A 53,697-nucleotide genomic window follows, 5' to 3' on the forward strand; every position below is an offset into this window, starting at 1 on the left:
CTTCGTGGTGGTGGGGGGGGGCCTGGGGGGTGGGTATGTGGCGGGCGTTGGGTTTTGGGTTTATCCCCCCCGGTGGGGGTTTTTTGGGGGGCCGGCCTTGGGGGGGCGCCTCGCTCCCTGCGGCAGGAGGGACAGCGCCCCCCTCTGTCGACTTCGTCGACATCTCCCCCACGGGTGGGGAGATTGGCGCTTTTTCCTGCTTCGCCTCAGCCTTTGCCGGCGCAGCGCCATCACCGCTTTTGGCGGCAGAAGCAGCATCCTCGCCCTCCGCCGCCAGCACCGCGATCAGCGCATTGACCTTGACGCCTTCAGTGCCGGCCGGAACCACCAGCTTGGCAACCGTGCCTTCGTCGACGGCTTCGACTTCCATCGTTGCCTTGTCGGTCTCGATTTCGGCAATCACGTCGCCCGGCGAAACCTTGTCGCCTTCCTTGACCAACCACTTGGAAAGATTGCCCTCTTCCATCGTGGGCGACAGCGCCGGCATGGTGATGTTGATCGGCATTTTGTCCTCCCGCCCTGCTCAGCGATACGTGACGGCTTTGACCGCCTCGACGACCTCGCCGACATTGGGCAGCGCCAGCTTTTCGAGGTTCGCCGCATAGGGCATCGGCACGTCCTTGCCGGCAATGGTAATGACCGGTGCGTCGAGGAAATCGAAGGCGCGCTGTGAGACCTGATTGGCGATATGGTCGCCGACCGAGTTCTGCGGAAAGCCTTCCTCGACCACCACCAGGCGATTGGTCTTTTTGACCGAGGCGATGATCGTGTCGAAGTCGAGCGGGCGGATAGTGCGCAAGTCGATGATCTCGGCATCGATGCCCATGCCGCGCAACTCCGCCTCCGCCTTGATCGCGTAGGTCATGCCGATGCCGAACGAGACGATGGTCACGTCCTTGCCGGATTTGTGAATGCGCGCCTTGCCGATCGGCAACACGAAATCGTCCATCTTCGGCACGTCGAAGGAGTGGCCGTAAAGGATTTCGTTTTCGAGGAAGATGACCGGGTTCGGATCGCGGATCGCCGCCTTGAGCAGACCCTTGGCGTCGGCGGCGGTATAAGGCATCACCACCTTCAATCCAGGAATATGGCTGTACCAGGCGGCATAGCACTGCGAATGCTGCGCGGCGACGCGGGCAGCAGCGCCGTTCGGGCCGCGAAAGACGATCGGGGCGCCCATCTGGCCGCCGGACATGTAGAGCGTCTTGGCGGCTGAATTGATGATCTGGTCGATCGCCTGCATGGCGAAGTTGAAGGTCATGAATTCGACGATCGGCTTCAGGCCGGCCATCGCCGCGCCAACACCAACGCCGGCAAAGCCGTGCTCGGTGATCGGCGTGTCGACCACGCGTCTCGGACCGAATTCCTGCAACAGGCCTTGTGTGATCTTGTAGGCGCCCTGGTACTCGGCGACTTCCTCGCCCATGACGAAGACGTCGCCGTCGCGGCGCATTTCCTCCGCCATTGCGTCGCGCAACGCTTCACGCACCGTGGTCGAGACCATTTCGGTGCCGGCCGGGATGTCCGGATCGGCGGCAATTTCCAGCTTGGGCGCGGCGGCAACAGGTGTTGCCGCTTCGCTCTTGGCCGGAGCAGCAGCGGGGGCCGGAGCAGCCGCGGGGGCCGGAGCAGCCGCGGGCGCTGCCGCTTGCGACTCGACAGCCTCCTCGCCAATGCCTTCGCCCGCCTCGTCGATGTCTTCGCCATCGAGGGCCAGCACAGCGATCAGCGTGTTGACCTTGACGCCTTCGGTGCCGGCAGGAACCACGATCTTGGCAAGTGTGCCTTCATCGACGGCTTCGACTTCCATCGTTGCCTTGTCGGTTTCGATCTCGGCAATGGCGTCACCGGCTGCGACTTTGTCGCCTTCTTTCTTCAACCACTTGGAAACATTACCCTCTTCCATGGTCGGCGAGAGGGCGGGCATGAGAATTTCGATCGGCATGTCCTTGCCCTCTCGTTAAAGTACGATATCGGTCCAGAGCTCGGACGGATCCGGCTCCGCGTCGTTCTGGGCAAATTCTGCAGCGTCGGCGACAACGTCGCGGACTTCCTTGTCGATGGCCTTGAGCTCGTCCTCGCTTGCCCATTTCTTGTCGAGCAACCGTGCCTTGACCTGTTCGATCGGGTCACGTTCGGAGCGCATTTTCTGCACTTCTTCCTTGGAGCGGTATTTTGCTGGATCCGACATCGAATGGCCGCGGTAGCGGTAGGTCTGCATTTCGAGAATGAGCGGCCCGTTGCCGGCGCGGCACCATTCGGCGGCGAGGTCGCCGGCGGCCTTGACGGCGCGCACATCCATGCCGTCGACCTGGATGCCTGGAATCTTGAAGGAGGCGCCGCGATGCGAAAAATCCGTCTCGGCCGACGAGCGCGAGACCGAGGTGCCCATGGCGTAGCGGTTGTTCTCGATGATGTAGACCACCGGAAGCTTCCATAGCGAGGCCATATTGAAGCTTTCGTAGACCTGGCCCTGATTCGCGGCGCCATCGCCGAAATAGGTCAGCGTCATATTGTTGTTGCCGCGATAGCGGTTGGCGAAGGCAATGCCGGTGCCGAGCGACACTTGCGCGCCGACGATGCCGTGGCCGCCGTAAAAATGCTTCTCCTTGGAGAACATGTGCATGGAGCCGCCCTTGCCTCTCGACAGGCCGCTACGGCGCCCGGTCAGTTCGGCCATGACGCCGCGCGGCGACAACTCCATGGCCAGCATATGGCCATGGTCGCGATAGGCGGTGATCATCTGGTCGCCATCGATCAGCGCCATCTTCATGCCGGTAACGACCGCCTCCTGGCCGATGTAGAGATGGCAGAAACCGCCGATGAAGCCCATGCCGTAAAGCTGGCCGGCCTTTTCCTCGAAGCGGCGGATGAGCAGCATGTGCCGGTAGGCGGCAAGCTCCTGGTCTTTGGTGAATTCAACAGGCTTTGGGGTGGAAAGGCCCATCGTTTTGCCGTCGGATTTGGATTTGGCAGGCGCTTTTCTGGCGGCGGTGGCCATGCATCACTCCCTGTTGGCGTCTCTTGGCGGACAGCGAGGGAGATCAGTTCTCCCACCGATTTGAGGCAGGCTAACATGCAGGGAAGGCTTTCGCCATGCCGAAAACGCATGGCTGTCATGCATCTAAGCGCCTAAAATCATTGCAAATATCGCCGATTAACTGAAATTGCGTTATCTTGCGACCGGCAGCATGATGGTGATCTCGTCGGCATGGGACAGATTGAGCGCCTTGCGCGCCTGCTCGTCCAGCATGTCCTTCTCGAGCGTGCCCTCATGCATCAGCTGGACGCGGCGCTCCAGGTCGATCCGGCGTGCCTTGACGGCATCAAGCCTGCCCTGCAATGCGACAGTCTCGGCTTCGAGCCGATACTTGGAATAGATGCCGAACTCGCCATGATAGGCATGGAAGCCGAAATAGGTCAGGAACACCACGCAGAGCGAGGGGATGATCAGCCGGCCGGTGTTTCTTTGCTTGTGCTGGCGTGTCCACATGGTCCGAATCCTCTGCGCCGCCTTTGTCGCCCGATTGTGCTTAATGGACGGTTACGGATTGCTGGATTCGGAGCCCTGAAAGCAAAAGGGCGGGAATGTCCCCGCCCTCGCTCGCTCGGATTTTCTGTCGAAAATCAGCTTTTAACGATCGACTTGCCGGCATACCGCGCCTGCTTGCCGAGCTCCTCTTCGATGCGGATGAGCTGGTTGTACTTGGCCATGCGGTCCGAGCGTGACAGCGAGCCAGTCTTGATCTGCCCGCAATTGGTGGCAACGGCGAGGTCGGCGATGGTCGAATCCTCGGTCTCGCCCGAGCGGTGCGACATCACCGCGGTATAGCCGGCCTTGTGCGCGGTCTCGACGGCGTCGAGCGTTTCGGTAAGCGAGCCGATCTGGTTGACCTTGACCAGGATCGAATTGGCGACACCCATGCGGATGCCGTCGCGCAACCGCGCCGTGTTGGTGACGAACAGATCGTCGCCAACCAGCTGCGTTTGCTTGCCGATGAGGTCGGTCAGCATTTTCCAGCCGTCCCAGTCGTCCTCGGCCAGGCCGTCCTCGATGGTGATGATCGGGTAGTCGGCAGCGAGCTTGGCCAGATATTTGGCTTGCGCCTTCGGGTCGCGGGTCTTCTTCTCGCCTTCATAGACGTAGTTGCCGTCCTTGAAGAACTCGGTCGCCGCGCAGTCGAGTCCGAGTGCGACCTCCTCGCCTGGCCTGAAGCCGGCCTTCTCGATCGATTCCATGATGAAGTCGAGCGCGGCCGGCGCGCTTTTCAGGTTGGGGGCAAAGCCGCCCTCGTCGCCGACATTGGTGTTATGGCCGGCATCCTTCAGCCTCTTCCGCAGCGTGTGGAATATCTCCGAGCCCCAGCGCACGCCATCGCGCAGCGTCGGCGCGCCGATCGGCAGAATCATGAATTCCTGGAAATCGATCGGGTTGTCGGCATGCGCACCGCCGTTGATGATGTTCATCATCGGCACCGGCAGCACATGCGCCTTGGTGCCGCCGACATAACGGTAGAGCGGCAGGCCGGCCGCTTCGGCCGCGGCCTTGGCCACGGCCAGCGACACACCGAGAATGGCATTGGCGCCGAGCCGGCTCTTGTTGGGCGTACCATCGAGCTCGATCATGGTTTGGTCGATGTGGATCTGATTCTCGGCCTCCATGCCGCCGATCGCCTCGAACAGCTCGCCGTTCACTGCCTCAACCGCCCTGAGCACGCCCTTGCCGAGATAGCGGGGGCCGCCGTCGCGCAGTTCGACCGCCTCATGCGCGCCGGTCGATGCGCCGGACGGCACCGCGGCGCGGCCCATTGAGCCGTCTTCGAGCACGACGTCGACCTCGACGGTCGGATTTCCGCGGCTGTCCAGGATTTCACGCCCGACAATGTCGATGATGGCCGTCATTGCGATGTCCCCGATTGATCGATTGAAGCGTCGCGCACCTCTTAGCCAAAGCGCTGCAAAACGCAATCGGGGCACTTGCAAATATTGCCCGTGCGCCCATTGCCGCTCTTGGGATTCACGAAGCACAAAGCGCTGTCATCATTTGTCATGCGCGGCATGCCGGTTTCTGGTTTATGGCTGTTGTCGCGCGGGGCGAAACAGGAGGAGTTTCGCCATGTCCCAGTTGAGCGGTATTGTGAGTTTGTTCCTGATTGCGGCTGCGTTCCTGACGTCGTGCGACAATCAGCAACCCCCGCAGGGATCGTCGCCTTTGCCGGCCCTGCAAATTGCGCAGTAGCATCCCGCCACATCGAAAGGCCCCCGATTTCCCGGGGGCCTTTTTGATTCCAGGAGACTTAGTCAGTGCCAGTAAGGCTCGACCTTGTAGTAGTTGTATGAGGCGTCACGTGCAGCCTCGCCGTCGGCGCCGGTCAGCTCGTTGATCGAGTAGGAAGGAGCGGCCATCAGCTGGTCTTTGGTGAACGGCACGACATAGCCACCCCTGTTCTCATCATAATCAAGGCTCGCCCACGGAATGGCGTGGTATTTCTCGCCAATGCCGAGAAATCCGCCAAAACCGATCACGGCGAACATGATTCCGTTCGACAATTTGTCGAGCATGACGTCCTCAATGTCGCCGATATGAGTGCCTTCCGTGTTGTAGACCGATGTGCCGATAACCCGCGAAGCGGCAATGGCTTCGGTGTGTCCCGTCTGGGTCGTCATGGTGTGCTCCTCGTCGTCGTTGACATTAGATTTTGACAATGAGGGCCGCGGGCTAAGGTTCCAGACAGGTTCGAAATTCTTCAAAGTTTTCTTGGCGACGCTGCTGTGGCGCAACTGCTGGTTCAACCCACGCTCTTGGCGATGCGATCGAACGCCATCAGCCGTTCAAGCAATGCGGGAAGATCCTTTAGCGGCACCATGTTGGGGCCGTCGGAAGGCGCGTTGTCGGGGTCCTGGTGCGTCTCGATGAAGACGCCGGCGACGCCAACCGCGACAGCCGCGCGCGCCAGCGTCTCGACAAAGCGCCGGTCGCCCCCAGACGAACCGCCCTGCCCGCCCGGCTGCTGCACCGAATGAGTGGCATCGAAAATGACCGGCGCGCCGATCTCGGCCATGATCGGCAGCGCCCTCATGTCGGACACCAAGGTGTTGTAACCAAAGGATGCGCCGCGCTCGGTCACCAAGACATTGGCGTTGCCGGAGCCGGTGATCTTGGCGACGACGTTCTTCATGTCCCATGGCGCGAGGAATTGGCCCTTCTTTACATTGACCACCTTGCCGGTTCTTGCCGCAGCAATCAGCAAATCGGTCTGCCGGCTGAGGAAGGCAGGAATCTGCAGAATGTCGACATGCGGCGCGACGATCGCGCATTGTTCCTCAGTGTGGACGTCGGTCAGGATCGGCAGCGAAAAATTCTTGCGCAAATCGTCGAAGATCGGCATTGCCGCTTCAAGTCCCGCACCGCGCGTGCCGCCAAGCGAGGTGCGATTGGCCTTGTCGTAGCTGGTCTTGTAGACGAGCCCGATGCCGAGCCGTTCGGTCAATTCCTTCAGCGCACCGGCCATGTCGAAAGCGTGCTGCCGCGATTCCAGCTGGCATGGACCGGCGATCAGCGATAGGGGCGCGCTGTTGCCGAAAATGACCTTTCCGATCGCAACGGGAGAATTTGGCATCAGAGGATTGAGCTTGTTCATGCGATCTCCCGGAAAATGAAGGCCGCGCCCTGCCCTGGCGCCGGCGGCACGATGATATCACCGCCGCGTATGTCGTGTTTGACGGAATTGGCTGCAAGCAGCTTTGCGACGGTGTCGCAGTGCCTAATCGAAAAGACGATCCCAGCAAAGCGGAGTTCAGACGGCGCGCCGGCGGGAATGCCGAAGCGTGCCGCAAAGGCTGCAGGATCCAGAACGGTCACAGCGGCATTCGGCCGCTTATAGACAGTGCCGCTCTGCGCCTCCATCCCGGCTGCGATCGAAATCACATGGCCTTGTTCGGAAGGTTCGCGGCTGACTGCCACGACTTCGACAATGCCGGTTGCGCCATTAGCGTGGGCCTGCAAAGCGGTGCGGTCGACCTTCGGCGCATTGATCCGTTCGCAGGCGAAGAGAAAAGCGTCCGTTGCCTTGCCTAGAGCCGCGAAGGCAAGCTTGAATGATGCGGTGTCGCTCTTTCCTGTCGCATCAGCGAAGGCGCGCGAAAAGCTGAGCATGTCTCCCGCCGACAGTCCGGCTTCGATGAAGCGCGCGTGGTCCGCGACGGCGCTTTCGGTGCCCAGCACCACGGCAGAAAATCCTTCATCACCGTTTCTTTCGCGATAGGTGTGATCCCGCGCGACAAAGACATTGCGGTTCGCGATCGCCGTTGCCACGGCCTGTCGGTCGGCGACCGCGAGCGGCTCGAGATAGGTACCGTCGGTGAGGAAGACACAACAGTTTTCGGTTCCGAAGGGATGGATACCCGTCGGCGCAACGGTAAAGCCGAGCAAGGTCAAGCGCGCCCGCGCAACATCGAGGCTCGCGGTCGGCAACACCAGGTGATCGAGCGGATGAGGGCTTGCGGGGGTGTTCTCGGTCATGTCCCGCGCGGTGTGCCTCATTCCTGAAAATGGTTCAAGGGCTTAGCCGGCACCTCGGCGGCGATCGCAGTGCCCGGCCGCGAGGAGCCGACTTGCCGCCGTCAAAAATCATCCTAGCTCATTGCCAGGGGAAGAGACCTTTTCATTGCCCTGGCCGTTATTGCGATAGCAGTTATCGCCGTGCTGATCTGGAACGCGCCAAAGCGGCCGGGCGTCGATCCGACCGAGACCTCCGCGGCTCAGACGGAATGAATCGGGCTGCGGCGCGGCCCCGCTCCGCGACGTGAAATCTGCCTTGGGGGCGGTCAACTTGCGACGATATCGGCCGAATAACGCAATTCGCGCAGCGGTTTTACCCGGCTGGTGGTCTCTGCATAGAGCGGATGCGCCTTGTAGGCGGCGAGCGCTGCCTCGTCTTCGAACTCGGCGTAGACGACCACATCGATTTCGTCCGAGAGCGGATCGACCTTGGTGTTGAGCGTCACCTCGAAACGGCGCGAGTGAGGTATCTTGCCAAGCGCCAGCAGACCCGTACGCACTGCCTCGACGTCCACTTTACGCCGCGCGCTGAAGAAAACGATATGCCGGATCAACCCAGCCTCCTCGACCGTTGGACCGGCGTTCTTTTGTGTCAGCGGGAGCGTGCCGTCAATCGGCAGGATGTCGCGTCGGCGAACCGTGGCGAAGAAGAGAAACTACACCATACTGGTTACATAGTGCACGACGCGCGTCACCTCCCTGATGGTCCTGTCGAGGTAGCGGCCTTGGTTGTAAATGCCGTCCCAGATCAGGAAAAAGGTGACGGCCGTGATGACGATGACATAACGCATGGCTAAAACTAGCGCATATGGGTGGTTGCAACCATAGTGATTCCGGCCCTGCTGGGACCCTTCCCGAATTTTAACGGCCTTTGGTCTGTCTGCCGCAATGCTTGCTGGCCAAACTGGCGATACCGCTGCCGGCGGCTTGGAAAGATAACCCCGCTCGGCTTCGACGACCGCTTCAGGAATCATACCATGCGCAAACGGACGATCTCCCTCATTGCAATTCTTGTCGCTGCAGGCGGCATCTGGCTCAACAACACCTCGCTGCTGTCGAGCCGGCCGGCCGGCACCCCTTCGGTGCTTGCCCATCGCGGCCTGGCTCAGGATTTCGACCGTACGAACCTCGGATCGGAAACATGCACGGCCGATCGCATGCTGACGCCGCGCCATTCCTTCCTCGAAAACACGATTCCCTCGATGGAAGCCGCCTTCGCGCTCGGTGCGGACGCGCTCGAACTCGATGTCCATCCCACTACGGACGGCACGTTCGCCGTCTTCCACGACTGGACGCTGGATTGTCGTACCAACGGCAAGGGAGAAACGCGCCGCCATGCGATGTCCGAATTGAAGACGCTCGATATCGGTTATGGCTACACTGCCGATGGCGGCAAGACCTTTCCGTTTCGCGGCAAGGGTGTCGGCATCATGCCGTCGCTGGATGAAGTCTTGCAGCGCTTCCCGAACCGGCGTTTCAATATCAACATCAAAAGCAACGATCCCAAGGAAGGCGAGATGCTGGCCGCCTGGCTCGCCACATTGACGCCGGCCGAGCGCGCCAATCTGACGGTCTATGGCGGCGACAGGCCTATAGAAGCAGTGAAGGCAGCGTTGCCGGACATGCACACACAGAGCCGCGCGTCCCTGACGCGCTGCATTCTTCGCTATGCTGCGCTCGGCTGGAGTGGCTACGTTCCGGATGCCTGCCGCCAGGGCACCTTGCTCATCCCCGTCAATGTCGCAAAGTGGATGTGGGGCTGGCCCGGCCGTTTTCTCGACCGTATGGACAGCGTCGGCAGCCGCGTCTACCTGCTCGGTCCCTATTCCGGCGGCGGCTTTTCACAAGGCCTCGACGACCCCGCCTCAATCGACCAACTGCCGGACGATTATTCCGGTGGGATTTCGACGGATGCGCTGGATCTGGTCATGCCTGCCGTCAAGCGGCGTTTCGCACCACCTGCCTGAAGAGGCTGCCTGCCTCAAACGGATCGGCCGTATCGGGACAGTATCTTAACGCTGAGACAGTTTCGAGCCGACGCTCAAATCCTCGCCTCAAAGAGTGATGCGGTACTTGGAAAACCCCGCTTCGCCCTCGCCCGCCGGCTCGATCTTCAGCGACTTCACTTGCGCAATAAACTCTCTCGCCTTGGCGCCGGTCTGGAACACGACGCTGGTTTCCGGCAGCGGCACAAACGACCAGTTGGCATCCGCCGACGGGTTGATGGTGCCTTTGCTGACGATATAGCGCACGATCACGTCGCGGTTGGTGTCGGGCGCTTCGTAGATGATCTTCGAGGCATTGATCTCCGGGAAATTGCCGCCGCCGCCGGCCCGGTAGTTGTTGGTTGCGACGACGAATTTCCGCATGGGATCAATTGGTTTGCCGTCGAACATCAAGTCAATGATGCGGTTCGAGCCGGCGTTCACCAGCCCGCCCTTCGAATCATATTTCGGTGGCTGCGACAGGTCGATCCGGTAGGTGACGCCGTCGATCACGTCGAAATTATAAGACGGGAAGTCGGTGTTGATGAGCGCCTGGTCAGCTTTGCCCGGCTCGATCCGGTTGAAGATGCCGGCCGACATTTCCAGCCATTCCTTCACCTCTGCCCCCGTGATTTCGACGGCGCGCATCATGTTTGGATAGAGATAGAGGTCGGCGACGTTCTTTATGGCGATATCGCCTACCGGCACGTCGGTGTAATAGTCGGCGCCGTTGCGCCCGCCCGCCTTGAACGGTGCCGCCGCCGACAGCAGCGGCATATCCTTCCACTCGGTGTTCTTCAGGATGTCCTTCAAGTACCAGGTCTGCGCCTGGCTCACGATCTGCACCGATGGATCGTCGGCGACCAGCGCAAAATAGGAATAAAGCGGCGCCGAGGTTTTGCCGACCGGCCGACGCACATAGGCAAGCGTCGCCTCGTGGTCCTGTTTGAGCGCGTCGACGATGCGCTGGTCGTCAGCGACGGTCGGCTTGTTCGTCTTGTCGGCCCGCTCAAAGATAGGCCTGGCCTCAGAGGTCGCCGAGACGATTTTCCATGTCGATCCGTCGCGCTCCAGCAACAGATCGATCAGCCCCATATGCGAGCCCCAGAAGCCGGCCATGACGGCGGGCTTGCCTTGCAACGTGCCTTTCGCCGTATCGACGGCCTCCAGCGACTGAAAGTCCTTCTTACCAGGGAAGACCAGATGCTGGTGGCCCGTGAACACCGCATCGATACCTTCGACACCGGCAACGAAGAAGGAGGCATTCTCCATCATGTCGCCTTGCTTCGCGTCGATGCCGGAATGGGAGAGCGCAATGATGATGTCGGCGCCTTCTTCCTTCATCTGCGGCAGCCACGCCTTGGCCGCCTCGACGATGTCGCGCGTCTTGACGCTGCCCTCGAGATTTTTCAGGTCCCAGACCATGATCTGCGGCGGCACGAAGCCGATGATGCCGATCCTGATCGGCTGCTCGGCGCCCGACCCGTCTTTGATCTTCCTGTCGAGGATGACGTAAGGTTTGAGATAAAGCTTGTCTTCGCGCGGGTTCGCGGCAAGCTCCGTGCCGCGGATCAAATTCGCGCAGACGAACGGGAAATTGGCTCCGGCCAGCACCTTGTCCATGAACGACAGGCCGTAGTTGAACTCGTGGTTGCCGAGCGTCGAGCATTCGTAGCCGAGCAGGTTCATGCCCTTCATCACCGGATGCAGATCGCCGTCCTTCATGCCCCTCTCGTAGGCGATGTAGTCGCCCATCGGGTTGCCTTGCAAAAGGTCGCCATTGTCGATCAGCATCGCGTTGGTTGCTTCCTTGCGCACGGCTTCAATCAATGATGCCGTTCGCGACAGCCCCATCGTGTCGTTAGCTTTGTCGGCGTAGTAATCGTAAGGCAGCACGTTCACGTGGATGTCGGTCGTCTCCATAATCCTCAGATGCGACTGATTGGCTTGAGCCCGGGCGGAGAACGGGTGCAGCATGATCAGCGCTCCACCGGTGGCGACGCCGGCGAGGAAATCGCGGCGTGAGACGAGGTGGCGCAATTGGGACATTCGTTTCTCTTTCTTCCACGACGTGACAAGTCCTGCCCGAAGCAAAGCTTCGCGCCGAAATCCAGCCGAGTCCAGAAGTCGATTCCATCAAGAGGAGGTGACGCGCTGATGAATGTCCGGCAGCGAACAATCAGCCCTTGTCGTCGTCGCCCTGGGTGATCAATCGCGCGCTGCGCTGACCGGTGAAGTAGATCCATAGCCAGCTCAGGGAAACCGCAAGCCGGTTACGGAAGCCGATCAGGAAGTAGATATGCGCCAAGCCCCATAGCCACCAGGCAAGCCGGCCGGTGAGCTTGATCCAGCCGAAATCGATGGCCGCGGCGCGCTTGCCGATCGTCGCCAAATCGCCGTCATGCCTGTAGCGGAACGGACGTACCGTTGTTTCGCCGGCGAGCCTGGCCTTGATCGTCGCGGCGACGTGCCGTCCCTGCTGCTTGGCGGCGGGCGCGACGCCCGGCACCAGCCGGCCATCCGGCCGCAGGACGTGTGCTGCGTCACCGATGACGAAAATCTCCGGGTTTCCCGGCACAGTGAGGTCGGGCTCGACAAGCACCCTGCCCGCGCGGTCCGCTGCCGTGCCGAGCCATTCGGCGGCCGGCGAAGCGGCGACGCCCGCCGCCCAAAGAATTGTCCTGGCCGGCAAATGCCTGTCGCCGAAGACGACACCCTCAGCATCGCAGCGTGTAACCGCCCGGCCGAGTTCGACGGTCACGCCGAGTCGTTCGAGCGCCTTCATTGCATAAACGGAGAGCTCCGGCGCGAAATTGGCAAGAACGCGGTCGCCGGCCTCAATCAGCACCACACGCGTCTCGCGCGTGTCGATGTTGCGGAACTCGCCGCGCATCGTGTCATGCGCCAGTTCGGCAATCGTGCCGGCCAATTCCACGCCGGTCGGCCCGCCGCCGACGATCGCCAGCGTCAGCAGTGCCTGGCGCTTGGCGGGATCGGTTTCCCGCTCGGCCTGCTCGAAAGCCAAAAGAATACGCCGTCGGATGGTGGTGGCGTCCTCCAGCGTCTTCAGGCCCGGCGCGAACGGCTCCCATTCGTCATGGCCGAAATAGGCGTGCCGCGCACCGGTGGCCAGCAGCAGCGTGTCGTAGGCGACCGCTCCGCCATCCTGCAGCAGCACGCGCTTGCCGGTGCGGTCGATGCCAGTCACGGTCGCAAGCAGCGTCGTCACGTCCTTGCGTTTGCGCAGGAGATGGCGGATCGGCCAGGCGACTTCGGAGGTTGCCAGCGCCGTCCTCGCCACCTGGTAGAGTAGCGGCTGAAAGAGGTGATGATTGCGCCTATCGATCATGGTGATGCGCACCGGCGCGCCAGTAAGTGCGCGGGTGAATTCGAGGCCGCCGAATCCGGCGCCTACGACGACGACGTGATGGTTGGCTGTGTTCATCTCACTCATCCCTCTCGCCAAGGCTGATGTAAGTATCCTTGTGCAGTGCAGCAATGCCTGCGCTGCACCTGCCTGGGACTCGTCGCCTGATGTCGTGAATACGCATGCTGCAGACTCATTCCCGGATATAGCCTACGTCCCGGATAGGGCTTGGTCGGAACAGTATATTGCAGGTGAATCATGGCTAAGGATGAAGATGAAGGCTCAGGGCAGTACGCCTCGCCGCCTTGTTTTATGCACGAGCTCGATCCGGAGTTCCAAGCGCCGCTATCCGAATGGACCGATGTCAGGCGCTGGCGCAAGGCCGAGCGCGAGCGGTTGATCGCATCCCGCCTTGCCGTTTCCGCCGACATGCGCACAGCCATGTCGCAGCGCATTGCCGAGGGTCTCGACGCGGTGATCGGCGACATCGCCGGAAGCATGGTCAGCCTCTACTGGCCGTTTCGCGGCGAGCCGGACCTGCGCCCGTGGATGGAAACCGTTAACACGCGGGGTGGCCGAACGGCGTTGCCCGTCGTTGTGGAGAAAGACCGGCCGCTTGTCTTTCGCGCCTATACCCACGGAGACCGGCTGGAGAAGGGCGTCTGGAATATCCCGATACCGGCCGAGGGCGATCCGGTACTGCCCGACATCGTCATTTCGCCGATCGTCGGCATCGATCCCGGACATTTTCGCTTGGGCTATGGCGGCGGCTTCTTCGATCGCACGCTTGCCGCGATGCCGTTCAAGCCGCTGGTCATCGGCGTCGGCTACGAGTTGCAGCGCATCGTGACCATCTACCCGCAGCCGCACGATATTCCGATGGACCGTGTGGTGACCGAGTCATTCAACGTTTAGGCGAGTTTGGGGCCTAGGCGAGTTCGGGGCTTAGGCGAGTTCGGGGCCTAGGCTAGCTCAGGCTTCATTCCAACGGCCGTGCGATCGACGATTTCGCGCAAGGCAAAGGACGAATTGATCTTCGTCACATGCGGCATTGCCGAAAGCCACTCCTTGTGGATGCGTTCGTAGTCGACGAGATCCTTCGCCGCGATGCGCAGGATGTAATCATACTCGCCCGACATTAGATGGCAGGACAGGACGTTCGGGCAGCGCTTTATCGCTGCTTCGAAATCCGACAACGTCTTCTCGAATTGCCCGGACAGCGATATATGCACGATCGCCGTCATCTGGTGCCCAAGTGCAGCGTTGGACAGCCGGGCGTGATAGCCGCGGATGGTTCCGGATTTCTCCAGATTGTCCAGCCGCCGCGAACAGGCCGACTGCGACAGGCCGACCTTTTCGGCGAGCGCTGCATTGGGTATCCGCCCATCCTTCTGCAATGTCTCGAGAATGGCGATATCAATCCTGTCGAGCGGCATTTTTGCGGGTTCCTGCGATAATTCTACTGTTTCGCGCAACGATTATCGAACAGTAGTCTCTTAGGCAAGCGCATTCGCAAACACTTACCGAACGATTCGTGGTTCACTATCTCTAGACAGGGAACAGGCCCTAAAAGGGCCGGATCAGGAGAAAAAAGATGCGCGTCGGTTGCCCCCGGGAAATCAAGAACCATGAATACCGCGTCGGCCTGACACCGGGCTCGGTCCGCGAATATGTCGCGCATGGCCATGAAGTGCTGATCGAGACCGGCGCCGGCGCCGGCATCGGAGCCGACGACAACGCGTACCGCGCCGCCGGCGCCACGATCGCCAAGACGGCCGCCGACGTGTTTGCCAAGTCGGACATGATCGTGAAGGTCAAGGAGCCGCAGCCCAACGAATGGGTTCAGCTCCGCGACGGCCAGATCCTCTACACCTATCTGCATCTCGCCCCGGATCCGGAGCAGACCAAGGGCCTGCTGGCCTCCGGCGTCACCGCAATAGCTTACGAGACCGTAACCGACGAGCGCGGCGGCCTGCCGCTCTTGGCACCGATGTCGGAAGTTGCCGGCCGCCTGTCGATCCAGGCGGGGGCCACGGCGCTGCAAAAGGCCAATGGCGGCCGCGGTGTGCTGCTTGGCGGCGTGCCCGGCGTGCTGCCCGGCAAGGTCACTGTGCTCGGTGGCGGCGTCGTCGGCCTGCATGCTGCACGGATGGCTGCCGGGCTTGGCGCCGACGTCACCATCATCGACCGCTCGATCCCGCGCCTGCGTCAGCTCGACGATATCTTTGGCGGCCGCGTCCACACCCGCTACTCGACCGTCGAGGCGCTGGAGGAAGAATGTTTTTCGGCTGACATCGTCGTCGGCGCCGTGCTGATCCCGGGGGCAGCCGCGCCCAAGCTGGTGACGCGCGAAATGCTCTCGGGCATGAAGAAAGGCGCCGCGCTGGTCGACGTCGCCATCGACCAGGGCGGCTGCTTCGAGACCTCGCACGCCACCACCCATGCCGAGCCGACCTATGCGGTCGACGGCGTCATCCACTATTGCGTCGCCAACATGCCGGGTGCGGTGCCGGTCACATCGGCCCACGCGCTCAACAATGCGACGCTGCACTATGGCCTGCAGCTCGCCGACAAGGGCCTCAAGGCGCTGGTAGACGACCACCATCTGCGCAACGGGCTGAACGTCCACAAGGGCAAGATCACGAATCGCGCAGTGGCCGAAGCACTCGGCTATGAGCTGGTCGAGCCGAAGGCCGTTCTCGCGGCCTGAGCTGTCCGAATCTGCCTCTCCAGTGCCCGTCGGTTTCGTCCGACGGGTTTTTCTTATGTCGAAAAACTGAAAAGTGTCGGGCGCGCGGAATAACCCGACAACAAAAAAGCGGAGCCAAAGCCCCGCTTCCTCGGTTGTCGAGATTTCCGCCGGTTCATCCGCGGTCGGCAAATCGATCGACCATCCCTCTCTATCGCAAGAATACGACGGGAGTACGACAGCCCAAGCCGGTGCAGCCTATCCGGTTACACCCGGTCTATCCGACACTGATAGCAATTGTTGCGCGCCGAGCGGATGTGGACGTAAGCAATGTCGTCGCTTTCGAACAACGTCTCCGCCCGTGCCGCGATGGCATCGGTCGGAATGACGCCGCCGCTGCCATAGACGATGCGGTCGTCCTTGCCGTAGCCGCGCACGATGTATTCGCCGCTTTCGAGCATATCGGGAGGCGTTTTCCCCTCGGCGGCGCGTTCGCATTCCTCCGCATGCAGAAAGATCGGCCCGGTTTCGGCATAAGGCTGCAGTTCCGGAAAAGGCCGATAGGCCAGAACAAGATAGGCTTCTCCCGCAGCAACATTCTTCAGGCAATGACGGCAGGGCACGCCGTCGCCATCCGAAATCTTCCGCTCTGGCTTCAAGCCATAAGCATCAGGCCCGCCGCGCTGAAGTGCGCGGACCGCATCGGTTGGCAAGGCTTTGAATTTCAGCGTCATGGCTAAATCTCCGGTGTCGTTGACCGGAAATTATGCTCGCAAGACAGAGCTTCCCACCCGATTCCTGCCGAAATGGATCAGTCCATCAGCGCGTCGAGACCGCGAACCAGACCCTTGATCTGCTGTACCCGTCTGATGGCGAGCAGCGTGCCCGCCACGTAAGGCGCCGCGGACGAGCCGGCGTCGTGGCGGATAGTCAGCCGCTCGTCTGGCAGGCCGAACAACGCCTCGCAGGACAGGATGTAGGACGGCAGGCGAAGGGCGTGCACTTGCACACCCTCGCCCGTGCCGACCGCAGCACCGCGTGTAGCCGGCACGCCGGAGACCTCGGAGACCGGCTTTGCCGTCGAAGCCTTGCGGATGTCGGCCAGCGCTTCAGCAAGTTCCCGCGCGGTACCGGAGGGCGCGTCGGGCTTCTTTGCACTGGCATAATCGATGACCTCGACATCCGGCACGTATTTTGCCGCCATAAGTGCAAACCGCTTCATCAGCGTAGCGGTGATGGAAAAGTTGCCGGCGGCAACGACGCCGACGCCGTGGGCGCGCGCCGCGGCGTCGATGTCGGCATAGTCGGCAGCACCCAGTCCCGATGTGCCGATCACAGCGTGCCGTCCCTTGTCGATGGCGAGCAGCACATGGTCTTTCACGACATGTGGCTTGGTGAAGTCGACCAGTACGTCCGACGGCGCCTCCAGCGCCTCGGCCAGCGAGGCCGAAACGGAGATACCATTAGCCGGCATGCCAACCAGCAGGCCGGAATCCTGCCCCGCGCCGCTACGTGACACAGCCCCGGCCAGCGCCATGTCACCTTGCGCCCCGATCGCCGGAACCAGCGCCTTGCCGACCCAACCGGTCGCGCCGGCCATTACCACGCGAATTGCCATCGTGCGATCCTCCATCACCATCGGTTTTTAGACGACAGCGATATGGAAAGAGCCCGGCTCATTCAAGTCGGGCTCGCCTTTGAATATTGATCCAGACCCTGAACGGCTAGATCATTTTAACGGATGAAGTCGTCGAAGCGGCGCAGCGTCACCCGGCGATTTCGCCAGTTCTCATTCTGCGTCTGCACGAGCAGGAACTCCTCGCCGTAGCCGACGGTTTCGAGCGCATAGCCCGGCACACCGAATTCACGCAGCAAGGTGCGCTTCAGCGAGGCGGCACGTTGTTCGGACAAAATCTGATTCGACTGGAAGGAGCCCACAGCATCGGTATGGCCTTCGATCAGCACGCGGGCACCCGGATCGCGCCGCAGAACGCGCTGAAGTGCATCGGCGATGTTTTCGATCTTGGCGTATTGCGATTCGGAAATGGCAGCCGAGCCGAAGGCGAAATTGATCGACTGGATATCGATAGAGCGGACCATGCGCCGCAAGTCCGGCCGCTTCTTGAATTCGCGGATGGTGACGCGCTGATTCGGGCGCAGCTTCACCCGGGGCGCGGCTTCAAGCTGGCGCTCGATCGTGGCGGCCGAAGGCGTGGTCGCCTGGGCAACGGCAAGGGTCGGCATGGCGAGTGCCGCAACCAGCACGGCGGCAAATGTGCGTCGGGTCAGCATGTCTTTTCTCCTTCGGCCCTCGGCCGCATTGTGATGCCGACAAGATGGCAAAGACTAGCTGAAGCTTGGATGAACGAGCCTGAAAATCAGGGCCGCATGACGCTGGCCGCGCGCTCGGCAAAAGGCATCGGATGTACGACCTCCTTTTTTTGCGCCACCGGCGTGAAGCCGAGTTTTTGATAAAGCGGCAAGGCTGCTGGGTGATCAAGGGTGCAGGTCTGCACCGTCACCCGCTTGGGTCCGTGCGCCCAGGCTGCGGCGATTGCCGCACCGAGGAACCAGCGGCCAATGCCTTGCCCGGTCGCGTGCTCCATCATGCCGAAATAAGCGAGTTCCACTTCCTCCGGCAGATGCGGCTTGAGGTCGAAGAAGCCGGCCGGCGCGCCGTCGAGATAAAGCACCCTGATGTCGCGGTCCTCGCGATGGATGCCCGCCGCAAGCTCCTCGTCATTCAGTCTCAGCACGTTGACCCAGTGCCATTTGCGGCCGACCCGATCCATCAAATAGCGGTAGAAATGCAGCGGAATGTCTTTGGTCTTGAGCAGCGCGATCTGGCGGTTGTACGGCAGCGGCGGCGAATAGGCAGGCGGCACATGCATTTCGAGAAATGTCACGGTGACGTCGATGTCTTCCAGCGCTCCGTTTTTCATCACCGTCGGTCCTTGCCCGTCACGACGGGCGTGTCGGAAAGCCCACCCCATTCCGTCCATGACCCGTCGTAAAGCCTGTTTTCGGCATGGCCAAGCGTCTCCAGGGCCAGCGTGATGGCTGCCGCGGTGACCCCCGAACCGCAGGAGGTGACGACCGGCTTCGACAGATCGATGCCGGCCTCCTCGATCACTTTGCGCAGCCTGTCCTTGGGCAGCAATTCGCCGTTTTCCGAAAGCGCCGAAAACGGCACGTTGTGCGCGCCCGGCATGTGGCCGGAGCGGATGCCGGGGCGCGGCTCCGGCTCGGTGCCGGCAAAACGGCCAGGCGAGCGTGCGTCGGCGATCTGGCTCTCCCCCGTCTCGACGATCCGGCGCATGTCGGCAAGGCTGGCGACGCGGGCGGCATCGAAGTTGGCATAAAACACGCAAGGCGCGATCTTCGTCGGCTCCGCCGTCACCGGCCGTCCGGCGGCTTTCCAACGATCGAAACCGCCGTCGAGTATATAGACCTGGAACACGCCCATAACGCGAAACAACCACCAGGCGCGCGGTGCAGAAAAGAACCCTGGCCCGTCATAGACAACAATCGTGTCGTCGGCCGAAATGCCCATCGCGCCGACATATTGGGCAAAATGCTGCGGCGACGGCAGCGTGTGAGGCAGAGCCGCGTCGGGGTGCGAAACCGCATCCTGGTCTAGGAAGCGGGCGCCTGGAATATGCGCTGCGTCATACTCGGCGCGCGCGTCGCGCTTTTGCGCCGGCAGATACCAGGACGCGTCGACGATCGTCAGCCCAGGCTCGCCGAGCCGCTTCTGCAACCAATCGGCATCGATGGTGAAAGGACTGTCGTCGGCCATCTTTTCTCTCCTGTCCCGCCTGTCCCAGTCCTATATCAGGCTGGCGGCATCGGGCCAAAGCGAATGCGGAAGCGCCGGTTCTCGCGGCCCTTCTTCTCGATCTTGCCGATATGGATCTCGCCGATTTCGCCGGTGCTCCTCACATGGGTACCGCCGCAAGGCTGGCTGTCGACCGAAGCATTCTCGCCGATGCAGACCAGCCTGATCTTTCCCGTGCCGGCCGGCGGCCGCACATTCTTGGATTTCACCAGGCTTGGATTGGATGCCAGCTCCTCGTCGGAGATCAGCCGGGTGAAGATCGGGTGGTCGGCCCGCACCAGTTCCATCAGCCTGGCCGTCACGTCTTCCTTGGTGAAGCCGGCATCCGGGATGTCGAAATCGATACGGCTGTCGTCCTCGGAAACCGCGGCACCGGTGATCGGGAACGGACAGACGACGGTAAGCAGATGGCAGGCCGAGTGCATCCGCATCAGCAGCTGCCGCCGCGGCCAGTCGATGGCGAGCCTCATCCGCTCGCCCAACCGTGGAACCGCCTGCTCCGGCGCCGGCACATGGATGATCTCGTCCTTGGTTTCGCCGGTGATCGTAGCGGCAATCGCAATGCCGGTGCCGTCGGTGCGTTCGAGGCTGCCAGTGTCGCCCGGCTGCCCGCCCGATGTGGCGTAAAACACGGTCCGGTCCAGAATGATGCCGCCGCGATCGTTGACTGCGACGACGGTGGCGTCGGCCGTCCCCAGATAGGCGTCGTCACGAAACAGCGCTTCGGTCTTGTGCGCCATCACGCGACCCTTTCGAACGGCACCGAAATCGTGCTCCGTTGCTCCATCCAGCCCGGCACCGGCAGCTTCTTTTCGCGCAGGAATTCAGGATTGAACAGCTTCGACTGATAGCGCGTGCCGTAGTCGCAAAGCATGGTCACGATGGTTTGGCCGGGGCCTAGCTCGCGCGCCAGGCGAATGGCGCCGGCAATGTTGATACCGGTCGAACCGCCAACGCAAAGTCCCTCCTCCTGGATCAGGTCGAATACGATCGGCAGTGCGTCCTCGTCGGGGATCTGGAAGGCAAAATCGGGTGTAAAGCCTTGGAGGTTGGCGGTGATCCGCCCCTGCCCGATGCCTTCGGTGATCGAACTGCCCTCGGATTTCAACTCGCCGCTGGTGTAGAAGGAATAGAGCGCAGCCCCCAGCGGATCGGCCAGTGCGATCTTGACCTGGCTGTTCTTGGCCTTCAGCCCGAAGCCAACGCCTGCCAGCGTGCCGCCGGAACCGACCGCCGACACGAAACCATCCACCTTGCCGCCGGTCTGGTTCCAGATTTCTTCGGCTGTGGTGCGGATATGGCCGTCGCGGTTGGCGACATTGTCGAACTGGTTGGCCCAGATCGCGCCGTTCGGCTCGGTCTTCGCCATTTGCTCGGCCAGCCGGCCCGACAGCTTCACGTAGTTGTTCGGGTTCTTGTAGGGCACGGCTGGCACTTCGATCAGCTCGGCGCCGAGCAGTTTGATCGTATCCTTCTTCTCCTGGCTCTGGGTATCGGGAATGACGATCACCGTGCGGTAGCCGAGCGCCTTGGCAACCAGTGTCAATCCGATGCCGGTATTTCCGGCCGTCCCTTCGACGATGACGCCGCCGGGCCGCAGCAGCCCGCGCTGTTCCGCATCGCGGATTATGAACAGGCCGGCGCGGTCCTTGACCGACTGCCCGGGATTCATGAATTCGGCCTTGCCCAGAATCTCGCAGCCGGTTGCTTCCGAGGCCTTGTTGAGGCGGATCAGGGGCGTGTTGCCGATCACGTCGATCACAGAACGGGGCATGGAGATTCCTTTGTGGGTGCGGCGAAACCCTAGAAACCCGAAGCTTCGGTTTCAAGGCAAGAATTTGCTTGGTCCAGTCGCATTTCGCACACTGCAATTGCTGCAGCCAGGCGCGCCCGGCCGGCATTCATTTCAACCATGTACCGAAAAGCACTCTTTTCATTCGATTTCTTCACCGCTAGAGCACAGGCTAAGAAGAGCCGGCGGGGCGCAGCATGACACTCTATCGGGCCAATCCGAAGCATGGCGTCGCCTGGATTACGGGCGGCAGCAGCGGTATCGGCCGTTCGCTGGCCAAGGATCTTGCCGCTCAGGGCTATGTCGTCGCGGTGACTGCGCCCGATGACCATCCGATCGATACGCTCATCGTCGAAACGGCGCAGGTGGCGGGCCGTGTCGTAGCCTTTCCCTGCGACGTGACCGACGAAAAACGCATGGCAAAGACGGTTGCAACGATCGAGAAAGATCTCGGTCCGATCGTGTTGGCAGTGTTCAACGCGGGAAGCTATATCGCAACGCCGGGCGAGGATCTTGTCGCGCGCAATTTTCGTCGGTCTTTCGAAGTCAATTATTTCGGCATCATCAATGGCCTGCTGCCCGTCATCGAACGCATGCGCGTGCGCTCGCGCGGCCATGTCGTGCTGATCGGTTCGGTCACCGCCTATTTCGGCTGGCCCACCACCGCCGCCTATGGCGGCACCAAGGCGGCAGTCAATATCTTGGCCGAGTCGCTGAAATACGATTTCGACAAGATGAACGTCCGCATCCAGGTGATGAATCCGGGCTTTGTCGACACGCGGCTGACCGAGAAGAACTTCCTGCCGATGCCGGGCTTGATGCCGGTCAATCTGGCCTCGCGCCGCATCGCGCGAGGCATCGAATGTGGCGGCTTCGAAGTCACTTTCCCACGCCGCCTGAGCTGGACACTGAAGCTGCTCAGAATACTGCCAAGGCCGTTCTGCCGATGGGTGATCAGCACGGTCACCCGCTGGAATGCGCGGCCGTTGAATTTCGACCGCAAGCCACCGGTCGAATAGGATCCGTGATGGGGCGACGGATGATGTTTGCGGTGCTGGGTCTCGTCCTCATCCTTGTCCTGGCCTTGGCGCTTGGTCCGCGCGTCCTCGTCGTAACCACAATCCGTTTCGATCCCTCAGCAATCGGCGACGATCCGCAGGCCTATCTGGCGCGCCAGGAGGCGGCCGTGCCCGGCATCCGCGACGGGCTGGACAAGGAAATCATCTGGGCCGACCCGATGGTCCATGCCAAGACGCCATTCGCGATCGTTTACATCCACGGTTTTTCTGCGTCGAAGGGCGAGATTCGTCCATTGCCCGACGAGGTGGCCGACCAGCTTGACGCCAATCTTTTCTACACGCGCCTGACGGGGCATGGACAGGACGGCGCCGCGATGACGCAAGGCAGCGTCAGCGCCTGGATCAACGACTACGAGGAAGCGCTCGCCGTCGGCCGGGCGATCGGCGACAAGGTGATCGTCATAGGCACCTCGACAGGCGGCTCGCTGGCGGCGTGGGCTGCGACGCAGCCAAGCGCATCGAACAGCGTCGCGGCGATCGCATTCATCTCGCCGAATTTCGGCGTCAAGGGTTCCGGCGCCGAATTGCTGACCCTACCGTGGGGCAGACAGATCGCCGAGCTCGTCGCCGGCAAGGAGCGTGGCTTCGTGCCGCGCAACGCTCTGCATGAAAGGTTCTGGACCTACCGCTACCCGATCGCCGCGACATTGCCGATGGCGGCGCTGACAGAGCTTGCCTACGGCGCGCCGGTGGAGAAGACGTCCATCCCTGCCCTGTTCATCTTTTCGGATTCGGACAAGGTGGTACGACCAGATCGCACCCGCGAAATCGCCGCTCGCTGGGGCGCCGCACATGAATTGGTGCCGGTCGACGATACCGGCGACCCCGACAACCACGTGATTGCGGGTGACGCGCTGTCGCCATCGACCACGGCTTTCCTGGCGCAGCGGATTGTCGTGTGGGTCGAGGCGGTGGTGAAGTAAACCAAAGGCCTCAAAGCAAAAGGGCGACCGGAGCATCACTCCGGTCGCCCTTTTCAATCGTGAGTGACCAAGCCAAGCTTGGCCGACCGCAACACGGTCAGGTTATGCGGCCCGCGCTGCCGGCCGCTTACCGCCGAAGCGGCGCTTGTTGTTGCCCTTGAAGGGCTTGGCGCCTTCCGGCTTGCGCTCGCCCGCAAAGGCTGGCTTGTCGCCGAACCGCTTCTTGCCGAAGCCGTTGTTTGCGCCGCCGGGCCGCCTGCCGTCGCGACGGCCATTGTGGTCGTTGCGATCATTGGCCGGTTCGAAACTGCGCTCGTTCTTCTCGGCGGGATTGCGCTGCGGATCGGGGCTGCCGAGATGGTCGGCAACGATCGGCAGCTTGGTGCGGATGATGCGCTCGACCTGGCGCAGCTTGCTGTTTTCGGACGGGTCGCAGAGCGTGATGGCGATGCCGTCCATGCCGTTGCGGCCGGTGCGGCCGATGCGGTGGACATAGCTCTCCGCCTCGTCCGGCAGGTCGAAATTCACCACATGGCTAATGCCCGGCACGTCGATGCCGCGTGCCGCAATGTCGGTCGCCACGAGAATGCGCACCGAACCCTCGCGGAAATCGTTGAGTGCCTTCTGGCGAGCGTTCTGCGACTTGTTGCCGTGGATGACGGCGGCCTTGAAGCCGTCACGCTCGAGATCCTTTGTCACCCTGTCGGCGCCATGCTTGGTGCGCGAAAAGATGATGACGGACTTCATCGCCTCGTCGGCAAGCATGTTGGCCAGCACCTGACGCTTCTGCTTGGTGCGGGCAAAGACGACGCCCTGCACGATCTCGGCGGCCGCGGTGCTGTGAGGAGCGACTTCGACGCGAATCGGGTTCTTCAGCAGGCCTTTCGCCAGTTCGGCGATTTCGGCCGGCATGGTTGCCGAGAACAGCACCGTCTGACGGTCCGGCGCCGTCGCCCTGGCGATGCGCTTGACGTCGTTGATGAAGCCCATGTCGAGCATGCGGTCGCCTTCATCGAGCACCAGCCATTTGGTGTCGGCAAGCACGAGGTCGCCTTCACGCACCAGGTCGGTCAGCCGACCTGGCGTTGCGATCAGGATGTCGACGCCGGGCGCAACCTTCTTCACCTGGCTGAAGCGCGAGACGCCGCCAAGCACCAGCGCTGTCGAGACATGCGCGCCCTTGGCAAGCAGCTTGATCATCTCCTCGATCTGCACGGCGAGTTCGCGCGTCGGCGCCAGGATCAGTGCGCGGGCTGTCTTCGGCCGGCGCTTGGTGCCAAGTGCGATGATCTTCGACAGGATCGGCAGCGCGAACGCCGCCGTCTTGCCCGAGCCGGTCTGGGCGATGCCGAAAATGTCGCGGCCTTCGAGCTGCGGCGGGATCGCCTGGGCCTGGATCGGCTTCGGATCGGTAAAGCCGGCGGCATTCGTGGCCTTGAGCAGTGCGCCGGTAATTCCAAGTGCGGCGAAACCGTTCAGTTCCCCAGCGTCCTTACCGGTCAAAGTGTTTTCATTGGTCAAAATATTCTTCTTTCATGCGGCTCCTGGCCGCAAACATCAATGGCGGCAGGGCGCAACCTGCCGTCGAAAATTGTCATGAAACGACAAGGCGGGCGGACGTTATCGTCCGCACGGCAGCGCTGTCGTGCCCGCAGGCATCATGCCACGGGGCTTTTTCGCCACCTTGCCGATATGTCGGGAAGAGGGAAAACAGACGCAACCAGTCTCATTCATCGAGAAGGCCGGATTATCCCGGCCCAAGCGCCTATGCCGCCGCATATGGCCCAGTTCGCATCGAAATGCAAGGGGCCTGATGCTGCAGCGCAGCAAAAGCCATTAGGAAGCGGCGCTTGCGCTCTCCCCCAGGCATGATTACCACAATCAAGCTTTCCGTTTCGGGGACCGGTCATGAAGGACGTGCTGAAGGAACTCGAGCGCCGCCGCGAGGTCGCTCGCATGGGCGGCGGCCAGGCCCGCATCGACGCCCAGCACAAGAAGGGCAAGCTGACCGCCCGCGAACGCATAGACGTCTTTCTCGACGAGGGCTCGTTCGAGGAGTTCGACATGTATGTCGAGCACCGCTCGACCGATTTCGGCATGGAGAAAACCAAGATCGCCGGCGACGGCGTCGTTACCGGCTGGGGCACCGTCAACGGTCGCCCGGTCTATCTTTTCGCCAAGGATTTCACCGTGTTCGGCGGCTCGCTGTCCGAGGCGCATGCCGAAAAGGTGGTCAAGGTGCAGGAGATGGCACTGCGCAACCGCGCGCCGATCATCGGCCTCTACGACGCCGGCGGCGCCCGCATCCAGGAAGGCGTGGCGGCCCTCGGCGGCTATGCCGAGATCTTCCAGCGCAATGTACTGGCCTCCGGCGTCATTCCGCAGATTTCACTGATCATGGGCCCTTGCGCCGGCGGCGACGTCTATTCGCCGGCGATGACCGACTTCATCTTCATGGTCCGCGACACCTCCTATATGTTCGTCACCGGCCCGGATGTGGTGAAGACCGTCACCAATGAGACGGTCACCGCCGAAAGCCTCGGCGGCGCTTCCGTCCACACGACGAAGTCCTCGATCGCCGACGGAGCCTACGACAATGACGTCGAGGCGCTGCTGCAGATGCGCCGGCTGGTCGATCTGCTGCCCGCCTCCAACACGGCGGAAATTCCCGAGATCGAATGCTACCAATCGGTCACCGATCACGATCTGTCGCTCGACCGGCTGATTCCCGACAATGCCAACAAACCTTACGACATCAAAGAGTTGATCCTTAAAGTTTCCGACGAGGGTGACTTCTTCGAGATCCAGCAGAATTTTGCGAAAAACATCGTCACCGGCTTCGGCCGTGTCGAAGGCCGCACAGTCGGCTTCGTGGCCAACCAGCCGATGGTGCTGGCCGGCGTGCTCGATTCGGATGCCAGCCGCAAGGCCGCGCGTTTCGTGCGCTTCTGCGACTGCTTCTCGATCCCGATCGTCACCTTCGTCGACGTGCCGGGCATCCAGCCCGGCACCGCGCAGGAATATGGCGGGTTGATCAAGCACGGCGCCAAGCTTCTGTTCGCCTATGCCGAAGCGACCGTGCCAAAGATCACCGTCATCACCAGAAAGGCCTATGGCGGCGCCTATGATGTCATGGCGTCAAAACATCTGCGCGGCGATATGAACTATGCCTGGCCAACGGCGCAGATTGCGGTGATGGGCGCCAGGGGCGCGGTCGAGATCATCTATCGCAAGGACATCGGCGACGCGGAGAAAATTGCAGCACACACAAAGGCTTACGAGGATCGCTTTCTATCGCCCTTCGTTGCCGCCGAGCGCGGCTATGTCGACGAGGTGATCATGCCGCATTCGACCCGCCGCCGCATCGCCCGCGCGCTCAGGATGCTGCGCAACAAGGATATGCAAAACCCTTGGAAGAAACACGACAACATCCCGCTGTGAGGGGCTGATGTCGCGCCTGGTCCTCTACATGGGAGCGCGTTTCGGCAGATTTGCCATCCTGCTCTTCGCTCTCCCGCTGTTCTGCCCAATAGTCCTGTGGTTCTGGCTCCTCGATTGGCATCCGCTCGCCGTCATCGCGACTGGTGCTGTTGCAATCCCGGCCGCGATGCTGGCCATCGTTCTGTTGATCGGAACATTGTTCGCCGGTTTTCGACCCAGCAAGGTCAAGGGGATTACTCGGGAATCAGCCCCGAAGCTGTGGGCTGTCTGGGAGAGTATTGCCGGCAAACACCGCGCCAGCCGAACGAGGATCATCCTGAGCGACGATCTCAACGCCAGCGTCGGTGAAGAGCGGCCGTTTCTAGGCTTGCTTGGTCGCAGGCCGATTCTCACCATCGGCCTGCCATTGCTCGCAGCGACCGACCAAAAGGCATTTGCGGCGATCTTGGCTCATGAGGACGCCCATCTGAAAAACAAAGATACAAATGGCGGACTCAACCTGGCCGAACTCGAGAAAAGCTTCGATCTAATCTTCGACTTCGCTCCTCCGGGGAAAACCGTTTCAGGCAGCCTGTTCTACTGGATGCTTGGTCCGCTGTCGCGCACTCTGGAGCGCGAAGAAATACGGTTGTCGCGACGAGCGGAAATTGACGCAGATCGCCATGCAGCGACGTCCGGCGACGCACATGATGCGGCCCGCGCCCTGCTTCTGATCGGTGCCGCCAGTGCGTTCTTCGATGATCAAGTCTATAGCCCGCTCCAGCGTGAACTGCTTGGCGCCATGGCTCCGCCCCGTCCACCACTCGAAAGGGTCCTGGCGGCCGCCGCTCACTTGTCGAGACTTCCCATTCTGCAGGAGTATGCTCAAAAAGGCGTGGGACGCGCGAGATAACGAAAGTGCGGACCATCCGCCCTGGTCCGAACGTCTGATTGCTCTTGGATTTAGCTCGGCTCCAGAGATAGAACCAGTTCTGGTTTCCGCCTTGTCGAGCCTGCTGAGCGATGAGATCGTCGCCGAACATGTCCGCCATTTCGACGGCGAATGGACATCGAAGATCGCCGACTATCTCGATCGATAGCTATCCACCTGAAGCTATAGCGGCTAATGCCCAGTCGGCGCAGGCTATTCCGCTTCCGCCGCTCCGAACCCGGCCCCCCTCGTCGCGCGGACAGCGCCCGACCATGGCGTGGCGTGATTGTCGATGCGCATCTGGAAGATAAAATAAGTCGGCGAGCAGAAGCCGATGCCTTTCACCTTGCCGATACCGGGAATGTCGGGCGGCAGCGACTGGCACATGTAATCCTCGCGGCAGAAATGGTCGGCCGAGCAGGCAGGACGATTGCCGCGATTGACGGCGCCGCCCAGGCACTGGTCGAAATTATTGGTCGCCACGCAGGTGTCGAATTTCTTGCCGCCAACCAGCCCGCAAATCTCGTTCGGCATCGGCTTGCCCGTCTTGAAGGCGGCAAAGCTGCGATCCCGGTCGTCGCAGCCGCGATAGGCGATACCCGCCGGCACACCGATCTTCGGCGGTCGGCAGGTGTAGGCGACGCGCGAAATGCCTGGCGCGAACGCCGCGAACTGACCGGTGATGGTATAGCGGTCATTGAAAGGCTGTGCCGGGTTGCTGGCGATGGATCCCGTTAAACAAGGGTGGCCGGAAAACATGTCTTCGCTGTCCTTGGGCAACAGGCATTGCGCCAGCTTGGTGCGCACGCCGGACGCGGTGGTCAACGGCGTGCAGACGGTGCCGGCACCGCATTGCCATGTCGCGCCGAAGCGGGCCGCATCCTGTGGCATCAGGCAAGGCATCGCCATCTCGGCCGGCGAATAGGCGATTTCGCCGGCATCGTTCCATGTCGCCGGCGGCGCGAACGATAACGGGCGAAAGCGGTTCGGTTCCTTGCCGTCGGCAGTCGCGCGCAGCCAGGCGACGCGGCGCGGGATGTCGGCGTGGAGATGCGGGGAGATGCCGACCTCGATGCGGTTGAGCGGCGAGGTCGTCTTGTCGTCCAGGCCGATGAAATGGAAGCCGGCGGTCGAGCCCGCCTGATGGCAGCCCTGGCAGGCGCCGTTGTCCAGCCGCTCGACCAGTGCCTCCGGCGTGCGCACCAGCTTCAGCGCAGAGAAATCGACACCAGCGAAATCCGCGGACTGGAACAGTGGCGTGAACAGGTGGTTGGCCTGCCTCGCACTGCCGAAGGTCGACCACGAAATGACCTTCCTTGCCAAGAATTCATCGGGGATTTGGTAGACGCCGAGATCGACCGCCGCGACACTGGTGCGGACATAGTCCGCAAGTCTTGCTTTCAGCGCGACGTCTTCGGCAAGGCGTGCAGCATCGGGCGTGTTTTCCAACGGCTTGTCGCTGGCAGCCGCGCCATCGATGCCGAAGATACGCATGAGATAGGCAGCCTGCCCGCCGAATTCGGTCTCTTGGCCGGAGGGGAAGCGCACCACTTGCGCATTGAGCTCAAGCTGCTTGAAGGTGAGCGCGGCCCTGTCCAGCGGCCCACCGATCAGCCAGCCGGCATCGACGTTCTCGTCGAGCTGTGGTGCCCAGCGTCCGGCGACGCCGACACAGCCGCCGTCGGCATCCGGCGCGGCATTGTAGACGGCACTGAAATTGAACGGCAGGCGCGAGGCCAGAACCTTGCCGTTTTTCTTGAAACTATAGGATAAGCGATAGACGAAGCGCACTTCGCCGCAACTCGTATCGCCTTGCAGCGCGGCGAAGTCGCGCCGGTCGAGCCGGTTGACGATGCCGACGAGGCGAAAGCGCGCGGCATCGGTCCTCAGCCAGCGCATGTCCATGACACGGCCAACATTGCCGTCGGTCACCTCGTAGAGCGGCCGACCGCCGGCCTTCATCTCGGCCCGCAATGCTGCGACGTCGCTTGCAATCGTTTCGATGATCGCGTGATAGGCCGGCGCCTTGTCGTAAAGCGTCTTCAAATCGCCCTTGCCATCGACGCCGAAAATGCCGGCGAGGCCAAAGCCCTTGGCATCGAGAGCAGCAAGCACCGCTGGATCATCGACGATGGTCACCGGCTGCTCAGCGGCATTCGCCGACAGTGTCGTCAAAGCGGCCATGACAAGCGTGGTGAGAAGGAGAGCAAGGCGTCTCATAGAAGGTCCGGTTGGCTCTCGACCAATTCGCGCAACACCGGCACCAGAGCCAGCGGCAAATCCTCAGCGATCAACCCTGGACCGAAGCGCCTGCCGGCCTCGGCATGGATCCAGACCGCGGCGCAGGCGGCCTGGAAAGCCCGCATCCCCTGCGCCAGCAGCGCGGCAACGATGCCCGCCAGAACATCGCCTGACCCGGCTGTTGCCAGCCAGGGCGCGCCGTTGGCGTTGATCGCCGCCCGGCCGTCCGGCGCCGCGATCACCGAGTCGGCGCCCTTGTAGACAATGACTGCATTGGCACGCGCTGCGGCGGCGCGGGCCTTGGCGAGCTTTGACTGCTTCTTCGATTTGGCAATGTCGGGAAAAAGCCTGGCGAATTCGCCTTCATGCGGCGTCAGCACCAGACTTGGTGCGAAGGTTCGATGTGCTGCTTCAAAGAGAACATCTGGAGCGTCGCGAAACGAAGTCAGGCCATCGGCATCAAGCACAATGCCTCCAAACAGGCCCATGCGTTTGAAATCATAGACCTCGTCCTGCTCGAGCAACCGCAAGGCGAAGTCGCGGGCTTTTTCGCCGACTCCGAATCCGGGGCCGAGAACGAACGCAGTATGCTGCCTTTCGTTGATGAACTCGCCTGCGTCCGCCACCGTATCTACCGCACGCAGCATGATCGAGGTCAGATGCGCGGCGTTCACCTGCATGGCATCGCTAGGCGAAAGCACGGTCACTGCCCCTGCTCCGCTTCTGGCCGCGGCCATCGCTGACAATCTTGCCGCACCAGTCGCATTCGGCCCGCCCGAAAAAACGCCGACTTGGCCGCGTTTGTATTTGTGCGTATCGGCAGACGTTCTCGGAAACTCCCATCGTAGCCAGAGGTCCGGCGTGTTCTCGAACGTCTTGATCTTGAGTTGGTCGACGATCCCATCCGGAATCCCGATATCAGCGACAATGATTTCGCCGCACATACTGCGTCCTGGCATCAGTAGATGGCCTGGCTTTTTCCGCACGAAGGTCACAGTCACCGCAGCGTCGAAATAGGCATTGGTCAATCCGCTCTCGCCCGACACGCCGGATGGCAGGTCGATTGAGACGACTGGCACTTTCTCCGCTGCGCTGCGGCCCGAGACGGCTGACGCATGTAGGGAAATATCCTTCGACAGACCTGCACCGTAGAGCGCGTCCACGACCACTTCACCCGCTTCTGGATAACAATGGGCAATATGGTTCACCGGCAGGTCGCAAGCTTCGGCCGCCAACGCCGCATCGCTCCCCGCTTTCTGCTTGCCTTCGGCCCAAACGGCGACCTTCATCCCGGCCTCTGCCAACAACCGCGCCACGACATAGCCGTCGCCGCCATTGTTGCCGGGGCCGCAAAGCACGTGGACGCGCGTTGCGTTCGGGTAGCGCTTGAGTACTACGGCAGCAACCGCAGCACCGGCATTGCGCATCAGGCCGATGCCGTCGAATGGACCAGCGGCAATCGCCAGCCGGTCGGCCTCGGCCATGTCGGACGGAGACAGAAGCTCATTGCTCATGCGGGCGACATGCACATCATTTCCCCAAGCATTGTCCAGTTTTTGATCCGACGCAAACAACGAAGGTCCCCAAGCAATTTGGCGGCGTACATCGTTCGGGACGACGGCGCGCAGCTGCCCATGAAATAGCCGATCTGCCCAATTTTTGTGCGGACGGCAGGACCGGCGGTGTGTAGGCTCGCGGCATTCATGGCGCATCCAACGCTGCGAATGACGCGAATGTACATTCCCGCGTGGCATGGTATCCAAATCATGTGAGGCCGTTCGGCGCCCCATCAATTGGCACAGTTCGTGCTTGATTGAGGCGCAAGCGGGGCTCACAACCCGTCTTTTTTGGCAGTGGAGGCCACTTTTTACATGAAAAAGATCGAAGCGATCATCAAGCCGTTCAAGCTAGACGAAGTGAAGGAAGCGCTTCAGGAGGCCGGCCTGCAAGGTATCACCGTTACCGAGGCCAAAGGGTTTGGCCGCCAGAAGGGCCATACCGAGCTTTATCGCGGCGCCGAATATGTCGTCGACTTCCTGCCGAAGGTGAAAATCGAAGTCGTGCTCGGCGACGATGCGGTCGAAGCCGCGATCGAAGCCATCCGCAAGGCGGCCCAGACCGGCCGCATCGGCGACGGTAAGATCTTCGTCTCCAATATCGAGGAAGTGGTGCGCATTCGCACCGGCGAAACCGGCATGGACGCCGTCTGAATTTTCCCGTTAAAAGGCCATGTTCAAAACGTCATCACATAGGGAAGCAGGGACATGACGACAGCCAAAGACATCATGAAGCAGATCAAGGACAACGACGTTAAGTTCGTCGATCTGCGCTTCACCGATCCGAAGGGCAAACTGCAGCACGTTACGATGGATGTCGTCGAGGTCGAGGAAGACATGTTTGCCGATGGCGTCATGTTCGATGGTTCCTCGATCGCCGGCTGGAAGGCGATCAACGAGTCCGACATGGTGCTGATGCCGGATTCCGATACGGTGCATATGGACCCGTTCTTCGCGCAGTCGACCATGGTCATCCTGTGCGACATCCTCGATCCGATCTCGGGGGAATCCTACAACCGCGATCCGCGCGGCACCGCCAAGAAAGCCGAGGCCTACATGAAGGCCGAAGGCATCGGCGACCAGATCTTCGTCGGCCCGGAAGCCGAGTTCTTCGTCTTCGACGATGTCAAGTATAAGGCCGACCCCTACAATACCGGCTTCAGGCTGGATTCGACCGAATTGCCGTCCAATGACGATACCGACTACGAGACCGGCAACCTCGGTCACCGGCCGCGCATCAAGGGCGGTTATTTCCCGGTGCCGCCGGTCGATTCGGCGCAGGACATGCGCTCGGAAATGCTCACCGTGCTCGCCGAGATGGGCGTGCGCGTTGAAAAGCACCATCACGAAGTGGCCGCCGCCCAGCACGAGCTCGGCATCAAGTTCGACACGCTGGTCCGCAACGCCGACAAGATGCTGATCTATAAATATGTCGTGCACCAGGTCGCCAACGCCTACGGCAAGACGGCCACTTTCATGCCGAAGCCGGTATTCGGCGACAATGGCTCTGGCATGCACGTCCACCAGTCGATCTGGAAGGAAGGCAAGCCGACCTTCGCCGGCAACGAATATGCCGGCCTGTCCGAGAGCTGCCTGTTCTACATCGGTGGTATCATCAAGCATGCCAAGGCGATCAACGCCTTCACCAACCCGCTGACCAACTCCTACAAGCGCCTGGTACCCGGCTATGAAGCGCCGGTGCTGCTCGCCTATTCGGCACGCAACCGCTCGGCCTCGTGCCGTATTCCGTTCGGCTCGTCGCCGAAGGCCAAGCGCGTCGAGGTCCGCTTCCCCGATCCGGGCGCGAACCCCTATCTTGCCTTCGCCGCCATGCTGATGGCCGGCCTCGACGGCATCAAGAACAAGATCCACCCGGGACAGCCGATGGACAAGGATCTCTACGACCTTCCGCCGAAGGAATTGAAGAAGATCCCGACCGTCTGCGGCTCGCTGCGCGAAGCCCTGCAGAGCCTCGACAAGGACCGCGGCTTCCTGAAGGCCGGCGGCGTCTTCGACGACGACCAGATCGACAGCTACATCGAGCTTAAGATGGCCGAGGTGATGCGCTTCGAAATGACCCCGCATCCGGTCGAATACGATATGTACTATTCGGTCTGATCCGGATCGTTGCAGCCAACAAAAAACCCCGGCGGAGACGCCGGGGTTTTTTTATTGCGATGCGATCGGAGAGAAAGTCTCGGCGCAGGCCTGAGGTCTACGCCGGGACGAATGCTCAAGCCGCGGCCGAAACCTCGGCGCTGGTCGGGACGGAGGCGATCGTCTTCAATATCTGCGAGGCGATCTGGTAGGGGTCGCCCTGCGAGTTCGGACGGCGATCCTCGAGATAGCCCTTGTAGCCGTTGTTGATGAAGGAGTGCGGCACGCGGATCGAGGCGCCGCGGTCGGCGATGCCATAGCTGAACCTGTTCCACGGCGCGGTCTCGTGCTTGCCGGTCAAACGCTTGTCGTTGTCCGGACCGTAGACGGCGATGTGATCCATCAGGTTTTTGTCGAAGGCCGCCATCAGCGCCTCGAAATAACCCTTGCCGCCGACTTCGCGCATATAGGCGGTCGAGAAGTTGGCATGCATGCCGGAGCCGTTCCAGTCGGTGTCGCCGAGCGGCTTGCAGTGATATTCGATATCGATGCCGTACTTCTCGGTCAGGCGCTGCAACAAATAGCGCGCCATCCACATCTGGTCGGCGGCCTTTTTGGAGCCCTTGCCGAAGATCTGGAATTCCCACTGGCCCTTGGCCACCTCGGCGTTGATGCCTTCATGGTTGATGCCGGCGGCAAGGCAAAGGTCAAGATGCTCCTCGACGATCTGCCTGGCGACGGAGCCAACATTGCTGTAGCCGACGCCGGTGTAGTACGGGCCTTGCGGCGCCGGATAGCCACTCTCGGGGAAGCCGAGCGGACGGCCGTCCTTGTAGAAGAAATATTCCTGCTCGAAGCCGAACCAGGCGCCCTCGTCGTCGAGAATGGTGGCGCGCTTGTTGGACGTATGCGGCGTCACGCCGTCCGGCATCATGACCTCGCACATGACGAGCGCGCCATTGGTGCGGGCGGGATCCGGATAAACGGCAACCGGCTTCAAAACGCAGTCGGAGCTGTGGCCCTCGGCCTGCATGGTCGAAGAACCGTCGAAGCCCCACAGCGGAAGCTGGTCGAGCGTCGGAAACTCGGCATAGTCCTTGACCTGCGTCTTTCCGCGGAGATTGGGAACCGGGGTGTATCCATCGAGCCAAATGTACTCGAGCTTGTATTTCGTCATTCTAGCCTCTCGTTGCTTGATCACCGAACCCTGGATGGCGCCGGGGCGAGCCGGCCTATCCAGCAGCCGACCTGCCGGATTACTAAAATGCAATTCGTGTGCCATTCTCGCCGGCGACGGATGCGGCAAAAGTGAGGTCGCATCGGCGCAAAATTGCCGGGCCGCTGCAATGGTGCGCTGGGATCACTCACAAGCATAGTTTGCATAAATAATGTGCAACTATTGATCTTTTTATAATCATATTGCCTAATTCGATTGCTGAACCTATCTTGGGGAAAGGTTGAATCGGCTAGGTTCTGTCGAAGAAAGGAAACCGACAATGGAAATCACTTCCACTCGTCAGTCGGCCAAAATCCTGATGTTCCCGGTGGCAGCGCGCGTGCCTGCCTCAAATTTAAGCGGAAAGGCTAAGTTCGCGGCAGAACTTGCTTCTTTGCGCAACCGCACGGATTTCGGAAGTGCCTGGTATCATGAGGCAGCGATCGAGGAAGCGAAACAGGATCGGAAGAGCTAAGCCCTGCACTCGATAAATTGAAAAAGCCCGGCGCGATCGCTCGCGCCGGGCCTTGCTTTGAACCGGGACAGGCCGGCTATTGCTTGGTATGCAGGTCCGTTCCGAGCGTATCCCTTACGAAGATCATGCCGATGATCAGCGACATCGCTGCAACGGCGACCGGATACCAGAGGCCGTAGTAGATGTTGCCCTTAGCCGCGCTCAGCGCGAAGACGGTCACCGGCAGTAAACCGCCAAACCAGCCATTGCCAATATGGTAAGGCAGCGACATGCCGGTGTACCGGATTCGGGTCGGGAACATCTCGACCAGGATCGCAGCGATCGGCCCGTAAACCATGGTCACGTACAGAACCAGGATGAACAGGATGCCGATAGTCAGCGGCCAGTTGATCTGTGCCGGATCCGCGAACATGGCAAATGCGCCGGACGCGGGAATGTTGTAGACTGTCACCTCGGTTGCGCCAGCCGCTTCTTCCTTGGTCAGGATCTTGTCCGCGACTGCCTTGTCTGTCGGGACGGTCGTTTTTTCGCCGGCACGAATCGCGGTGGCATCGAGTTTAAGCTCGGGATTGGCAGCCACAAAAGCGTCGAGCTTCTGGTCGGCCACTTTCGATGCCGCACGCTTTAGAGGATAACCTCCATCCTGTAAGGCGATATTGATTGCCTTGCCGAAGGCTGTCTCCTTGGCCTTCAACTGGTCGCCAGCCGCGACCGCGTCATAGGCTTCAGCCGTTTCGTTGCCGATCTTGACCGTTGCAGCAGTTCCGGGCGCGGCTGTCGTGACCACATCGTATGGCACGGAACTCTTCGCAAGGAATGCCGTGGCCACATCGCACGAGCTGGTGAATTTCCATGTTCCGGTAAGATTGAACTGGAAACTGCAGTCGCCCGGTGCCGCGGTGACGGTTGCTCGAACATTTTCCTGCGCGGTAGCTAGAGTGGGATTAGCGGCGCGGGTCAGTGCCTTGAACAGTGGAAAGGTGGTGACGATCGCCAGCGCCAAACCCGCCATGATGATCGGTTTGCGGCCGATCTTGTCGGAGAGCCAGCCGAACACGACGAAGAAGATGGTGCCAAGCGCCAGCGCGATCGCGATCATGATGTTGACCGACTGCGGATCGACCTTGAGCACGTTCTGCAGGAAGAACAGCGCGTAGAACTGGCCGTTGTACCAGACCACGGCCTGGCCAGCGGTAAGGCCAAGCAGTGCCAGCAATGCGATCTTGGCGTTTTTCCACTGGCCGAAGGCTTCGGACAGGGGTGCCTTGGAGCCTTTGCCCTCGGCCTTCATACGCTGGAAGGTCGGAGACTCGGCAAGTGACAGGCGAATCCAGACCGAGATGGCGAGCAGGACCGCGGAAACCAGGAACGGAATGCGCCAGCCCCAAGCTGTGAAATCTTCCTTGCTGAGGGAATTCTGCACAATCAGAATCACGATCAGCGACAGGAACAGGCCGAGCGTTGCGGTGGTCTGGATCCATGAGGTGTAGAAGCCACGGCGGTCATCTGGAGCGTGCTCGGCGACGTAGGTCGCGGCGCCGCCATATTCGCCGCCAAGCGCCAGACCCTGCAGCAGACGGAGCGCAATCAGCATGATCGGCGCGGCAATGCCCCAACTGGCGGAGCCGGGAAGCAGGCCGACCAGGAAGGTCGACAGACCCATGATCATGATGGTGACAAGAAATGTGTACTTGCGGCCGACGAGATCGCCGATACGGCCGAACACCAGGGCACCGAGCGGGCGAACGATGAAGCCTGCGGCAAACGCCAGAAGCACGAAGATATTTCTCGTTGTTTCCGGATAGGAGTTGAAGAATGCCGTGCCGATCGCGGCCGCCAATGCACCGTAGAGATAGAAATCATACCATTCGAAAATGGTGCCGAGCGAGGAAGCGAAGATGACCTTCTTCTCCTCGCGCGTCATGCCGCGGCTTGTTTTGCCGGCGGTCGATGCCATTGCCATGAGTGTATCCTCCCGTGTGATTCCGTCAGTCCTCGATGCTGCACGTCATCGTCCGCGTTTCCTCGGAACGCAGACTCAGTGCAGCCATCGGTGCAAAAAATGACAGAAAGCAGTGCCCGGAGGCAGACCGCCTTTGGGATTATGACTTTGGTCTAATGTGCAGTGCGAAATAGAAGGCGGTGCCGTCAGCCTTTGAGAGCTTCGAGCAGTCCGGCTGCCGCCATCATGTCGCGCTTGCGGGCAGCGCGGCGCGCGACGGCCTCGGCATCATGGCCCCATTGCTCGGCCTGCCAGTCCTCGTCGAGATGACCGGCAGCCCAAGCCGCCTCGCCGTCTAGCTCGCCGAAATCGACAGCCAGCGCCAGCAGCGCCGATCCGGTCAGCGAGGTCATGACGTGGATGGCGGCAAGGCGCAGCGGATCGGCACGCTGGGCAAGATGCTGCCCAAGCAGCGCGATACTCTCGCGCGACTGCTCGACATGGATCACCCCTTCGGCGAGATGGAACCGGGCGCCGAGCGCGCTGCGCGCCCAGTCGATGACCGGATCCCAATGTTGGTTCTGCCGGTCTACCAGCCCCTGTGGTGCATCGGCGCGGTAGCAGAGCAGATCGGATGAGGCGAAGCGCAGGATGTCCTCCAGCACCGCCTGGGGATCACTGGCGACGCCATCGATTGCGGTGTTGACCAGACGCATCACCGGCATCGTCACCGGGTCGATGGTCTCCTCTTGTGCGGCGAATTCCTCGGCGACGAGAGCGGCCGCCTTTTCGGTCGGCAGCGCCAGCAGCGCCTTGGCCGGCGTACGGACGGGTTTGCCATCGAGATGGACGGCAAAACCATCTTCGACCGGCGAGACCGAGACGGCTTTGTAGAAGCGTTTCGGCAGGTGCGTCTTCATCTGGATTTGGGCACGGCGTACCGGATCCGGATCGGAGAGCTGCTTTCCCGCTTCGAGGTCGTTCAATATATCGCGCATGCTCATCCGGGGCTTTGTTTTCGGGCCGGCCGGTTGACGATGATAAGACCGGCGGCGATGAGGCCGAGTGCCAGGAAGATACGAACGGTCAACGGCTCGTTCAAGAACACGGCGCCGCAGAGCACGCCGAAGACCGGCGACAGGAAGGTGAAGCTCGACAGTCCAGATGCAGGGTAGCGCCGCAGCAGCCAGAACCACAGCACATAGGTGAAGGCGACGACGTAGACGGCCTGGAACAGCAGAGCCAAGGTCGGCAGAAGGGTAAAGCTGCGGACCGGCGGCCCGGCAAAGGGCATCACCAAAATGCCGACGGCGGCGGCACCGGCCAGCTGATAGAGCAGCAGCTTTTCGGCGCTGGCCTCCACCAGTTTCGACCGCTTGATGACAATGTTGGTCACGGCCCACAGAATGCCGGCGCCGAGACTGAGCAGGTCGCCGCTCAACGTCTCGCCACCATTAGCGCTCAGTTTGTCGGAAAACACCGCGACCAGCCCGGCGAAAGCGAGCAGAAGCCCAACGAGCTTGCGTGCCGTGATGCTTTCGTCCAGCAGGAAATGGCCGCCGACCAGCATCCAGAACGGCATGGTGTTGACCAGCAAGGTGTTGCGCACGACGGTGGTGTGCTCGAGCCCGACATACAGAAACAGGAACTCGAGACCGAAAAGCGCGCCTGCCAGAATGCCGGCGACGAGAGTCTTGTCGGGCGTGAACAGCGCGATGCCGCGCCAGCGGCACCAGCCGAAAACACACAGGCCGCCGATCACCGAGCGGGCGATCGATAGGAAAACGGGATCGTAGCCGGCATAGGAGATCTTGGCGGCGACGTAGTTCAGGCCCCAGGAAAAGGTCAGCCCGACCATGATGGCGGCGGCCGCCAGATCGACCGCGTCACGGCGGTCGAGCGTATCTGTGGCGACGCCCACCGGCCCTAGTCCTCCGCGCTTGCGTCGTCGAAGCCGATCAGGTTCCAGCTCTGGCGCATGTGCGGCGGCATCGGCGCGGTGACGTCGACAAACCCCTTATCGGGATGCGGGATGACGATGCGGCGGGCGTGCAGATGCAGGCGGTTCTGCATGCCGCCGGGAAAATCCCAATTGGTGTCGGCCTCGAAATATTTGGGGTCGCCGATGATCGGGCAGCCGATATGCGCGGCATGGACACGAAGCTGGTGGGTGCGGCCGGTATACGGCTCCATCTCCAGCCAGGTCATCGTCTGTGCAGCCTGCTCGATGACACGGTAGTAGGACACGGCGTGGTCGGCACCCTTTTCGCCATGCTTGGCGATGCGCACGCGATCGCCGTCGGGCGTCGGTTCCTTGATCAACCAGGTCGAGATCTTGTCCTCGCGCTTCGGCGGCACACCTTTGACCAGCGCCCAGTAGGTTTTCTTCGTCTCACGCGCCCGGAACGCTTCGGCGAGCTTCATGGCGGCGAGCCTTGTACGGGCGACAACCAGCACACCCGACGTGTCGCGGTCGAGCCGGTGCACCAGGCGCGGCTTCTCGCCCTTCTGGTTGCGCCAGGCTTCCAGCATGTCGTCGACATTGCGGGTAACGCCCGAACCGCCCTGAACCGCTAGGCCGGCCGGCTTGTTGAAGACGAAGACCTTCGGGTCCTCATGGATCAGCATCTTGGCCAAGACATCGGCATCGCCCTGGTTGCGTATCGAATGGCCGGTGAGCGGGCTTTCGCCTTTCTTGTCCACTTCGAGCGGCGGCACACGCACCGTCTGGCCGGCTTCGACGCGTGTATCGGCCTTCACCCTGCCGCCGTCGACCCGGATCTGGCCGGAACGCAGCAGCTTCTGCAGATGACCGAAACCGAGACCGGGAAAATGGGTCTTGAACCAGCGGTCGAGCCGCATGCCCGCCTCGCCGGTATCCACTGTGATCTGTTCAACGCCTGCCATGATTCCAATCGCCGTTTTGCGAACATGCAACGGCATTCGCCGGCACCCGCAATCTCACTCGGTTATTCGTTGTCGGTTCCATATTGCAGAACCTGAACTTTCTCCAGCGTGATCAAGCCACTTGTCATGATTGTTTCAAGCACGGGCAGAAAAGCGGCCAATTTTTCCTCGTCGTCGACGATCTCGATGACAAGGGGAAGATCCTCCGAGAGACGGAGGATCTTCGTGGTGTGAAGTCGGCTGGAATGGCCAAATCCCATCGCCCCGCGCAGGACGGTCGCGCCGGCAATCTGCATTTCGCGGGCCTTCAGCACGATGACCTCATACAGCGGACGGCCATCTGCCCTGTCGTTTTCGCCGATAAATATGCGCAGCAATTGTGCCTGTGGTGGTATCTTCATTGCCAGGATCCTCTCAGCCGGTTGAGGCGCACTGCAAAGATGTGGCCAAGCCAGACGGCGGCAAGCCAGGCCATCACGGAGATCGCGATATTGAGTGCCGCCGCCACAAGCTTCCCGCTTTGCGCGAGGGTGAGTGTTTCAAGGCTGAAAGCGGAGAAGGTCGTCAGGCCACCGCAGAAGCCGGCCATGAAGAACTGGCGCTGCAGCGGACTGGCGAAGACGCGACCATCCGGTCCCGTCAATGTCGCATAGAAGCCGATGAGGAATGAGCCGACAATGTTGACGAGGAGCGTGCCGAAGGGAAATCCAGTGCCCCACCAGGCGATGCTCGCCAATGAGGCGAGCGCCCGCAGCACGCCGCCGATCATGCTGCCAGCGGCCACGGTCGCATAGATACGAACCGTTTGGCTCGTTCGGCGCCAGCCAATGAGGCGCGCCGCACGCCCCGCCATCCTCCCGTCGGAGCGGAGCTTCTGCGGGCCGCTCATGGCGCCCCGCTGCCAATCAGAAGACTTCCCGCGGCAAAGCCCAGCGTCACGCCGCCGAGGCTCAGGAAAACCGAAAGCAGCACATTTCCGCCGGCGCGCAGCCATTCGCCCTCACGCGCCAGCGCCAGCGTCTGCAGGCTGAATGAAGAGACCGTGGTGTAGCAGCCGAGGCCGCCGGTGACGACAAAGGCCCAAAGGGCAGGCATGCCGTCGCGCGCCACGGCATGCGCAACGACGCCGATTGCAAACGCCCCCGACACATTGACGACCATCGTGCCCCAAGGAAAGGTCTCGCCGACCCGGCGGGCGACGAAGCCGGACAGGAAGAAGCGGGCCATTGCACCGATCGCGCCACCAAGACAGACAAGCAACAGATGATACATCGTGCTCCCTCGCGCCAGTTACGCTACGGTGTCAGGCAGCTCCGACCTTCTTCGGCTTGTTGGAGGCGATCATCTTCCAGTTCTTGTAGAACATGGCATTGATGCGCTCGACGCTGACCGAAACAATGGCGAGGAGCGTCGAGATCAGACCGGGAAACGGCGATGGGCGAATGATGTCCATGAACACGCAGTAGCGGCGCCCGTCATACTCGTTGACCGAGCGATGAAGCAGCGTGTCGTCGAAGATGAACAGCGGGTTCTCGTGCCAGTAATTCTTGGCGCTGCCACACTGGACGAACACTTCCGATTTCACCGGGATGAGGTTGTAGAGAATGCGCAGGCTGAGCCGGAGCGGGCCAAAGTGCCAGGAAGTCGATTCCCTGCCGCTGAACACAGAGACGGCAATCGTCTTGATGTATTTGAAATCCTTGTTGAATTCGGCGACGTTGTCTATTTTGTGCTTGCCATACCACTGATAGACATACATGCCGCGCCGGCCGCTGCCGAAATTGGCGTCGATGTCGGCGATGATCTCGTCCTTGCGTGCCTTGAAGACATCCAGGACCTCGTTGACCTCGCGCTGGTAGTCCGGAGGAAACTGGTCCAATTTCCAGACACCGCGGTTTCTATAGCACAGCAGATCCACCAGCAGATTGAAGGGCGAAAGCAGCCAGGTGAAGATGCCGTTGCCCAGGAAATAACCACTGAACAGCGCCCAATTCTTGTTGTCGTTGCGCAACACGTCGATCAGGCCGAGGACGATGAAAATCGTCGTCAGAATGGGAATGACATAGAAGCCGAGCGCCAGCAGCGGAATGGCTATGGCGAACTTCCGAAGGGTTTTGCGGGATTTTTTTGTCATTTTTCCACGCGCCAGGCGCGATTCCGTTCTGAATATCGTCGGTACGTTTCTGGCCTGCCGCCGGCCGAAGGCGCATCTTGATAGGGTTTTTTATCCCATCAGACAACGGCGATCACACCAGTGTGCGACTGGCAGCTACTTTTCCCGCTCGCTGCGCAGCTTCGCCCAATAGTCCAGCCGCTTCCTGATATCGCGCTCGAAGCCGCGCTCGGGCGGATCGTAGAATGTCTGCCTTCCCATCTTCTCAGGAAAATAGTCCTGGCCGGAAAAAGCGTCGGGCTCGTCGTGGTCGTAGCGATAGCCGGCGCCGTAATCTTCCTGTTTCATCAGCTTGGTCGGCGCATTGAGAATGTGCTTGGGCGGCAGCAGCGAACCGAATTCCTTGGCCGCCTGTGTGGCGGCCTTGAATGCGGTATAGACTGCATTGGATTTCGGCGCGGTAGCGAGATAGACGGTAGCCTCGGCGAAGGCCAGTTCGCCCTCGGGCGAGCCCAGATAGTCGTAGGCTTCCTTGGCGGCGTTGGCGACGACGAGTGCCTGCGGGTCGGCCAGCCCGACATCCTCCATCGCCATGCGCACCAACCGGCGCCCGAGATAGAGCGGATCCTCGCCGGCGTCGAACATGCGAGCCAGATAGTAGAGTGCTGCGTCGGGGTCGGAGCCGCGCACCGATTTGTGCAAGGCGGAGATCAAATTGTAATGGCCGTCCTGGCCCTTGTCGTAGATCGGCGCGCGGCGCTGGACGATGCGCTGTAACGCCTCGGCGCCAAACACCTCACCTGATTTGGCGGCACGCCAGACCTCTTCAGCCAGTGTCAGCGCCGCGCGGCCGTCGCCGTCGCTCATGCGGATGAGCATCGCCCGCGCCTCGTCATCGAGCGGCAGCGCCCTGCCCTCTGCCTCCTCGGCCCGCGCCAGGAGCTTGGCGATGCTGTCCTCGCCGAGCGAGTGAAAGACCAGGACGCGTGCGCGCGACAGCAGCGCGGCGTTAAGCTCGAAGGACGGGTTCTCCGTGGTGGCGCCGACCAGCACGACGGTGCCGTCTTCCATCACGGGCAGAAAACTGTCCTGCTGGGCGCGGTTGAAGCGATGGATCTCGTCGACGAACAGCAGTGTCTGGCGGCCGTTGGAGCGGCGCAGCTTCGCTGCCTCGAACACTTTCTTCAGGTCGGCAACGCCGGAAAACACGGCCGAGATCTGTTCGAAAGCGAGGCTTGTCTCGCCGGCAAGCAGCCGTGCGACCGTGGTCTTGCCGGTGCCGGGCGGGCCCCAGAAGATCATCGAGCCGAGCGAGCCGGAGCCGATCAGCCGCGTCAGCGCGCCGTCGGGACCGGTCAGATGCTCCTGGCCGACGACCTCGCCGAGGTTCTTCGGGCGCAGACGGTCGGCCAGCGGCCTGCCGGGCGGCGTCTTTTCCGGTTCATCGACACTGAACAGATCGGCCATGCAACTTCTTCTGCCTGGAGCCCGACCATGCTTACGTCGGGCTTAGTAACGCAACACCTGGCGCAGTATCTGCCCGCCGCGCTCGACGGTAAAGCGCCACCAGCGTGTATCCTGCTGGGCTATCTGTTCCAGGGTCGCCGCCTTGTCGATCGTCAGGCCATTGACCTCACGCACGATGTCGCCCGGCTGGAAACCAAAATCGGCAGCGGGCGAATCGCGGTTGATATCGACGACGGTGACGCCTTTGACATCGGTGCGCAGACCAAGCCGCTGGGCAAGCCGTGGCGATAGTTCGGCAACCCTGGCACCGGAAAACGGGCTACGGCCGCGCAATGTGAGCTCCGCAGCTTTGGCGCCCTCAGGCGGCCGTTCCAGCGCGATGTCCATCGTCGCCTGCTGACCCTTGCTCAGAACGCCGAAGCTGGCATTCGTACCGATCGACAGCGTCGCCATCCGGTAGTCCAGCGCCCCGACGCTCTCGACCGGCTTGCCGTTGAGCGACAGCACCACGTCACCAGGCTTGAGCCCTGCCTTGGCAGCGGGTCCTGCCTCTTCGACCGAAGAAACCAGCGAGCCGGCCGGTTTGTCCATGCCGAGCGATTCGGCAATCTGCGGCGTCACCGCCTCGAACTCGGCACCGACATACGGCCGCTCGAAGAAGTCGAGCCCGGCCTTGGCCGCATCGGCGAAGGCGCGAACCATGTTCGAAGGGATGGCAAAGCCGATACCGATCGAGCCGCCGCTACGGCTATAGATCGCAGTGTTGATGCCGATCAGTTGACCACCCATGTTGACCAGCGCGCCACCGGAATTGCCCGGGTTGATGGCGGCGTCGGTCTGGATGAAGAAGCTGGAATCGGAGACGCCGATATGGCTGCGCGCCACAGCCGAAATGATGCCGCTGGTGGTGGTCTGGCCGACACCGAACGGATTGCCGATCGCCAGCACCAGGTCGCCGACCTCGAGCGCGTCGGAATCGCCAATGGCGATCACCGGGAACGGCTTGTCGGAAGAAATCTTGAGCACGGCGAGGTCGAGCGTCTCATCCTTGAGCAGCACCTTGCTGTCGAATTCGCGCCCGTCGGCGGTCGCGACCTTGACCTGGTCGGCGTCCTTGACGACGTGGAAATTGGTGACCACGACGCCGGTCGGATCGACCAGCACCCCCGAACCGAGCGAAGACTGCGCGCGCGGCTGCGAGCGGCCGAAGAACTCCTCGAAGAACGGATCGCCATCAAAGGGCGACGTCACCTTGGCGGTTTGCGAGGCGTAGACATTGACCACGGCCGGGGCCGTCTGCTTGACCAGCGGCGCGAAGGACAGCTGCACCTCCTCGCGGCCGAACGGCACGCGCTTGTCGGGGCCGGAGGTGGCGTTTTCGCCTTCGACGCCATGCAGCAGATCGGTCAGCACGTCGGACAGACCGGGATCTGGCTTGGTCTCCTCCGCCAGCGCGTGCCTGGCCGCCGGCACGACGGCCAGCGCCATCAAGGCGCAGATCAGAACAAGGGACAGCCGTTTAACGCGCATTCCGAATCCTCCAAGTCGGGCGCCATTGTCCTGACGATTGTGCAAAATGAAAGGCTAAGCCGCTGAAATCCGATTATTTTGCGCGGCAAAGCAGTTATAGGTCGACGTGACCCCGAAAGCCGCGTCAACGCTCATGAAAAAACAGCTCGTTTCATTCCGTGATTTTTTGAAGACCGGCACTTTGGGGCCCGTGTACCCCGGAATGAAGATGATCGAAATTGCCAAAGTGCTTGGTGCGCCGGACGACTGGCTAACCGAGTATGCTGAGGCGGTGCCCGAATACTGGTTTTACGGAACGCTTGAGGCCTCATTCGACAAAGACCCGCCACATGAGCTGGATTGGTTTCAGATCGAACATGTGCATGCAATTCGCGGCAAGACCGAACGCATAACGGACCAGTTCGTCCTTTCGATGGAAGGGCTCAATGGCAGAACGAAGCCCTCGGAATTCCTGGAAGCTGGCTTGTGGGCCCCGGACGAGGTGAAGATTTTCTATGCCAAATTTTCAGACTGGGAGTTCACGCTGGATCTCTGCGCTGGCCTTGTCCATATTTTTTTTCGCGTCGATATCGACTTTATCGAGAACGGCGAAATCGAACGATATCTGAGCAAAACATCCGTCGCGCAGATCATCAGTGATATCGACCGGAGAACGGTGGTCGACAGCATCTACTCATACCGACATCCAAGTTCCGAGCAGAGGAGAATAGAACTCGACTGGAAAGTTCTGACCGGAAACGAGTACCTTGCCCTTGTTAGGCAACACATATCGCCCAAACGAAAAGGGGCCCGCAGGCCCCTTTGAACTTCTCAGCAAAACCGAAGCTTATGCGGCTGCGGCTTCCTCTTCGGTGCCTTCGGCCTCGATGCGGGCGCGGTCGCCGGCGCCTTTGGCCGAGGTGTCGCGGTCGACGAATTCGATGACGGCCATTGCGGCATTGTCACCGTGACGGAAGCCGGCCTTCATGATGCGCAGATAGCCGCCATTGCGAGTGGCGTAACGTGGCGCGATTGTGTCGAACAGACGCTTGACGACGCCCTCATTGCCGATCTGGGCAATCACTTGGCGGCGGGCGTGCAGGTCGCCGCGCTTGCCGAGCGTCACCAGCTTCTCGACGATCGGACGCAGATCCTTCGCCTTCGGCAGCGTGGTGAGGATCTGCTCGTGCTCGATAAGCGACACGGCAAGGTTGGCAAACATCGACTTGCGATGGCTTATGCTGCGGGCGAACCGGCGGCCTTTAAATCCGTGGCGCATGGCTCTTCTCCTTCATTGCGGGTTCAAGAGGCCTGAGCCTCAGTATTGATCTTCGTAACGCTTGGCGAGGTCTTCGATGTTTTCCGGCGGCCAGTCCGGCACTTCCATGCCGAGATGCAGGCCCATCGCCGCCAGGACTTCCTTGATCTCGTTCAGCGACTTGCGGCCGAAGTTCGGGGTGCGCAGCATCTCGGCTTCGGTCTTCTGGATTAGATCGCCGATATAGACGATGTTGTCGTTCTTCAGGCAGTTGGCCGAACGCACCGAAAGCTCGAGTTCGTCGACCTTCTTGAGCAGCGCCGGGTTGAAGGCAAGCTCGGTAACCTGTTCGGCAGCGACTTCCTTCTGCGGCTCGTCGAAATTGACGAACAGGCCGAGCTGGTCCTGCAGGATGCGAGCGGCGAAGGCCACCGCGTCCTCGCCCGAGATCGAACCATCGGTCTCGATGGTCATGGTCAGCTTGTCATAATCGAGAACCTGCCCCTCACGGGTGTTCTCGACCTTGTAGGAGACCTTCTTGACCGGCGAATACAGGCTGTCGACCGGGATCAGCCCTATCGGCGCGTCTTCGGCGCGGTTGCGGTCGGCCGGCACATAGCCCTTGCCGGTGTCGACGGTGAATTCCATGCGGATCTCAGCGCCTTCGTCCAGCGTGCAGATGACGTGGTCGGGATTGAGGATCTCGACGTCGCCGACCGTCTGGATGTCGCCGGCGAGAACCGCGCCCGGTCCCTGCTTGCGCACGACCATGCGCTTGGGGCCATCGCCTTCCATGCGGATGGCGATTTCCTTGATGTTCAACACGATGTCGGTCACGTCCTCGCGCACGCCGGCGATGGACGAGAATTCATGCAGAACGCCGTCGATCTGCACGGCGGTCACAGCCGCGCCACGCAGCGAAGACAGAAGCACGCGGCGCAGCGCGTTGCCGAGGGTGAGGCCGAAGCCGCGCTCGAGCGGCTCGGCGACCAGCGTGGTCAGCGTCTTCTTCTTCGACGAGAACTCGATCTTGTTCGGCTTGATCAGTTCCTGCCAATTTTTCTGGATCATAGTGCTTTCCTTCCGTTGTCCCGCCACCATCCAATCGTGGCGGGCGACCTGGAATGCCGTGGAGGAGCGCCCTTGAGGCGCTCGCGCGGCGTTCGGTAAATTCTCTTTAGACGCGGCGCTTCTTGCGCGGGCGGCAGCCATTGTGCGGGATCGGCGTCACATCACGGATCGAGGTGATGGTGAAGCCTGCTGCCTGCAGCGCCCGCAGCGCCGATTCACGACCGGAGCCGGGTCCACAGACCTCGACCTCGAGCATGCGCATGCCGTGTTCCTGAGCCTTCTTGGCAACATCTTCGGCGGCCATCTGGGCAGCGAAAGGGGTCGACTTGCGCGATCCCTTGAAGCCCTGGGCTCCGGCCGACGACCAGGCAATGGAATTGCCCTGCGCGTCGGTGATGGTGATCATCGTGTTGTTGAAGGTCGAATTGACGTGGGCAACGCCCGACGAGATGTTCTTGCGTTCGCGACGGCGAACACGAGCGGCTTCCTTGGCCATGATAGTCCTTTCAGTTGATCTCTACACCGCCGTAATGCCAGCGGCTCCACCAGGGAGAAGGCAGTAGGGGAATATGGCAGTAGGGCAGTATGTCTGCCGTTCCTATTGCCTTACTGCCCTACTCTCTTACTGCCCTAAATTACTTCTTCTTTCCGGCAATCGACTTGGCTGGGCCTTTGCGGGTGCGCGCATTGGTGTGCGTGCGCTGGCCACGAACCGGCAGCGAGCGGCGGTGACGCAGGCCGCGGTAGCAGCCGAGGTCCATGAGCCGCTTGATGTTCATCGACACTTCGCGGCGCAGGTCGCCCTCGACCTGGTAGTCGCGGTCGATGGTCTCCCGGATCTGCAGCACTTCCGCGTCGGTCAGCTGGTTGACGCGGCGCTCGGCCGGGATGCCGACCTTGTCGACGATCTCCTGGGCGAACTTCTTGCCAATGCCGTGAATGTATTGAAGCGCAATGACGACGCGCTTGTTGGTAGGAATGTTGACGCCGGCTATACGAGCCATGTTCTTCTCTTCTCCATATAGGCCGGACGAGCCGGCGCTTCAAGTTGCCCCGCGTCCGGTGGAGGCCGGCCCTTGCGGGAGTTTCCAGTTCAAAGCGGCCTGCCTTGCCCTTGCGGACAAGCAAGCCTCATGCCTGATAGGAAGACGGGCCGCCATACCCCAGCGGACCGCTCCAGTCAAGCGCAATCGTTCGTTTCTCTAGCCGGCCGCCTGGCCAACCTGCCGGGTCGTCGCCCTGAGCACCGCCTCGATCTGCTGCGTCACCGCATCGATGTCGGCCATGCCATCGACGCCCCTGAGCTTGCCCTTGGCGTAGTAGTAGCCGATCAGCGGCGAGGTTTTCTTGTAATATTCCCTCAAGCGTTCTTCGAACACCGCTGGGCTGTCGTCCTTGCGCACCGGCAGGCCTGCGGCCTTGGCGTCCTCGGCGCGTTTGACGATTCGGCCAACCAGCGCCTTGTCGTCGACGACAAATTCGATGACCGCGTCTAGCTCCAGCCCGCGATCCGAAAGCATTTCCTCAACGGCGTCCGCTTGCACCAGGGTTCGCGGGTATCCGTCAAGGATGAAGCCGTTTGCGCAATCGGCTTGATCGATGCGCTCGGCCACGATGGCGTTGACGATAGCGTCGGACACCAGTTCACCAGCATCCATCACCGCCTTGGCTCGCCTGCCGACTTCGGTGCCGGCCTGAACAGCAGCACGCAGCATGTCCCCCGTGGAAAGCTGTGGGATGCCGTGTCTTTCTACCAGTCTCAGTGCTTGTGTCCCCTTGCCCGCCCCCGGCGGTCCAAGCAATATCAACCTCATCTGGCCTTCTTCCCCCCGCGCAGCTTCGACTTCTTGATCAGGCCCTCATACTGGTGCGCGATCAGGTGACCCTGAATCTGCGCCACCGTATCGAGCGTTACACTGACCACGATCAGGAGCGAAGTGCCACCAAGGTAGAACGGTACGCCAGTCGCTGAAATCAGGAACTCGGGCAGCAGACACACCAGCACCAGATAGATGGCGCCGACGACGGTGATGCGGGTGAGCACATAGTCGATATAGTCCGCAGTGCGCTCGCCCGGACGATAGCCCGGGATGAAGCCCGAATGCTTCTTGAGCTGGTCGGCGGTGTCCTTCGGATTGAAGACGATCGCCGTATAGAAGAAGGCGAAGAACACGATCATGGCAGCGTAGAAGGCCATATAGAGCGGCTGGCCGTGGCCGAGCGCCGCCAGGATGGTGCTCGCCCAGGCAGGCATATTGGTCGTCTGCGAGAAGCCGGCAACCGTTGCCGGAAGCAGCAGCAGCGACGAGGCGAAGATCGGCGGAATGACGCCGGACGTGTTGAGCTTCAGCGGCAGATGCGAGGTATCGCCCTGGAACATGCGATTGCCGACCTGGCGCTTGGGATACTGGATCAGCAGGCGGCGCTGGGCGCGCTCGAAGAAGACGATCAGCGCGATGACGACGATGGCGAGCACGATGATCGCCAGGATCAGGCCGGTCGACAGTGCGCCGGTGCGGCCAAGCTCCAGCGTGCCGGAGATGGCGCGCGGCAGGCCGGCGACGATGCCGGAGAAGATGATCAGCGAAATGCCGTTGCCGATGCCGCGGGCGGTGATCTGCTCGCCAAGCCACATCAGGAACATGGTACCGCCGACCAGCGTGACGACGGTGGAGATGCGGAAGAACATGCCGGGATCGTTGACGATGCCATTGCCGCCCTCAAGCCCGACCGAAATGCCATAGGCCTGGACCAGCGCCAGAAGCACGGTGCCGTAGCGCGTGTACTGGTTGATGATCTTGCGACCCTGCTCGCCCTCCTTCTTCAGCGCTTCCAGCGAAGGAATGACCGAGGTCATCAGCTGCATGATGATGGAGGCGGAGATATAGGGCATGATGCCGAGGGCAAAGATCGCCATGCGCTGCACGGCGCCACCGGCGAACATGTTGAACATGCCGAGTACGCCCTTGCTCTGCGACGAGAAGGCCTGGGCGAAAGCGTCGGGATTGATGCCGGGCAGCGGGATATAGGTGCCAAGGCGGTAAACGAGCAGCGCGCCGATGGTGAACCAGATGCGCTTCTTCAGATCCTCGGCTTTGGCGAAGGCCGAAAAATTCAGATTCGAGGCTAGTTGTTCAGCAGCCGAAGCCATGCCTGATTCTCCGCTTGGTCACGCTCGATGCCCGCAGCTCAGGCGGCGCGTGTCACCGAAGCTCACGAGATAAGCTCCGGACTGCAAACATGCAAGCGGCCGCGTTGATGCGGCCGCCACATCTGTCGGATCAAAGCACGACCGAAGGCAAAACCGAATTCCACCTTTGCCGACCGTGCTTCAAATTGCCGTTACTCGGCGGCTGCTTTCTCAGGCAACTTCACCGAACCGCCGGCCTTTTCGATCTTCTCGACCGCGGCCTTGGAGGCTCCGGCCACGTCGAAGGCAAGCTTGGCCTTGATGTCGCCGTCCGAAAGGATGCGCACGCCGTCCTTGACGCGACGGATGACGCCGGCCGCAACCAGCGCCTCGGCCGTCACAACTGTCTTAGCATCGAGCTTCTTGGCATCGAGCGCAGCCTGGATGCGGGCCAGCGACACAACGGTGAAGCTCTTGGCGAAGATATTGTTGAAGCCGCGCTTCGGCAGACGACGGTAGAGCGGCATCTGGCCACCCTCGAAGCCGTTGACGGCGACGCCGGAGCGCGCCTTCTGGCCCTTGACGCCGCGACCGGCGGTCTTGCCCGAACCGGAGCCGATGCCACGGCCAAGACGCTTCTTGGAATGCGTCGCGCCGTCCTTGTCACGCAGATCGTTGAGTTTCATCTGGGTTCTCCTGCGCTCTGGCTCAGCCCTCGTCCACGACGCGGACGAGATGCTGGACGGCAGCGATCATGCCGCGCACCGAGGGCGTATCCTCCAGCGTGCGCTGCTTGTGCATCTTGTTGAGGCCGAGGCCGACCAGCGTTGCGCGCTGCTCCTTCGGCCGGCGGATCGGCGAGCCGATCTGCTCGACGGTGATGGTCTTGGTTGCTTTCTTGGCCATGGTCAGATCCCTGGTCAGCTTCGACTATTCTTCAGCCGCAACGGCGGTGCCGCGGCGGGCCTGAAGGGTCGAATACTTAATGCCGCGCGCAGCAGCCACATCCTTCGGATGCATCTGGCTCTTCAACGCGTCGAATGTGGCGCGAACCATGTTGTAGGGGTTCGAAGAACCCATCGACTTGGCGACCACGTCATGCATGCCGAGCGTCTCGAAGACGGCGCGCATCGGGCCGCCGGCGATGATGCCGGTACCTTGCTTGGCAGCGCGCAGCAGAACACGTCCCGCGCCCCAGCGTCCCTCGACGTCATGGTGCAGCGTGCGGCCCGAGCGCAGCGGCACGAAGATCATGTCGCGCTTGGCCGATTCGGTCGCCTTACGGATCGCCTCCGGCACTTCGCGCGCCTTGCCGTGACCGAAGCCGACGCGGCCCTTCTGGTCGCCGACGACGACGAGCGCTGCAAAGCCGAAGCGCCGGCCGCCCTTGACGACCTTGGCGACACGGTTGATGTGGACGAGCTTGTCGACCATGCCGTCGTCGCGCTCTTCGCGATCACGGCCGCGGCCGCCATCCCTACGTTCCTGTGCCATATCCTGTTCCTTGTTTTTTTCCGGAAGCACGGTTGATGATGATATCCGGCGCCTCTGTGGGTCGCCGGGGGCGAAAGCTCTTTTTTCCTTCGCATGATCCTATCCGAAAAGTCTGCAACTTTTTGCTGCGCTGACCTCCGGTTCGGGATCATGCTTTAGAAGCTCAGACCACCTTCACGGGCAGCCTCGGCAAGCGCCTTGACGCGGCCGTGGTAGATGTAGGCACCGCGGTCGAAGACGACTTCCTTGACGCCGGCCTTCGAGGCACGCTCGGCGATCAGCTTGCCGATGGCAGCTGCGGCCGCGGTGTCGGCGCCGGTCTTGAGCGAACCCTTGAGCTCCTTCTCGAGCGTCGAAGCAGCGGCGATGGTGTGGCCCTTGGCGTCGTCGATGACCTGGACGTAGATGTTCTTCGACGTGCGATGGACCGACAGGCGCGGACGATCGCCGGCAACTTTCTTGATCTGGCGGCGGACGCGCTGAGCGCGGCGTTGGGTGGATTCTTTCGAGCCCATGATATCAGTTCCTTGCCTTCAAAAAACGGGGGCAACCATATGCGGTAGGCGAAGCGCCTCCCGCGACCGCTCCCCGCGGCGTTAAAATTACTTCTTCTTGCCTTCCTTGCGGACGATCTTCTCGCCAGCATAGCGGACACCCTTGCCCTTGTAGGGCTCGGGGCTGCGATACTCGCGGATCTCGGCGGCAACCTGGCCGACCTGCTGCTTGTCGATGCCGGTCACGGTGATTTCCGTCGGCTTCGGCACCGAAATCGTCACGCCCTGCGGCGTTTCGTAGACGACGTCATGGCTGAAGCCGAGCGCCAGCTGCAGGTTCTTGCCCTGCATGGCGGCACGATAGCCGACGCCGGTGATCTCGAGCTTCTTTTCGAAGCCGTCCTTGACGCCCTGCAGGATGTTGACGATCTGCGTGCGCGACATGCCCCATTTGGAGCGGGCGGTCTTGGTCTGGTCGCGCGGCTGGACAGCGATCTCGCTGCCTTCCATCTTGACCAGCACTTCGTCGTTCACCACGAACTTCAGCTCGCCCTTCGGACCCTTCGCCGTCACGGTCTGGCCGTTGACGGTCGCGGTCACGCCCTGCGGCAGCGAAACGGGCTTCTTTCCAATACGAGACATTTTGTTGTCCTCGTCACTTCTCTTGTTTCAGGTCTCGGCTTCGGGATTTGATCCCGAAACCGGTTTCCAATTGGGGTCACGTACAGATCAGAAGATCTGGCAGAGGATTTCCCCGCCGACATTCTGTTCGCGCGCTTCGTGGTCGGCCATCACGCCCTTCGGCGTCGAAAGGATGGCGATGCCGAGGCCGTTGGCGACGTGCGGTATCGACTTGGCCGAAACGTAGACGCGGCGGCCGGGCTTCGAGACACGGGCGATTTCGCGCACCACCGGCGCACCGTCGAAATACTTCAGCTCGATCTCGATTTCGGACTTGCCGTTGTCGAAGTCGGTCTGGCTGTAGTCGCGGATATAGCCTTCGGCCTTCAGCACGTCGAGGACGCGGGTACGCAGGCGCGAGGCCGGCGTCGAAACGCTCGACTTCTTACGGCCATACGCGTTGCGGATGCGGGTCAGCATATCGCCGAGAGGATCGCTCAATGACATGTTATGTCCTCCTT

General features: G+C 61.5%; 58 protein-coding genes (1 of these 58 only partly in view). 11 read left to right on the top strand and 47 right to left on the bottom strand.

Translation table 11 applies throughout. The features are described from left to right. The 10 genes from NKH05_RS29945 to NKH05_RS29990 form a co-directional block, all read right to left on the bottom strand. Positions 1-505 (bottom strand): biotin/lipoyl-containing protein (locus NKH05_RS29945; protein WP_353026773.1); only part of this gene is annotated, 505 nt, incomplete at its 3' end. 18 nt (positions 506-523) lie between these two features. After that, positions 524-1,945, bottom strand: coding sequence for a pyruvate dehydrogenase complex E1 component subunit beta (locus tag NKH05_RS29950; protein WP_352482537.1), 1,422 nt, complete (start codon positions 1,943-1,945; stop codon positions 524-526). 15 nt (positions 1,946-1,960) lie between these two features. Beyond that, positions 1,961-3,001: a pyruvate dehydrogenase (acetyl-transferring) E1 component subunit alpha gene (gene pdhA / locus NKH05_RS29955; protein WP_502895946.1), complete on the bottom strand. Its 1,041-nt coding sequence runs from the start codon at positions 2,999-3,001 to the stop codon at positions 1,961-1,963. 171 nt (positions 3,002-3,172) lie between these two features. Further along, positions 3,173-3,493 carry an FtsB family cell division protein gene (locus NKH05_RS29960; protein WP_352482536.1) on the bottom strand — a complete coding sequence of 107 codons (321 nt, stop codon included), beginning with the start codon at positions 3,491-3,493 and terminating at the stop codon, positions 3,173-3,175. 134 nt (positions 3,494-3,627) lie between these two features. Beyond that, positions 3,628-4,902, bottom strand: coding sequence for a phosphopyruvate hydratase (eno, locus tag NKH05_RS29965; RefSeq protein WP_023717560.1), 1,275 nt, complete (start codon positions 4,900-4,902; stop codon positions 3,628-3,630). 399 nt (positions 4,903-5,301) lie between these two features. After that, complete coding sequence (locus tag NKH05_RS29970; protein WP_023717559.1) at positions 5,302-5,667, bottom strand: PRC-barrel domain-containing protein; 366 nt, start codon at positions 5,665-5,667, stop codon at positions 5,302-5,304. A gap of 122 nt (positions 5,668-5,789) precedes the next feature. After that, entirely contained in the window at positions 5,790-6,641 is an 852-nt protein-coding gene (kdsA, locus tag NKH05_RS29975; RefSeq protein ID WP_352482534.1) for a 3-deoxy-8-phosphooctulonate synthase, read from the bottom strand. After that, positions 6,638-7,522 carry a VOC family protein gene (locus tag NKH05_RS29980; RefSeq protein ID WP_352482533.1) on the bottom strand — a complete coding sequence of 295 codons (885 nt, stop codon included), beginning with the start codon at positions 7,520-7,522 and terminating at the stop codon, positions 6,638-6,640. Before NKH05_RS29980 ends, kdsA begins: the two co-directional genes overlap by 4 nt. Before the next feature lie 305 nt (positions 7,523-7,827). Beyond that, entirely contained in the window at positions 7,828-8,115 is a 288-nt protein-coding gene (locus NKH05_RS29985; RefSeq protein WP_023717556.1) for a Dabb family protein, read from the bottom strand. Positions 8,116-8,217: 102 nt separating this feature from the next. Then, complete coding sequence (locus tag NKH05_RS29990) at positions 8,218-8,352, bottom strand: hypothetical protein (protein WP_352482532.1); 135 nt, start codon at positions 8,350-8,352, stop codon at positions 8,218-8,220. A gap of 186 nt (positions 8,353-8,538) precedes the next feature. On the opposite strand from NKH05_RS29990, the gene NKH05_RS29995 reads away from it, so the two are divergent. After that, the gene (locus tag NKH05_RS29995; protein ID WP_352496506.1) at positions 8,539-9,528 is read left to right on the top strand and encodes a glycerophosphodiester phosphodiesterase family protein; all 990 of its coding nucleotides are present in this window, start codon (positions 8,539-8,541) and stop codon (positions 9,526-9,528) included. Positions 9,529-9,615: 87 nt separating this feature from the next. On the opposite strand, the gene NKH05_RS30000 is transcribed toward NKH05_RS29995, so the two are convergent. Both NKH05_RS30000 and NKH05_RS30005 read right to left on the bottom strand, forming a co-directional pair. Then, the gene (locus tag NKH05_RS30000; protein WP_353026777.1) at positions 9,616-11,595 is read right to left on the bottom strand and encodes a bifunctional 2',3'-cyclic-nucleotide 2'-phosphodiesterase/3'-nucleotidase; all 1,980 of its coding nucleotides are present in this window, start codon (positions 11,593-11,595) and stop codon (positions 9,616-9,618) included. Positions 11,596-11,725: 130 nt separating this feature from the next. Beyond that, the gene (locus NKH05_RS30005; protein WP_353026779.1) at positions 11,726-12,991 is read right to left on the bottom strand and encodes an NAD(P)/FAD-dependent oxidoreductase; all 1,266 of its coding nucleotides are present in this window, start codon (positions 12,989-12,991) and stop codon (positions 11,726-11,728) included. A 180-nt stretch (positions 12,992-13,171) separates the two neighbouring features. On the opposite strand from NKH05_RS30005, the gene NKH05_RS30010 reads away from it, so the two are divergent. Further along, complete coding sequence (locus NKH05_RS30010) at positions 13,172-13,828, top strand: 5-formyltetrahydrofolate cyclo-ligase (RefSeq protein WP_352496509.1); 657 nt, start codon at positions 13,172-13,174, stop codon at positions 13,826-13,828. Positions 13,829-13,875: 47 nt separating this feature from the next. Here the strand turns inward: NKH05_RS30010 and NKH05_RS30015 are convergent, their stop codons facing one another. Next, positions 13,876-14,349, bottom strand: a complete 474-nt coding sequence (locus tag NKH05_RS30015; protein WP_023675099.1) for an Lrp/AsnC family transcriptional regulator — start codon at positions 14,347-14,349, stop codon at positions 13,876-13,878. 158 nt (positions 14,350-14,507) lie between these two features. Here NKH05_RS30015 and ald point away from each other — a divergent pair, with 158 nt between their 5' ends. After that, on the top strand, positions 14,508-15,623 hold the full coding sequence (gene ald / locus NKH05_RS30020) for an alanine dehydrogenase (protein WP_352858121.1): 1,116 nt from the start codon (positions 14,508-14,510) through the stop codon (positions 15,621-15,623). Between the two features lie 245 nt (positions 15,624-15,868). On the opposite strand, the gene NKH05_RS30025 is transcribed toward ald, so the two are convergent. The 7 genes from NKH05_RS30025 to NKH05_RS30055 all read right to left on the bottom strand — a co-directional run bounded on the left by NKH05_RS30025 (position 15,869) and on the right by NKH05_RS30055 (position 21,214). Continuing rightward, positions 15,869-16,336: a DUF1203 domain-containing protein gene (locus tag NKH05_RS30025; protein WP_352496511.1), complete on the bottom strand. Its 468-nt coding sequence runs from the start codon at positions 16,334-16,336 to the stop codon at positions 15,869-15,871. A 77-nt stretch (positions 16,337-16,413) separates the two neighbouring features. After that, complete coding sequence (gene dapB / locus NKH05_RS30030; protein WP_352496512.1) at positions 16,414-17,220, bottom strand: 4-hydroxy-tetrahydrodipicolinate reductase; 807 nt, start codon at positions 17,218-17,220, stop codon at positions 16,414-16,416. Between the two features lie 116 nt (positions 17,221-17,336). Beyond that, on the bottom strand, positions 17,337-17,894 hold the full coding sequence (locus tag NKH05_RS30035) for an OmpA family protein (protein ID WP_352847999.1): 558 nt from the start codon (positions 17,892-17,894) through the stop codon (positions 17,337-17,339). A gap of 86 nt (positions 17,895-17,980) precedes the next feature. After that, complete coding sequence (locus tag NKH05_RS30040) at positions 17,981-18,544, bottom strand: GNAT family N-acetyltransferase (protein ID WP_023717547.1); 564 nt, start codon at positions 18,542-18,544, stop codon at positions 17,981-17,983. Then, positions 18,544-19,401 (bottom strand): 3-mercaptopyruvate sulfurtransferase, encoded by an 858-nt coding sequence (gene sseA / locus NKH05_RS30045; protein ID WP_352858123.1) that lies wholly within the window; start codon positions 19,399-19,401, stop codon positions 18,544-18,546. Before sseA ends, NKH05_RS30040 begins: the two co-directional genes overlap by 1 nt. 35 nt (positions 19,402-19,436) lie before the next feature. After that, on the bottom strand, positions 19,437-20,180 hold the full coding sequence (locus NKH05_RS30050; RefSeq protein ID WP_352496515.1) for an alanyl-tRNA editing protein: 744 nt from the start codon (positions 20,178-20,180) through the stop codon (positions 19,437-19,439). Beyond that, complete coding sequence (locus tag NKH05_RS30055) at positions 20,180-21,214, bottom strand: cysteine synthase A (RefSeq protein ID WP_023717544.1); 1,035 nt, start codon at positions 21,212-21,214, stop codon at positions 20,180-20,182. The genes NKH05_RS30050 and NKH05_RS30055 overlap by 1 nt, the downstream gene beginning before the upstream one ends. A gap of 215 nt (positions 21,215-21,429) precedes the next feature. On the opposite strand from NKH05_RS30055, the gene NKH05_RS30060 reads away from it, so the two are divergent. Together NKH05_RS30060 and NKH05_RS30065 are read left to right on the top strand one after the other, a co-directional pair. Next, entirely contained in the window at positions 21,430-22,251 is an 822-nt protein-coding gene (locus tag NKH05_RS30060; RefSeq protein WP_353026783.1) for an SDR family NAD(P)-dependent oxidoreductase, read from the top strand. Positions 22,252-22,259: 8 nt separating this feature from the next. Next, positions 22,260-23,234 (top strand): alpha/beta hydrolase, encoded by a 975-nt coding sequence (locus NKH05_RS30065; RefSeq protein ID WP_352858129.1) that lies wholly within the window; start codon positions 22,260-22,262, stop codon positions 23,232-23,234. A gap of 102 nt (positions 23,235-23,336) precedes the next feature. Here NKH05_RS30065 and NKH05_RS30070 read toward each other — a convergent pair whose 3' ends face one another. Beyond that, on the bottom strand, positions 23,337-24,755 hold the full coding sequence (locus tag NKH05_RS30070; RefSeq protein ID WP_023717542.1) for a DEAD/DEAH box helicase: 1,419 nt from the start codon (positions 24,753-24,755) through the stop codon (positions 23,337-23,339). 387 nt (positions 24,756-25,142) lie between these two features. Between NKH05_RS30070 and NKH05_RS30075 the strand changes: the two genes are divergently transcribed. After that, on the top strand, positions 25,143-26,675 hold the full coding sequence (locus NKH05_RS30075) for an acyl-CoA carboxylase subunit beta (RefSeq protein WP_353026786.1): 1,533 nt from the start codon (positions 25,143-25,145) through the stop codon (positions 26,673-26,675). A gap of 7 nt (positions 26,676-26,682) precedes the next feature. Continuing rightward, the gene (locus NKH05_RS30080) at positions 26,683-27,567 is read left to right on the top strand and encodes a M48 family metallopeptidase (protein ID WP_023717540.1); all 885 of its coding nucleotides are present in this window, start codon (positions 26,683-26,685) and stop codon (positions 27,565-27,567) included. A 231-nt stretch (positions 27,568-27,798) separates the two neighbouring features. On the opposite strand, the gene NKH05_RS30085 is transcribed toward NKH05_RS30080, so the two are convergent. Further along, positions 27,799-29,805 carry a hypothetical protein gene (locus tag NKH05_RS30085; protein ID WP_352857843.1) on the bottom strand — a complete coding sequence of 669 codons (2,007 nt, stop codon included), beginning with the start codon at positions 29,803-29,805 and terminating at the stop codon, positions 27,799-27,801. Continuing rightward, positions 29,802-31,340 (bottom strand): bifunctional ADP-dependent NAD(P)H-hydrate dehydratase/NAD(P)H-hydrate epimerase, encoded by a 1,539-nt coding sequence (locus tag NKH05_RS30090; protein ID WP_023675113.1) that lies wholly within the window; start codon positions 31,338-31,340, stop codon positions 29,802-29,804. The genes NKH05_RS30085 and NKH05_RS30090 overlap by 4 nt, the downstream gene beginning before the upstream one ends. Before the next feature lie 357 nt (positions 31,341-31,697). On the opposite strand from NKH05_RS30090, the gene NKH05_RS30095 reads away from it, so the two are divergent. Continuing rightward, positions 31,698-32,036 (top strand): P-II family nitrogen regulator, encoded by a 339-nt coding sequence (locus NKH05_RS30095; protein WP_019857988.1) that lies wholly within the window; start codon positions 31,698-31,700, stop codon positions 32,034-32,036. Between the two features lie 54 nt (positions 32,037-32,090). After that, positions 32,091-33,500 (top strand): type I glutamate--ammonia ligase, encoded by a 1,410-nt coding sequence (gene glnA / locus NKH05_RS30100; RefSeq protein ID WP_023675115.1) that lies wholly within the window; start codon positions 32,091-32,093, stop codon positions 33,498-33,500. A 115-nt stretch (positions 33,501-33,615) separates the two neighbouring features. On the opposite strand, the gene NKH05_RS30105 is transcribed toward glnA, so the two are convergent. Further along, positions 33,616-34,656 carry a glutamine synthetase beta-grasp domain-containing protein gene (locus NKH05_RS30105; protein WP_352708843.1) on the bottom strand — a complete coding sequence of 347 codons (1,041 nt, stop codon included), beginning with the start codon at positions 34,654-34,656 and terminating at the stop codon, positions 33,616-33,618. Positions 34,657-34,975: 319 nt separating this feature from the next. Between NKH05_RS30105 and NKH05_RS30110 the strand changes: the two genes are divergently transcribed. After that, positions 34,976-35,170, top strand: coding sequence for a DUF2735 domain-containing protein (locus NKH05_RS30110; protein ID WP_352496326.1), 195 nt, complete (start codon positions 34,976-34,978; stop codon positions 35,168-35,170). Positions 35,171-35,246: 76 nt separating this feature from the next. Here the strand turns inward: NKH05_RS30110 and NKH05_RS30115 are convergent, their stop codons facing one another. The 10 genes from NKH05_RS30115 to NKH05_RS30160 form a co-directional block, all read right to left on the bottom strand. After that, the gene (locus NKH05_RS30115; RefSeq protein ID WP_352815515.1) at positions 35,247-37,133 is read right to left on the bottom strand and encodes an MFS transporter; all 1,887 of its coding nucleotides are present in this window, start codon (positions 37,131-37,133) and stop codon (positions 35,247-35,249) included. A 185-nt stretch (positions 37,134-37,318) separates the two neighbouring features. Then, entirely contained in the window at positions 37,319-38,110 is a 792-nt protein-coding gene (locus NKH05_RS30120; RefSeq protein WP_352857841.1) for an ATP12 family chaperone protein, read from the bottom strand. A 2-nt stretch (positions 38,111-38,112) separates the two neighbouring features. Then, on the bottom strand, positions 38,113-38,970 hold the full coding sequence (locus NKH05_RS30125) for a DMT family transporter (RefSeq protein WP_084642491.1): 858 nt from the start codon (positions 38,968-38,970) through the stop codon (positions 38,113-38,115). 68 nt (positions 38,971-39,038) lie between these two features. Continuing rightward, positions 39,039-40,019 (bottom strand): RluA family pseudouridine synthase, encoded by a 981-nt coding sequence (locus NKH05_RS30130; RefSeq protein ID WP_023717531.1) that lies wholly within the window; start codon positions 40,017-40,019, stop codon positions 39,039-39,041. A 62-nt stretch (positions 40,020-40,081) separates the two neighbouring features. Beyond that, on the bottom strand, positions 40,082-40,420 hold the full coding sequence (locus tag NKH05_RS30135; RefSeq protein WP_023717530.1) for a DUF190 domain-containing protein: 339 nt from the start codon (positions 40,418-40,420) through the stop codon (positions 40,082-40,084). Beyond that, on the bottom strand, positions 40,417-40,908 hold the full coding sequence (crcB, locus tag NKH05_RS30140; RefSeq protein WP_502905058.1) for a fluoride efflux transporter CrcB: 492 nt from the start codon (positions 40,906-40,908) through the stop codon (positions 40,417-40,419). Before crcB (NKH05_RS30140) ends, NKH05_RS30135 begins: the two co-directional genes overlap by 4 nt. Then, positions 40,905-41,291: a fluoride efflux transporter CrcB gene (gene crcB / locus NKH05_RS30145; RefSeq protein ID WP_031193553.1), complete on the bottom strand. Its 387-nt coding sequence runs from the start codon at positions 41,289-41,291 to the stop codon at positions 40,905-40,907. The genes crcB (NKH05_RS30140) and crcB (NKH05_RS30145) overlap by 4 nt, the downstream gene beginning before the upstream one ends. Positions 41,292-41,322: 31 nt before the next feature. Next, a complete protein-coding gene (locus NKH05_RS30150; protein ID WP_352857840.1) occupies positions 41,323-42,153 on the bottom strand; it encodes an aspartyl/asparaginyl beta-hydroxylase domain-containing protein in 831 nt (276 codons plus the stop codon). Positions 42,154-42,288: 135 nt separating this feature from the next. After that, entirely contained in the window at positions 42,289-43,599 is a 1,311-nt protein-coding gene (locus NKH05_RS30155; RefSeq protein WP_353026791.1) for a replication-associated recombination protein A, read from the bottom strand. A gap of 42 nt (positions 43,600-43,641) precedes the next feature. Further along, positions 43,642-45,129, bottom strand: a complete 1,488-nt coding sequence (locus tag NKH05_RS30160; RefSeq protein WP_023717525.1) for a DegQ family serine endoprotease — start codon at positions 45,127-45,129, stop codon at positions 43,642-43,644. A 106-nt stretch (positions 45,130-45,235) separates the two neighbouring features. On the opposite strand from NKH05_RS30160, the gene NKH05_RS30165 reads away from it, so the two are divergent. Continuing rightward, positions 45,236-45,934 (top strand): hypothetical protein, encoded by a 699-nt coding sequence (locus NKH05_RS30165; protein ID WP_352894840.1) that lies wholly within the window; start codon positions 45,236-45,238, stop codon positions 45,932-45,934. A gap of 21 nt (positions 45,935-45,955) precedes the next feature. On the opposite strand, the gene rplQ is transcribed toward NKH05_RS30165, so the two are convergent. The 13 genes from rplQ to rpsN form a co-directional block, all read right to left on the bottom strand. After that, a complete protein-coding gene (gene rplQ, locus NKH05_RS30170) occupies positions 45,956-46,387 on the bottom strand; it encodes a 50S ribosomal protein L17 (protein WP_023675127.1) in 432 nt (143 codons plus the stop codon). Between the two features lie 39 nt (positions 46,388-46,426). After that, positions 46,427-47,437 carry a DNA-directed RNA polymerase subunit alpha gene (locus NKH05_RS30175; RefSeq protein WP_023675128.1) on the bottom strand — a complete coding sequence of 337 codons (1,011 nt, stop codon included), beginning with the start codon at positions 47,435-47,437 and terminating at the stop codon, positions 46,427-46,429. A gap of 106 nt (positions 47,438-47,543) precedes the next feature. Beyond that, entirely contained in the window at positions 47,544-47,933 is a 390-nt protein-coding gene (rpsK, locus tag NKH05_RS30180; protein WP_006205444.1) for a 30S ribosomal protein S11, read from the bottom strand. A 139-nt stretch (positions 47,934-48,072) separates the two neighbouring features. Continuing rightward, positions 48,073-48,441: a 30S ribosomal protein S13 gene (gene rpsM / locus NKH05_RS30185; protein ID WP_006205445.1), complete on the bottom strand. Its 369-nt coding sequence runs from the start codon at positions 48,439-48,441 to the stop codon at positions 48,073-48,075. A 198-nt stretch (positions 48,442-48,639) separates the two neighbouring features. Further along, positions 48,640-49,251 (bottom strand): adenylate kinase, encoded by a 612-nt coding sequence (locus NKH05_RS30190; RefSeq protein WP_023717524.1) that lies wholly within the window; start codon positions 49,249-49,251, stop codon positions 48,640-48,642. Beyond that, positions 49,248-50,588: a preprotein translocase subunit SecY gene (secY, locus tag NKH05_RS30195; RefSeq protein ID WP_023717523.1), complete on the bottom strand. Its 1,341-nt coding sequence runs from the start codon at positions 50,586-50,588 to the stop codon at positions 49,248-49,250. Before secY ends, NKH05_RS30190 begins: the two co-directional genes overlap by 4 nt. A gap of 191 nt (positions 50,589-50,779) precedes the next feature. Continuing rightward, a complete protein-coding gene (gene rplO, locus NKH05_RS30200) occupies positions 50,780-51,253 on the bottom strand; it encodes a 50S ribosomal protein L15 (RefSeq protein WP_023717522.1) in 474 nt (157 codons plus the stop codon). A 22-nt stretch (positions 51,254-51,275) separates the two neighbouring features. Then, the gene (gene rpmD / locus NKH05_RS30205; RefSeq protein ID WP_006205449.1) at positions 51,276-51,473 is read right to left on the bottom strand and encodes a 50S ribosomal protein L30; all 198 of its coding nucleotides are present in this window, start codon (positions 51,471-51,473) and stop codon (positions 51,276-51,278) included. 24 nt (positions 51,474-51,497) lie between these two features. Beyond that, complete coding sequence (rpsE, locus tag NKH05_RS30210) at positions 51,498-52,061, bottom strand: 30S ribosomal protein S5 (protein WP_006333394.1); 564 nt, start codon at positions 52,059-52,061, stop codon at positions 51,498-51,500. Between the two features lie 155 nt (positions 52,062-52,216). Further along, complete coding sequence (gene rplR, locus NKH05_RS30215) at positions 52,217-52,576, bottom strand: 50S ribosomal protein L18 (RefSeq protein ID WP_023675132.1); 360 nt, start codon at positions 52,574-52,576, stop codon at positions 52,217-52,219. Positions 52,577-52,663: 87 nt separating this feature from the next. Next, positions 52,664-53,197: a 50S ribosomal protein L6 gene (rplF, locus tag NKH05_RS30220; RefSeq protein WP_023675133.1), complete on the bottom strand. Its 534-nt coding sequence runs from the start codon at positions 53,195-53,197 to the stop codon at positions 52,664-52,666. Positions 53,198-53,284: 87 nt separating this feature from the next. Further along, a complete protein-coding gene (rpsH, locus tag NKH05_RS30225; RefSeq protein ID WP_006205453.1) occupies positions 53,285-53,683 on the bottom strand; it encodes a 30S ribosomal protein S8 in 399 nt (132 codons plus the stop codon). Between the two features lie 12 nt (positions 53,684-53,695). Then, on the bottom strand, positions 53,696-53,697 hold a 2-nt sliver of the coding sequence (rpsN, locus tag NKH05_RS30230; RefSeq protein WP_023675134.1) for a 30S ribosomal protein S14. Its footprint extends 304 nt past the window's final position; just 2 of its 306 coding nucleotides fall inside the window; its start codon lies beyond the right edge, outside the window; its stop codon straddles the right edge of the window (only 2 of its three bases are visible, at positions 53,696-53,697).

It is taken from the genome of Mesorhizobium sp. M1399 (assembly GCF_040317735.1).
GTDB lineage: Bacteria > Pseudomonadota > Alphaproteobacteria > Rhizobiales > Rhizobiaceae > Mesorhizobium.

Bases quoted from the DNA above. Each gene is read 5' to 3' on its own strand.
- NKH05_RS29950 (WP_352482537.1), bottom strand. From the start codon at position 1,945: ATGCCGATCGAAATTCTCATGCCCGCCCTCTCGCCGACCATGGAAGAG.
- pdhA (WP_502895946.1), bottom strand. From the start codon at position 3,001: ATGGCCACCGCCGCCAGAAAAGCGCCTGCCAAATCCAAATCCGACGGC.
- NKH05_RS29960 (WP_352482536.1), bottom strand. From the start codon at position 3,493: ATGTGGACACGCCAGCACAAGCAAAGAAACACCGGCCGGCTGATCATC.
- eno (WP_023717560.1), bottom strand. From the start codon at position 4,902: ATGACGGCCATCATCGACATTGTCGGGCGTGAAATCCTGGACAGCCGC.
- NKH05_RS29970 (WP_023717559.1), bottom strand. From the start codon at position 5,667: ATGACGACCCAGACGGGACACACCGAAGCCATTGCCGCTTCGCGGGTT.
- kdsA (WP_352482534.1), bottom strand. From the start codon at position 6,641: ATGAACAAGCTCAATCCTCTGATGCCAAATTCTCCCGTTGCGATCGGA.
- NKH05_RS29980 (WP_352482533.1), bottom strand. From the start codon at position 7,522: ATGACCGAGAACACCCCCGCAAGCCCTCATCCGCTCGATCACCTGGTG.
- NKH05_RS29990 (WP_352482532.1), bottom strand. From the start codon at position 8,352: ATGCGTTATGTCATCGTCATCACGGCCGTCACCTTTTTCCTGATCTGG.
- NKH05_RS29995 (WP_352496506.1), top strand. From the start codon at position 8,539: ATGCGCAAACGGACGATCTCCCTCATTGCAATTCTTGTCGCTGCAGGC.
- NKH05_RS30000 (WP_353026777.1), bottom strand. From the start codon at position 11,595: ATGTCCCAATTGCGCCACCTCGTCTCACGCCGCGATTTCCTCGCCGGC.
- NKH05_RS30005 (WP_353026779.1), bottom strand. From the start codon at position 12,991: ATGAACACAGCCAACCATCACGTCGTCGTCGTAGGCGCCGGATTCGGC.
- NKH05_RS30010 (WP_352496509.1), top strand. From the start codon at position 13,172: ATGGCTAAGGATGAAGATGAAGGCTCAGGGCAGTACGCCTCGCCGCCT.
- NKH05_RS30015 (WP_023675099.1), bottom strand. From the start codon at position 14,349: ATGCCGCTCGACAGGATTGATATCGCCATTCTCGAGACATTGCAGAAG.
- ald (WP_352858121.1), top strand. From the start codon at position 14,508: ATGCGCGTCGGTTGCCCCCGGGAAATCAAGAACCATGAATACCGCGTC.
- NKH05_RS30025 (WP_352496511.1), bottom strand. From the start codon at position 16,336: ATGACGCTGAAATTCAAAGCCTTGCCAACCGATGCGGTCCGCGCACTT.
- dapB (WP_352496512.1), bottom strand. From the start codon at position 17,220: ATGGCAATTCGCGTGGTAATGGCCGGCGCGACCGGTTGGGTCGGCAAG.
- NKH05_RS30035 (WP_352847999.1), bottom strand. From the start codon at position 17,894: ATGCTGACCCGACGCACATTTGCCGCCGTGCTGGTTGCGGCACTCGCC.
- NKH05_RS30040 (WP_023717547.1), bottom strand. From the start codon at position 18,544: ATGAAAAACGGAGCGCTGGAAGACATCGACGTCACCGTGACATTTCTC.
- sseA (WP_352858123.1), bottom strand. From the start codon at position 19,401: ATGGCCGACGACAGTCCTTTCACCATCGATGCCGATTGGTTGCAGAAG.
- NKH05_RS30050 (WP_352496515.1), bottom strand. From the start codon at position 20,180: ATGGCGCACAAGACCGAAGCGCTGTTTCGTGACGACGCCTATCTGGGG.
- NKH05_RS30055 (WP_023717544.1), bottom strand. From the start codon at position 21,214: ATGCCCCGTTCTGTGATCGACGTGATCGGCAACACGCCCCTGATCCGC.
- NKH05_RS30060 (WP_353026783.1), top strand. From the start codon at position 21,430: ATGACACTCTATCGGGCCAATCCGAAGCATGGCGTCGCCTGGATTACG.
- NKH05_RS30065 (WP_352858129.1), top strand. From the start codon at position 22,260: ATGGGGCGACGGATGATGTTTGCGGTGCTGGGTCTCGTCCTCATCCTT.
- NKH05_RS30075 (WP_353026786.1), top strand. From the start codon at position 25,143: ATGAAGGACGTGCTGAAGGAACTCGAGCGCCGCCGCGAGGTCGCTCGC.
- NKH05_RS30080 (WP_023717540.1), top strand. From the start codon at position 26,683: ATGTCGCGCCTGGTCCTCTACATGGGAGCGCGTTTCGGCAGATTTGCC.
- NKH05_RS30085 (WP_352857843.1), bottom strand. From the start codon at position 29,805: ATGAGACGCCTTGCTCTCCTTCTCACCACGCTTGTCATGGCCGCTTTG.
- NKH05_RS30090 (WP_023675113.1), bottom strand. From the start codon at position 31,340: ATGAGCAATGAGCTTCTGTCTCCGTCCGACATGGCCGAGGCCGACCGG.
- NKH05_RS30095 (WP_019857988.1), top strand. From the start codon at position 31,698: ATGAAAAAGATCGAAGCGATCATCAAGCCGTTCAAGCTAGACGAAGTG.
- glnA (WP_023675115.1), top strand. From the start codon at position 32,091: ATGACGACAGCCAAAGACATCATGAAGCAGATCAAGGACAACGACGTT.
- NKH05_RS30105 (WP_352708843.1), bottom strand. From the start codon at position 34,656: ATGACGAAATACAAGCTCGAGTACATTTGGCTCGATGGATACACCCCG.
- NKH05_RS30110 (WP_352496326.1), top strand. From the start codon at position 34,976: ATGGAAATCACTTCCACTCGTCAGTCGGCCAAAATCCTGATGTTCCCG.
- NKH05_RS30115 (WP_352815515.1), bottom strand. From the start codon at position 37,133: ATGGCAATGGCATCGACCGCCGGCAAAACAAGCCGCGGCATGACGCGC.
- NKH05_RS30120 (WP_352857841.1), bottom strand. From the start codon at position 38,110: ATGCGCGATATATTGAACGACCTCGAAGCGGGAAAGCAGCTCTCCGAT.
- NKH05_RS30125 (WP_084642491.1), bottom strand. From the start codon at position 38,970: ATGGTCGGGCTGACCTTTTCCTGGGGCCTGAACTACGTCGCCGCCAAG.
- NKH05_RS30130 (WP_023717531.1), bottom strand. From the start codon at position 40,019: ATGGCAGGCGTTGAACAGATCACAGTGGATACCGGCGAGGCGGGCATG.
- NKH05_RS30135 (WP_023717530.1), bottom strand. From the start codon at position 40,420: ATGAAGATACCACCACAGGCACAATTGCTGCGCATATTTATCGGCGAA.
- crcB (WP_502905058.1), bottom strand. From the start codon at position 40,908: ATGAGCGGCCCGCAGAAGCTCCGCTCCGACGGGAGGATGGCGGGGCGT.
- crcB (WP_031193553.1), bottom strand. From the start codon at position 41,291: ATGTATCATCTGTTGCTTGTCTGTCTTGGTGGCGCGATCGGTGCAATG.
- NKH05_RS30150 (WP_352857840.1), bottom strand. From the start codon at position 42,153: ATGACAAAAAAATCCCGCAAAACCCTTCGGAAGTTCGCCATAGCCATT.
- NKH05_RS30155 (WP_353026791.1), bottom strand. From the start codon at position 43,599: ATGGCCGATCTGTTCAGTGTCGATGAACCGGAAAAGACGCCGCCCGGC.
- NKH05_RS30160 (WP_023717525.1), bottom strand. From the start codon at position 45,129: ATGCGCGTTAAACGGCTGTCCCTTGTTCTGATCTGCGCCTTGATGGCG.
- rplQ (WP_023675127.1), bottom strand. From the start codon at position 46,387: ATGCGCCACGGATTTAAAGGCCGCCGGTTCGCCCGCAGCATAAGCCAT.
- NKH05_RS30175 (WP_023675128.1), bottom strand. From the start codon at position 47,437: ATGATCCAGAAAAATTGGCAGGAACTGATCAAGCCGAACAAGATCGAG.
- rpsK (WP_006205444.1), bottom strand. From the start codon at position 47,933: ATGGCCAAGGAAGCCGCTCGTGTTCGCCGTCGCGAACGCAAGAACATC.
- rpsM (WP_006205445.1), bottom strand. From the start codon at position 48,441: ATGGCTCGTATAGCCGGCGTCAACATTCCTACCAACAAGCGCGTCGTC.
- NKH05_RS30190 (WP_023717524.1), bottom strand. From the start codon at position 49,251: ATGAGGTTGATATTGCTTGGACCGCCGGGGGCGGGCAAGGGGACACAA.
- secY (WP_023717523.1), bottom strand. From the start codon at position 50,588: ATGGCTTCGGCTGCTGAACAACTAGCCTCGAATCTGAATTTTTCGGCC.
- rplO (WP_023717522.1), bottom strand. From the start codon at position 51,253: ATGAAACTCAACGATCTGCGTGACAAGGACGGCGCGACGCATTCCAAG.
- rpmD (WP_006205449.1), bottom strand. From the start codon at position 51,473: ATGGCCAAGAAAGCAACCAAGACCATCACCGTCGAGCAGATCGGCTCG.
- rpsE (WP_006333394.1), bottom strand. From the start codon at position 52,061: ATGGCACAGGAACGTAGGGATGGCGGCCGCGGCCGTGATCGCGAAGAG.
- rplR (WP_023675132.1), bottom strand. From the start codon at position 52,576: ATGGGCTCGAAAGAATCCACCCAACGCCGCGCTCAGCGCGTCCGCCGC.
- rplF (WP_023675133.1), bottom strand. From the start codon at position 53,197: ATGTCTCGTATTGGAAAGAAGCCCGTTTCGCTGCCGCAGGGCGTGACC.
- rpsH (WP_006205453.1), bottom strand. From the start codon at position 53,683: ATGTCATTGAGCGATCCTCTCGGCGATATGCTGACCCGCATCCGCAAC.